The sequence below is a fragment of the Nonomuraea sp. NPDC047529 genome, from assembly GCF_040642995.1.
Taxonomy (GTDB): domain Bacteria; phylum Actinomycetota; class Actinomycetes; order Streptosporangiales; family Streptosporangiaceae; genus Nonomuraea.
Window position 1 is genome coordinate 1 of sequence record NZ_JBEYTJ010000058.1, and the last position, 51,611, is coordinate 51,611.

Genomic DNA, 51,611 nt, shown 5'->3' on the forward strand with positions numbered 1-51,611 from the left:
CCTGGCACCCGCCGGTCGCGGCCGCGACCGCGGTCGTGGCCGCCGCGATCGAGCTGTGCCGCGATCGCCCGGAACGGGCGGGACGGCTGCTCGGGGCCGCCACCGTGCTGGGCGGCTGGACCGGCACCGGCGCCGCCGACGCGCGGCGGCTCGCCCGGCAGGCGGAAGCAGCGCTGGGCGCCGCCGGGTTCGCCGCCGCGCACGCGGACGGTGCGGCGGCGTCGCGGGCCGGGGCCGAGGGGCTGGTGACGGCGGTCTTCGCCGCGCCGCTCAGCTAGCACCGGGCACGGGCTTGCCGAACATCGTGCAGGTCACGGCCATCTGGAGCGCCTGGGCGGCCTTGGCCACCTTCGGGTCGCCCCCGAACTCGGCCCAGTACTCCGCGCTGATGAGGACGGTCGCCGTGCGCTTGCCGGTTCGGTCGGTGAGGTTGGTGGTCAGGTAGCCGGGCATGCCGCCGTCGTGGCCCCAGAACGTGCCGCACGGATGGGCGCCGGTCTGGATGCCCAGCCCGTATCCGGGACCGTCCGGTTCGCGCGGGTCCATCGGCACGGTGGTGCGGAGCTGGGCGAGCTGGGCGGCGGGCAGCAGTTCGCCGGACATGAGCGCGGCGTGGAAGCGGGACCAGTCGCGCGTGGTGGACACCACCGCCCCCGCCGGGCCGCCCCACCCGGGGTCATGGCCGGAGACGTCCACGTGGCCGTCGTGGCGCGGCCCGGCGAGCCGCCGGAACGCGGCGGGCACCGCGGACGGCAGGTGGGCGGCGTCCGGCTCGTAACCGCGGGCGTGGGGGCCGCGCCAGGCGGGGCCGGTGGCGTAATAGGTGTGATCGAGGCCGAGCGGCCGGGCGATCCGGTCTCTGAGCAGGTCGGCCAGGCTCGTCCCGGTGACCTTCTCCAGGACGGCGCCGAGCGCGGCGTAGCCGGTGTTGCTGTAGGACCACTTCGCGCCGGGCGCGAACAGCGGAGCGTGTCGCACCCCCACGGCCAGCAGCTTCTCCGGGGTCCACCGCCGCCGGTCCCTGCCGAGCATCGAGGCCCGGAGCGCCGGGTCGTCGGTGTAGTCGTACAGGCCGCTGGTGTGGTTCAGCAGCATGCGCAGCGTGATCGTCCCGCCACCGGGCACCTTGCCGGGCAGCCACTTGTCCACCGGGTCGGTCAGGGCGAGCCGGCCCTCGGCGACGAGTCGCAGCACGAGCACGGCGACCATGGTCTTGGTGTTGGACCCCATGCGGAACTCGTCCCCGGCCTTGAGCACGTGGTCGCGTGCGGTCCAGGCGGCCTGCTCGGCGATCTCGACGGGCCGCCCGCGGCCGTCGTCGACCCGTACGATCACGCCGGGCGCCCCGGCCGCCACCACGTCCCGCGCCAGGCGCGACAGCAGGGCCCGCGGGTCGTCCCCGGCCGGCCGGGCCGTCGCGGCGGCCGGGAAGAGCGCGGCGACGGCCAGGCTCCCGACCGGCACCGCGGCCGTGAACGCGCGCAACCACCGTGGCCGCGCCGCACGACGGGACGGGACATCACATGGGTACATGAACCGGTTCCTCCTGAGCTGGGTGACGCGAACGCCTCCACCCTCCGGCCCCTCGCTCACAAACCGCACACATCCCGCTGTCAGCCGCCGCCCGCCGATGAGTTCCGGCCGCGGGCGAGGTCTTTCCTCACGGAACGACAGCAAGGAGTGGTCCGTGTGGATCTGTACAGCGTGGTGTGCGTACGCGACCGGGTGGCGGCGCAGAAGTGGTACGAGGCGTTCTTCGGCCGTCCGGCGGACGAGATCGTCGGCGAGGAGCACCTGTGGCAGGTCGGCGAGAACGCCTGGGTGGTCGTCGACGACCGGCACATGCGGGCCGCGCGCGTGGGCGGCACCATGATCACGTTCGGCGTGACCGGCCTCGACGACATCCTGGCCCGGCTGGCCGAGCACGGCATCGAGCACGGGCCCGTGGAGACGTACGGCAACGGCGTGCGCCACGTGGACGTCCTCGACCCGGACGGCAACAGCCTCTCGCTCGCCGAGGCCCCGCCACGATGATCCCGTTAGGCTCGGGACGTGTTCGACTCCGCCGACTTCGATCTGGCGCCCTACGCCGGCCTCGACACCTCGGCGTACGTGCGGCACACGTACAACAGCTGGGACGACGCCGGCTGGCGGTCACTGCTGGTGCAGACGTTCCGGCACGCGCCCGAGGTCGACCACCTCCCCCTGCCCGCCGTGTCCGACCTGCATCTCGTGCTCTGCGTGGCGGGGAGCGCCGACCTGCGGATACGGTCCGGTGGCCGGCCGGTCCGGCGGCGCTGGGTCCCGGGGCGGCTGGAGCTCATGGTCCCCGGCCGCGCCGGGTCGATCGGCTACCGGGCGGGGGCCGGGCTGAGCACCGTCCAGGTGCACGTCCCGGCGGGGGCCGTCCGGCGGGCCGCCGACGCGCTGGGCGGTCGCGAACCCGACTTCGAGGCGTCGGCCGCCGCGCTGGCGGCCGGTGACCCGGTCGTCGAGCAACTGCTGCGCGCGCTGCCGGGCCGCGCCGGAGCGGGCGACCTGTACGCGGAGTCCGCCGCCGCCTTCCTCGTGACGCACCTGCTGACCCAGGGCCGGGCCGAACGTCTGCCCGGCCCCGAGCACGCGGCCGTCCGGGCGGGCGTCGCCATCATGACCGAGCGGCTGGCCGAGCCGTTGACGCTGGCCGTCATCGCGGCCGAGGTGCATCTCAGCGTGTACCACTTCGTCCGGGTCTTTCGGGAGGGGACCGGCCTGACGCCCCACCGGTACCTGACGCGGCTGCGCATCGAGGAGGCGCGGCGGCTGCTGTCGTCCACGTCCCTCAGCGTCGAGCAGATCGCCGGGCGGTGCGGGTTCGCCAGTCCGGGCGCATTGTCGGCGGCCTTCCTGCGGCAGACCGGCGTACGGCCGTCGGCGTACCGCAAGCACTGATCGCCTGCCGGCGTACCGCGCGCCTGCCCCGGACCGCAAGAACCGATCGATCGTCGGCAATCGTGCGCATGGCCCCCGGACGCGGCCGGTCCCTACGTTGGGGCTCATGCCGTACTCCTTCGCCGTGACCGCGCGCTCGCAGGCCGCCCCCGACGCCGTCTTCGCGGCGCTCACCCACGCCGCCACCTGGCCGTCATGGTCGCCGATCGACTCCGCCGACGTCGAGGGCGGCGATCCGGCGGCACGGCAGCGGGCCGGGGACACCAGGGTCTTCCGCACCGGGCGCAACGTCTCCCGGGAGCGGATCGTCGAGCTCGTCCCCGACCGGCGGTTCGTCTACGACAACCTGGGCGGCCCGTTCCGCTCCTACCGCGGGACGATCGAGCTCGCCCCGACCGCCGGCGGCGGCACCGACATCACCTGGTCCGCCGTCTTCGAGCCGAAGCTGCCGCTGTCGGGGGGGTTCTGGCGCTGGTACCTGACCCGCTTCCTGCGGGGCATGGCCGACGGCCTCGCCACGTACGCCGCCCGCACGACGAGCTGAGATTCCATGTTTGCCGAGGCTGATCCGGGAAGAGTGGGTGGGCAACGTACTCTAGATCATCAGGAGGAAACGCCTTGTCTCAGGACATGTGGAGCTACGGTTCCGACGTCTACGGCGACAAGACACTGGACGTGGTCGGCTTCGACGTCGAGGCCACCGACGGCTCGATCGGGTCGGTGGACGAGACGAGCCACACCGTCGGCGACAGCTACCTGGTGGTCGACACCGGCCCGTGGATCTTCGGCAAGAAGGTCGTGCTGCCGGCCGGCACCGTCACGCGGATCGACCCGCAGGAACGCAAGGTCCACCTCGCGCGGACCAAGCAGGAGATCAAGGACTCGCCGAAGTTCGACGAGGACGCCACATACAACGACGACGCCCACCGCGACGAGGTGGGCGCGTACTACAACCGCTTCAACGGCACCATCTGACCCCCGGCGACCCGGGTGACCCGTTCGGGGCCGCCCGCCGGACGCGACACGCACCGCGGAGGCTGTCAAGGCCCCACAACCTCCGCACCCGGCGGGCCCCCGAGGGGCATCCCAACAGGGTCACGGGGTGGTCTGGTGGGTCAGGATGTGGAGGGCGTCGGCGGAGGGTGGGTCGGACGGGGTGTAGATCTCGACCCGGTGGTCCGGGCTGTCGGGCTGGAGCCAGACCTGGTAGTCCACGCTGACGGCGCCGACCGTGGGATGCCGCAGGCGCATCGTGCCCACCGTGCAGTCGGCGACCTCGCCCACCGCCCACAACGTCGCGAACTCGTCGCTGCGCATCGTGAGCTCCCCGATCAGCTCGGCCAGGCGGGCGTCCGTGGGGAAGCGGCCCGCGGTGAGCCTGAGGTAGGCGACGTGGATGCGGGCGAGTTCGTCCCAGTTGCGGTGCAGGTCGCGGAAGAGCGGGTCCAGGAAGAACATCCTCGGCATGGACGGGCGGCTCTCCGGATCCCAAGGCGCCTCGAACGGCAGGTGCTCGCCCATCAGCGCGCGACCCGTACGGTTCCACGCCAGGACGTCCCCACGCCGGCCGAGCACGACCGCCGGCGTCGTCTCCTTCAGCGACTCCAGAAGCGCGAGCACCCGCGGATGAGGCTCCTCGCGGGGCGGCCGGGACAGCCGGGCGCGGGAGGGCTGCCGGGCGAGGTTGTGCAGGTGGACGGTCTCGATCCGGTCGAGCCGCAACACCCGCGCGAGGGCGTCGAGCACCTGCTCGGAGGCGGTCTCCGCGAGCCCCTGCTCCAGACGCGTGTAGTACCCGGCGCTCACCCCGGCGAGCTGCGCCAGCTCCTCACGCCGCAACCCGGGAACTCGGCGGGCCGTCCCGAAGGTACGCAGCCCGATCGCGGCGGGCGTGACCCGGTCACGACGGCTCTTCAGAAACGTTCCGAGACTCTCCACACCGTCGAGCCTAGGCCGACCGGTCGGGTCCGTGGGTACACCTGCTGGGTGCACCCACGCCAGGGGGATGGTTGCCGGGCGCGTCCTGCCCGAGTGTCGGCCCCATGTCTCGACAGCACACGCACACTCCTCCGGGCCTGCGGGCCTGGCTCGGCCTCCTGGTGATCCTCGGGCCCGTCCTGCTGGTCTCCATGGACGGCTCGATCCTGTTCCTGGCGATGCCCCGGATCAGCCAGGCCCTCACGCCGACTGCCGACCAGGCCCTGTGGACCCTCGACATCTACGGCTTCGCGGTCGGTTCCCTGCTCATCACGTTCGGCAACCTCGGCGACCGGTACGGGCGGCTGCGGCTGCTCCTGATCGGCGCCGCCGTGTTCGGCGTCGGCTCCACGGCGGCGGCGTTCGCGCCCAGCGCCGAGCTCCTGATCGCGGCCCGCGCGCTGATGGGGGTGGCGGGCGCCACCCTGCTGCCGTCGGCGCTGGCCGTGCTGAGCGAGCTGTTCGCCGACCCGCGGCGACGGGCGCAGGCCATCGGCGTCTTCGCCGCGGCGTTCGCGGCCGGGTTCGCCGTCGGGCCGATCGCGGGCGGCGTCCTGCTGGAACGGTTCTGGTGGGGGGCGGTCTTCCTGATCAACCTGCCCGTCATCGCGCTGTTCCTGATCTTCGCGCCGGTCCTGCTCCGCGAGGTGCGCACGACGCGTGCCGGCCGCGTGGACGTGCCCAGCGTCGTGACCTCGGCGGCCGGCCTCCTGCTCACGATCTACGCGCTCAAGAACGCCGCCGCGGAAGGTCCGTCGATCGTCCCGGTGGTCGCGGGGGCGGCCGGGGTGGGGCTGCTGGTGTGGTTCGGCCGCAGGCAGCGGAGCCTTCCGCACCCGTTGATCGAGTTCTCGCTGTTCCGCGACCGGGTGTTCACGGTGGCGATCATCACGGGGCTGCTGCCGCTGGCGGCGTGGTCGGCGACGGCGTACCTGTCGGGTGTCTACCTGCAGTCGGTGCTCGGCCTGCCGGTGCTGCACGCGGCGCTGCTCGCGCTGCCCGGCGCGGTGGTGCTCACCGTCACCTGCGTCGTCACCCCCTTCGTGGTGGAACGCGTCGGCAAGCGTGCCGCGCTCGCCGTCTGCCACTTCTCCATCGCCGCGGGGCTGCTGGTCCTGCTCCCCACGGCCGTCACGGGCGGGGTCGGCTGGTACGTCGCCTCGACCGTCGTCGCGGGCGTCGGCTACGGGATCTCGTTCAGTGTCGTGGCCGACACCGCCGTCGGGGCCGTGCCGCCGGAACGGGCCGGGGCGGCGGGGGCGCTGGCCGAGACCAGCAACGAGATCGGCAACGCGCTCGGCATCGCGCTCCTCGGCTCGCTCGCGGCCCTGGTCTTCCGGCTCCAGGGGCCGGACCTGGCCCCCACGCTGGACGGGACCCTCCAGCTCCCCGCCCTCGTGCCGGCGGCGGTCACGCAGGCCAAGACGGCCTTCGTCACCGGGTTGCACGTCGCGGCGGCGGTGGCCGGCGTCCTGCACGTGGTGCTCGGCGTCGTCGCCCTCCGGCCGGCGCCGGTGCGGAACGGCCTGCGTCCGGTCAGTCCGGGGCTGTGAGGGGGCTCGTTCACCTGTCCGTCAGGAAGGCGAGGGCGTCGGGGGCGAAGCGCTTGTCGGTGAAGGTGCCGCTGTGGGTCCGTCCGGGGTAGACGGTCAGCCGGGAGCCTGGGATGCCGTCGACCGTCTCCCGGGCCAGGTCGAGCGGGTAGACGAGGTCGTCGGCGCCCTGGATCAGCAGGGTGGCCGCCTTGATGTCGTGCAGGCGTCCGCGCAGGTCGAAGCCGTCCTCGGCGTTGAGCACGGTGACGGCGTCGGTGCGGTCGGCGCGGCCGCCGTCCGAGAGCCAGAGCAGGCCCTTGAGCAGGACGCGGCCGAGCGCCGATTCGGTGACGATCTCGGCCAGCGCCGGGCTCGGCCGCCTGCCCTGGCGGGCGCGTTCGATGTAGCCGCGCTGGGCCCGCCTGCCGGCCGGGCCGAGGGTGCACGCCGTGCCCGCCAGGACGAGGCGGTCGACCAGGCCGGGATGGTCGGCGGCGAGTTGCAGGGCGATGGATCCGCCGGTGGACAGGGCCAGCACGTCCACCGGGCCCTCGAACGTGGTCCTGATCGCCTGGGCGAAGATCGCGGCGAGGTCGGCCATGGTCGTGGTCGGCGGCAGCCCCGGCGGGCGGTTGACGACGTACACGGTGAAGTACGAGGTGAACGGCCGCACCATGCGCATCGTGGACCAGCGCGTCAGACCCGTCGGGTTGGCCGCTTCGGGGGTGTAGATCAGGACGATCAGGGGTGGTCCTTCGCCGGCCGACAGATACGGCAGGTCGTTCAGCATGGGGAGATCCATATCCGTGTGAACTATTTGGATTTTTGTTCACAGGATACGGCAACGCGTCGACGGCCGTTGATCGGCCGGCCGATGGGCTACAGTCGTCCGCCATGGCCGAATCCTCCTACCTCACCACGACCGCCGACGCCTACGACGCCGTCGCCGAGCTGTACGCCGATCTCGCCCGGGACTCGCTCGCCCGCCTGCCGCTGGATCGCGCGATGATCTCCGTGTTCGCCGAGCTCGTACGGGCCACAGGACCCCGGCCCGTCGTCGAGGCCGGCTGCGGCCCCGGCTACATGACGGCCCACCTGCGTGACCTCGGCCTCGACGCCTTCGGCATCGACCTGTCCCCCGCGCTGCTCGACATCGCCCGAAGGGACTTCCCCGGCCTGCGTTTCGAGCTCGGCTCGATGGACGCCCTCGACGTGGCCGACGGCGAGCTGGGCGGCCTGGTGTCCTGGTACTCCATGATCCACGTCCCGCCGGCGGAGCTGCCGGCGTACTTCGCCGAGTTCCGCCGGGTGCTGGCCCCCGGCGGCCACCTCCTGCTCGGCTTCTTCGAGGCCGAGGGCGATCCGGTGACGGAGTTCGACCACAAGGTCACGCCGGCCTACCGGTGGCCGATCGACGACCTGGCCGATCTGGCCCGCAAGGAGGAGTTCGTCGAGGTGGGACGGATGCTGCGCGAGCCCCTGGAGGACGAACGCTTCCGTCGTGGCCATCTCCTGATGCGCGCCGCGACCCCCGCCGCCGCAGACTAGACGCACGCGCCCGCGGGCGCCCCGCCGACGACTGTTCGAGCTGACCCGTCCCACCGGCGGCGGACGCCCGTCAGGGGGCCGACGTGGGGTGGGCGTAGAGGTTTCCGTTGGAGGCGCCGAGGTAGACGAAGCCGTCGGCCACGACAGGGACGGTCTCGACGGCGCCGCCGGTCCGGAACCTCGACCGCACGGCGCCGGTGGCGGGGTCGAGCGTGTACACGGTTCCGTCGCCGCCGGAGACGTGGACGGCGCCGCCCGCCGCCACGGGGCCGGTCCCGCAGCCGCCGGGCAGCGGGAGCCGCCGGCGTGGCCGGCCCCTGTCGAGCGCGTACAGCGTGCAGTCGCGGCCGACGGTGTGGACGAGGCCGTCCGACACGGCGACGTTCCAGTGGTACATGGGCCGGTCGCCCCTGGCCTCGAAGCTCCACAGGCGCTCGCCGGTGGCGGCGTCCAGCGCGTGCGTGGTGCCCCGGTCGTCGCCCAGGTAGACGGTCCCGCCGGTCACCACCGGAGGGGCGGAGACGGGGCCGGGGATCCGGGACCTCCATCGGACCTCGCCCGAGGCGACGTCCACGGCGTTCACGTCGCCGCTGCCGCTCACCACGTAGACGGTCGCGCCCGACCGTCGCAGCAGGACGCGGTCGTGTCCCCCGCCGAGCCGCCACCGCCGTTCCACGGTTCCGGTGGCGGGGGTCAGGGCGTACATCACGCCGTGGTCGTCGCCGGTGAGGACGACGTCCCCGGCCGACACGGGCTTGGGGGCCAGCAGGTCGCCCGCCGGTTCGAAGCTCCACAACCGCCTGCCGGAGGTGGCGTCGAGCGCCACGAGTTCGGCCTTCGAGGACCAGGCGGGACGGCGGGTCCACAGGTAGAGGCGGCCCGCCGCGACCACGAGGCCGACGGGATCGCCGATCCTGCGGCTCCAGCGGGGGCGGCCGGTCGCCGCGTCCAGCGCCACCAGGCTGCCCGTGCGGGAGGCCGCGTACACGGTGCCGTGCGCGACCACGTGGTTCTCCCCCACGGGCCCGCCCGTCTGACGGCGCCAGCGCACCGCACCGGTGGCGGCGTCCAGCGCGGACACCGTGCCGTCGGCGCTGGACGCGTAGACGACGCCGCCCGTCACCACCGGTTCGGTACGGATGGCCGCGTCCGTCGGAAAGCTCCACCCGCGTTCGCCCACCGGGACGGGGACACGGACGCCCGGCCGGTACCGGGCCAGCAGACGGTCGCGCAGCACCGGCGACAACAACCGCACCGCCTGCCGGGACGACGAGGTCAGCCGGACGACGGCCGGCCCCACGTTGACGAGCGTCGCGCCGTAGAAGCCGTCCGTCGCGTCCACCGTGTAGGACAGGAAACCCGGGGCCTCGGTGGTGGGGTCGACAGGGTTGGCCGCTCTGACGGTGGCGGATTCGGCGGCGTACAGCCTGCGCGCGCTCTCCTCCGACGGCGCCACCCATTCCACCGACAGCGAGACGACGGCGCCGTCGTCGGCCCGCGGTATCCAGTCGCAGCGCGCCGTGCCGTCCGCCGCCGGGGCCGGTCGGTAGCCGTCCGCGTACGCCGCCAGGTCGCGCCCGGTCAGCAGGCCGCAGGCGTCCGGCCAGGCGGTCTGCGGGCGTACCGTCCCATAGACCGGCCGGTACGCCGTCAGCCGCCCGTCCCCCGGGACGTCGCTGAACACGAAGGCCAGGCCCTGGCTCGTCCCGGCGAAGGAGACCAGGCCGGCGGGCAGGTCGATCGGCAGGCCGCCGGGCTCTCCGCTGACGGGGTCCACGGAGACCAGGTAGGCGGGCAGCGGCCAGGATCGCGGGGCGGGCCGCATGGTGGCGGGGCCGGCGTACAGGGGCGCCGCCCGGCGGCCGGGCGGGGTGACCCTGACGGCCTGCGAACGGCTGGACAGCAGGCGGCCGTCGGGGCCGAGGAAGAAGTCGTCGTCGGCCGCCCTGGCCCGCACGTACCCTTGGGCGTTGGCCGTGAGCTCGATCGACGGGCCGCCGCCCTTCGTCGTGGCGGACGACGACGGCAGCGGGCGCGTCCGTCCCTGCCGCAGGGTGCGCGGATCCATCGAGGACAGCCGCAGTGCGCCGTCCCGGCAGTGGCTGAGCAGCCACACCGAGCGGGCCGTCGCGGCGCCGGTGAGCCGGCAGCCCGGCGGGTAGGCGGAACGGGCCGTGGCCGTGCCGGTCCGCGCTTCGAGGGCCAGGATCTGGAGGGGTTCGTCCGGCTGCTCGAACACCACGATGCCGTGTTCGGTCGCCAGGATCCGCGGGCCGCGGTAGTGGCCGGCCTCGTCCAGCCGGGGCTGACGCAGGGCGACGGTGATCGGGCGCCGCCACAGGGGCGCGCCCGTGGCCAGGTCGTGGCCGTACAGGGTCTGCTCGGGGGTGTCCGGTTCGCCTCTGGCGACGACGAGCGTGCCGCCCGCGAGCCAGACGCCGGTGACGGACGGGGGCCGGGCCCCACCGGCGGGGACGGTGAGCCGGAGCGCTCCCGTTCGCGGGTCGTGGATCCGTACGTCGCCCTGCCGCGTCGCCACGGCGACCGCCCGGTCGGACACGGCGTGACCGCGGGCCTCCTGGGCCATGACGCCGTGCCCGGCCTCGACGGGCACCGACCACACCGCCCGCCACTCGACGGGGACGCGACCGGCCCCGGTCACGTCGGCCCCTGCCGAGCAGGTGGCCAGGATGACCACCAGCAGCGTCGCCGCCGACCGGTACCCGCCCGCGGTCAGCACTGCCCGGCCTTGGCGAGCTTCCGCTCGATCGCGCACGCCTCGCTCCTGGAGATCGGCCGCCAGCCGCCGAGCGGGGAGGTGGTGTAGTAGGCGCGGTAGGTGTCGGAGGTGCCGGTCACCCGGAACGGCGTACGGTCCGGCCCCTGGATCGTGAGCTGCTCGGTCCGGTCCCCCGCGAGCACGGTGACCAGCAGGTCGAAGGCGTAGTAGGCGGCCGTGCCGGTGACCGTCATGGAGAGCGTGACTCGTTCGTCCTGCTTGAGGTCGATCTGCTTCTTCCTGAAGTAGGAGGTGTCCGGGTCTTCGGGGGTGGTGAAGCGGGGGGCGGGCTGGTCGAGGTCGGCGGCGAGCTCGACGGCCGGGGACTCTCCGGCGGGGGTGTACACGAACAGCGCGCCGTCCGAGATCGGCCTGCGGTCGAGGACGCGCGGCCGGACGTCGACGATGCGCAGGCTGCTGCGGTTGCCGACGAGGACGACGGTGACCTCCGCGCTCTCCAGCGGGGCCCAGTCGTGGCTCGCCATGACGGTGTCGCGCCGCGAGCCGGACGCGCCGCCCAGCAGGACGGCCCGGTCGGCGGGGTCGGTCACCGGCTCCCGCAGGGTGGTGTCCTGGGCGGCGTACTCGACGGCCACGTAGCCGACCTTGACGGGGGGCTCGCCGCTGATGCTGCCGACGGTGTCGGAGCCGCGCGCGTTGAACCAGGCGGTGAACACGACCCCGATCGCCGCGACGATCACGGCGCTGAGGATGCCCGCCAGCCACGTCCGCACGGCCTTCCACTTTCCGGCCTCCTCCGTACGGACGGGGGTGGCACGCTTTTTCTGGCGCGCTCTGGCCATGGGCGTCCCCTTCATCGGCGGAGTGCGGCAGCTGATGTATAGCTGATGGGACGGCTGCTCAACCGCCCTGTCGGCGAATTCCGCATCGAATTTCCAAGCGCGTGGTACGCGACTAACAGCCGTATATTTCGCGAAAAGTCGATCTTTTTTCAGGCTGTGATCGCGTGAGAACAGGTCCTAGGCTGGCCGGGGTGACGGGAGCGGCGGCGGGCGCGCGGACGCAGGAGCAGATGCGGCAGCGGAACCTGAGCGAGGTGCTGCGACGCGTCCACAAGGACGGCGCGGTGTCGCGGGCCGCGCTCGGCCGCGGGATGGGCCTCAACCGCAGCACCATCATGGACCTGACCGCAGAGCTCACCGCCGCCGGGCTCGTCCGCGAAGGGGTTCCCACCGGGCGGGGCCGCGCGGGGCGGCCGTCCATCGTCGTCATGCCCGAGCGGGGGACGGTGTACGGGCTCGCCTTCGACGTGGCCGTGGACCGGCTGCTCGCCGCCCGTGTCGGGCTCGGCGGCCAGGTCCTCGACCGCCGCGAGGCCGTACGCGCCCGTGCCGGGGCCGACCTGGAGGACGTCGTCCGAGTCCTCGCCGCCTTCGGCCGCGAACTGGTCGCCGGGGCCGATCCCGGCGCGTCGTGCGTGGGGGTCGGCGCTTCGTACTGCGGGTTGATCAGGCGTGCCGACGGCACCGTCCGGTACGGGCCGCACCTCGGCTGGGTGGACCAGGCGTTCGGCCCGGAACTCGCCGCCGGGCTCGGCCTCGGGCTTCCCGTCGAGGTGGGCAACGAGGCGCACCTGGGCGCGGTCGCCGAGCACGTACGCGGCGCGGGACGCGACGTCGACAACCTCATCTACCTGCACGGGGACGTCGGTGTCGGCGGCGGGATCATCGTCGGCGGCGAACTCCTGGACGGCGACTCGGGCTACGGCTGCGAACTCGGGCACATGCTGGTCAACCCGTTCGACGGGCGGCCCTGTCTGTGCGGATCGCGCGGCTGCCTGGAGGCCGAGGTGGGGGAAGAGGCGCTGCTGGACTACGCGCGACGCTCCGACGGCCTCATCGGACGCGACGGCATCCGGGCCGTCGTCACCCTGGCCGGGACCGGTGACGCCCGGGCGCGGGACGCCCTGGACCGCGTCGGCGACTGGCTCGGCGTCGGCGTCGTCAACCTCATCAACCTGTTCAACCCGGCGCTCGTGGTCTTCGGCGGCATGCTCCGCGACGTCTACCCGGGCGCCGCGCCACGCGTCCGCGCCCGGATCGACGCGCATGTCCTGCCGGTGTCGCGTGAACGCGTCCGCCTGGCCGTGGCGGCCCTGGGTGACGACACCACGCTCGCCGGCGCCGCCGAACTCGCCTTCGCCGGCCTCCTGGACGACCCCCTCAACACCCTGGCCACCCGACGTGGGCCGGCGATTTGAGTTCACCCATAGGCGAACCTCTAGCGTCGTCGCCATGACGGAGAACATCACCGACGCCCGCCTCCGGATCGCCGTGGTGATCGGCAGCGTGCGCACGCCCAGAATGGCCGACCCGCTCGCCGCGTGGCTGGAGCGCGAGCTCACCACGATCGACTGGCTCGACCTCGACCTGATCGACCTGGCCGCGGTCGCTCTGCCGATGCACGAGCTGCAGCCCGGCGGAGCGGCCGCGTCCCCGATCGGCGGCATCCTCGCGAACGCCGACGGATTCGTCTTCCTCGTCCCGGAGTACAACCACAGCTTCCCCGCGCCGGTGAAGAACGCGATCGACTGGCACTTCACCGAGTGGGCCTACAAGCCGGTCGCGTTCGTCGGGTACGGCGCCTCCGGCGGCATCAGGGCCGTGGAGCAGCTGCGCGCGGTCTTCCCCGAACTGCGGGCCACCACGGTCCGCGAGTCGGTGCTGCTCCCGATGCCATGGGAGAACCTGGACGCCGACGGCCGTTTCGTCCCTCCGCCGGGCTCGGCGCAGGCGCTGCACCTGATGATGGGCGAGCTGCGTACGTGGGCGCGGGCGCTGCGTCCCATCAGGGTCCCCGACCTGGCCGGCCGACGGTGAACGAGCCGACCGGCGCCGACCACGCCGGCTTGGAGGCGGGCGCGGCCTCGCTCACGGTCGGGCAGGTGGCCGAGGCCGCCGGGGTGACGCCCAACGCCGTCCGCTTCTACGAGCGCTACGGCGTGATCAGCGGCCACCGCACCAGCGGCAACGCCCGCCGGTTCACCGTCGACGCGGTCTGCCGGATCAGGCTCGCCCTCGCCGCCCAGCGCGTCGGCATCACCCTCAAGGAGAGCGCCGACATCCTCGCCGGCATCCCGCCGCTCTCCCGCGATCTCGACCAGTGGGTCGCCGCGGGCGAGGAACTCGTCCGGATCGGCCGCGCCCGCATCGACGCGCTGCAGACGACCGTGAACGACCTGGCCACCCTGGGCTTCCTCCAGAACACCCCTTGATCCACCGGCCCCCGTGGCCGAGTTCACCGCCTCGCACGCTGCAAGCAGAAGGACACATCATGCGCAACCTCCATGGCAAGACCGCGCTCGTCACCGGCGCGAGCAGGGGAATCGGCCGGGCCATCGCCCGGCGTCTGGCCGGTGACGGCGCGCGCGTCGCCGTCCACTACGGCGGCAACGAGCAGGCCGCCGCGGAAACCGTCGCCGCGATCGAGGCGGCCGGCGGGCAGGCGTTCGCCCTGCGGGCCGAACTGGGCACGCCCGGCGACGCCGAACGTCTGTGGGGCGCCTTCGACGCCCGCGCCGACCGGCTGGACATCCTGGTCAACAACGCCGGCGTGCTCAATGACGAGCCGGGCATCGAGCACGTCACCAGGCAGCAGTTCGAGCGGATCTTCGCGATCAACGCCACCGCCCCCTTCTTCGTCACCCAGCACGCCCTGCCCCGGCTGCGCGACGGCGGCCGGATCATCAACATCTCCACGATGCTGACCCGCGGCTCGGCGATGCCGCAGTCCATCAGCTACGCCATGTCCAAGGGCGCGCTCGACGTGCTCACCTCGACGCTGGCCAAGCAGCTCGGCCCACGCGCGATCACCGTCAACACCGTGGCTCCCGGCGTCATCGACACCGACATGCATCAGGGCAGGCTCGTCGGGGAGGCGCTGGCCTGGCTGTCGTCGCTGTCCCCCATGGGCCGCGTGGGCACCCCCGCGGACGTGGCCGACGCGGTCGCGTTCCTGGCCGGCGACGACAGCCGCTGGGTGACCGGCCACTGGCTGGACGCCTCGGGCGGCACCCTGCTCTGACGGCACCCTAGCCGAGCAGCCGGAGAACCCTCTCGGCCTGGGTCTCCAGGGCACCCGCCGGGTTGTGCGGCGTCGCCGGGCCACCGGGACCGAGCTGGAGGAACCAGCCCAGCGCGATCAGGCGGCGGAAGTCCCTGACCCGCTCGGCCTCCCGCGGGGCGAGGCCGACCCGGGACAGCAGCCGCCGCGCGTCCAAGGCGCCGTCGAGGTGGGAGATGTGCTCGCACAGCTCACCGAGCTCGAAGGCACGGTCGTTGCGGCCGGAGTCCTCCCAGTCGACGATCCGGACGCGACGCTCGTGCTCGTCCCACAGGTAGTTCGCGAGGTTGCCGTCAGCCGCCCCTAGAACGGGCGCCGGAGACCCGGCCAGGAGCCTGTCGGGGGCCGCGGAGGCCAGCCAGGCGACACCCGCACGGTACGCCTCCCGCACCACGGGCTCTTCGCCCAGGTCACGCCGCCTGCCGGCCCAGGCGCGAGCCTTGGTGACGGCCGCGGCGGGTCCCCAGGGGGCGGGCTCGACCGCGTCCACCACCCGGCGCGGGACCCGGTGCAGCCGGTCGAGGGCGGTCGCCATCGCCTGGATCTGCTCGTCGGTGATGTCCTCGCCGCGCAGGACGCGGCCGGGCAACCGGGTCATCACGATCATCGGCGGATCGGCGTCGAGCGCGGCCTCCACAGGGGTGGGCGCGAGGCCGGGGGCGTGCTCGGCGAGCAGGGTGAGGGCTGTCCACTCCCGGTGCGGTTCTCCTCGTCCCCACGAGGCGTACCGCTTGGTCACGACGTCGTCGTGGAACTCCAGGTCGTGGGTGCATCGGCCCGTCATACGCCCGCGTCGCCCCTTACGGTGGCACCTCGCGCGGCGGCCGGGCGCAGCCGCGACAATGGGAACATTATGGACAATTTCCTCTCCTCATCCATGAGCGGTCGCGCGCGGGCGCGCGAGCTGGGCGTCGTCGTCGGCGACATGCCGACCGGGCCGTTGAACGCGATCACCGACGTCGAAGGCGTCCTGGTGGGTCACACCACCCTCGACGACGGCGCCGAGCTGCACACCGGGGTCACCGCCATCGTTCCCCGGCAGCTGACCGCCGAACGGCGCGGGCTGCCCGCGGCCGTGTACGCCGGCAACGGGTACGGCAAGCTGGTCGGCTCGACCCAGATCGACGAACTGGGCGTGCTGGAGTCGCCGGTCGTCCTGACCGCCACGCTGTCGGCGTTCCGGGCGGCGGACGCGCTGGTCACCTATCTGATGGACGGCAACCCGGAGGGGATCTCCTTCAACCCGGTCGTGGGCGAGACCAACGACGGCTTCCTGTCCGACATCCGGCGCCGCCCGATCACCGAACGGCACGTGCTCGACGCGCTGGAAGGGGCGTCCGGCGGGCTGCCGGCGGAGGGCTGCGTGGGGGCGGGCACCGGGACGACGGCGCTGGGTTTCAAGGCGGGCATCGGCACCTCGTCCCGGCGGCCGGTGGTGGACGGCGTTCCGGTCACGGTCGGAGCGCTCGTCCAGTCCAACTTCGGTGGCGTGCTGACCGTGCGGGGCGTCCCGATGCCGGTCGAGGAACTCGTCCCGGGGGTGGCGAACGAGGAGCCGGTCGGCAACTCCTGCATGATCGTGGTGGCCACCGACGCGCCGCTCGACGCCCGTCAGCTCGCCCGCCTGGCCCGGCGGGCGATCTTCGCGATGGGCCGCGTGGGGGCGTCGTACTCCCACGGGAGCGGCGACTACGCCATCGCCTTCAGCACCGCGTCACCGCAGGTCCCGGCCCTGCCCGACGCCAGGCTGAACCCGGTGTTCGCCGCGGTCATGGACTCGGTCGAGGAGGCGCTGCTCAACTCCCTGTTCGCCGCGACGACCACGACCGGCGTGCGCGGCCGCACCAGCCATGCCGTCCCGTACGACCGGTTGCTGGAGCCGGTGCCCGGAGAGCCGGTCGGGTAGCCGTTCGGCGGTCAGGACGGCTGGAGCTCGTCGAAGAGGGCGAGGGCTTCGGCGGGGTCCGGGCTCACCAGGCGTTCCAGACCGGCCGCGGTGATCTTCGCGTATTTGGCGGCCCGTGCCCACATCTGCTGCTCGAAGGCGCGGACGGCCTCGTCCCCGTCGCCGGGGTTTGCGGCGACGGCCTCGGCGAGCTCGGCGCCTTCCAGCATCGCGAGGTTCGCGCCCAGGCCCAGCGGGGGCATCAGGTGGGCGGCGTCGCCCAGCAGCGTCACCCCGGGTACGTGGTCCCAGGTGTGGGCCACGGGCATGACGTAGAGGGGGCGGCGGGTGAACGTGGTGCCGTGGCGGAGGAGATCGAGGACGGCAGCGGCCCACCCGTCGAACAGGGCCAGCAGGCTCGACCGCACGGCCTCGGCATCGGCATCGGCCGGGTCCGCCGCGTCCAGTGGTGCGCGGAACTGGGCGTAGACCTTGACGTGGCCGCCGCTGTTGCGCTGGGCGACGACGGCGCGGTTCACGCCGTACACGGCCAAGGAACCGTCGCCGATCAGGCGGGCGAGGTCGGGGTGGCGGGCGTCGACGTCGTCCAGGGAGGTCTCGACGGAGGTGACGCCGGTGTAGCGCGGCGTCGCGGACGAGAGCGCCGCGCGGACCCGGGACCAGGCGCCGTCCGCGCCCACCACGAGGTCGAACGCCTCCTGCCGCCCGTCCGCGGAGCGGACCAGCACGCCGTCCCGGGTGCCGGGCACCACCTCGGTGACACCCCGCCCCCATTGGACGTCCAGAGGGCCGAGCAGCAGGTCACGGAGTTGCCCGCGGTCGATCTCGGGATTGGCCCGCTCATCCGGACGGGGTCGCCAGTCACGCAGGACGGTCCCGTCCGTGTCCAGGATGCGCATGGCCTGTCCCTCCGGACGGGACAGCGTCCGGAACCCCGCCAGCAGCCCCGCCTTGTCCAGCGCGCGCTGGCCCATCCCTTCGTGCAGGTCCAGCGTGCCGCCCGGAGAACGGGCGCCAGGGGACGAATCGCGATCGAGGACGGTGACGGGATGGCCATGTCGGTGCAGGACGCGGGCGAAGGTGAGGCCGGCGGGGCCGCCTCCCACGACAGCGATACGATGTCTCATGTCGATACACTGTATTTCCTCGATACACCGTATCGCAACACTACGATGTATCCATGACTGTGTGGGACCGTCCGGAGCCGCCGACCCGCCCCGCGCCGCTCGACCGGGAGCGCATCGTCGCCGCCGCCGTCGCGCTGGCCGACGAGGGCGGGCTGGAGGCGGTGTCGTTGCGCAAGGTCGCCGCCCGGCTCGACGTCGGCCCGATGCGCCTGTACGGCTACCTGTCCACCAAGGAGGAGCTGTTCGACCTCATGGTGGACGAGGTCTACGCCGAGATCCTCCCCGAGGAGCCGCCCGGCGACTGGCGGGAGGCGCTGCGCGGCCACGCCGACCGCATCAGACGGGCCGCCCTCCGGCACGAATGGCTGGCCGACCTGCTCGGCGGACGTCCGAGCCTGGGCCCCAACGCCCTCGCCGCGACAGAGGGCATGCTGTCCGCCCTCGACGGCGTCGCCGACCTCGACACCGTCATGCGGGCCGTGGAGACGGTCAGCGCGTACACCACCGGCGCGATCAGGCGCGAGGTCGCGGGCCTGCGGGCCGAGCGCGCCACGGGCCTGTCCGAGCTCGACTGGCAGCGCGCCCGCGGCCCGCACGTGAGCAGGATGCTGGCCACGGGCCGCTTCCCCTCGCTGGCCAGGCTCGTGCACGACGGCACGGAGGTGGACGCCGATGAGTCCTTCGCGACCGGCCTGGCCTGGGTCCTCGACGCCGTGGCCGCCAAGTTCGGCCTCTAGGATGGTCGCCGCCGGACGCGCACGGCAGGACGACGATCGCCTGCGGGCGCTGTTCGACGCGGCCCGGGACGTCTTCGGCGCCCCGGAGGCGGCCGAGGCGTCCGCGAGACTCCGGCAGTGCGCCGCCGTCTGCGAGGACTACGCCGACCGCGTCTTCACCGCCCTCCACGAACCGCCACCCGCGACGGACCACGACGCGGGGGCGCCCGAGACGTCCCGGGCGACCCCGCGTGAGGCGCTGGGGGGCGGGCGATGACGCCTTCGGTGTCGGCCGTGTCGGGGCGGCGGATGTGGCCGTTGTACGCCGCCGGGTTCACCACCGCGTTCGGCGCGCACGGCATCGCCGCCAACCTCGGCGGGTTCTCCGGCGACGCGGTCACCTCGCTGCTCGTCCTCGGCGCGCTGCTGGCCCTGTACGACGGCGCCGAGGTGCTGCTCAAGCCGCTGTTCGGCAGCCTCGCCGACCGGATCGGCGCCCGTCCGGTGCTGCTGGGCGGCCTGGTGGCCTTCGCGATCGCCTCCGCCCTGTACGTCGTCGCCGACAGCCCCGGCTGGTTGTGGGCCGCCCGCCTGGGCCAGGGCGCGGCGGCCTCGGCGTTCTCACCGTCGGCCTCGGCGCTGGTGGCCAGGCTCAACCCCGCCGCCAAGCTCGGCCGGGCCTTCGGCGGCTACGGCTTCTGGAAGTCGATCGGCTACACCCTGGGCCCGCTGCTGGGCGGCGTGCTGGTGTGGGCCGGCGGGCTGCGGCTGCTGTTCGCCGTCCTGACGGTGCTGGGCGTGGCCGTCGCCGTGTGGGCCGCGCTGGCCGTGCCCGCCGTGCCGCCGCTGCCCAAGGCCCGCCAGACGGTGCTGGACCTGGCGCGGCGCCTGGCCGACCCGGCGTTCCTCGTCCCGACCGCGGCCCTGGCCGGGGCCACCGCCGCGCTGTCGGTCGGCGTGGGGTTCCTGCCCGTGTCCGGCAGGGTCGCCGGTCTCGGCACGGTCGCGACCGGCGCCGCGGTGTCCGTCCTGGCGGCGTGCGCGGCGGTCGTGCAGCCCAGGGCCGGGCGGGCCCTCGACGCGGGGCGGCTGGGGACCCGTACCGGCCTGCTGGCAGGGCTGCTGGTCACCGCGGCCGGGCTGGCCTGCGCGATGCTGCCCGGTCTGACCGGGATCCTGTCGGCGGCCGTACTGATCGGGGCCGGGACCGGGCTCATCACCCCGCTCGGGTTCGCCGCCCTCGCCGCCCGCACCCCCGCCGAACGCATGGGCCAGACGATGGGCGCCGCCGAACTCGGCCGGGAGCTGGGCGACGCGGGCGGCCCGCTGCTCGTGGCCGGCGTCGCCACCCTCGCCTCGCTCACCTACGGCTACGCCGCCCTCGCGATCCTGCTCGCCGTCGGCCCGCTCATCGCCCTCACCCTCCGCCGTTCCCCCACCACCTGACCGCCCGCCAAGCCCGGCCGGCCCCCCTGAGGGGCCATGTGACAGCGGCGTGACAGGCGTCGTTCCGGGCGTGTTAGGCGCCGGTCCCTATAACCGTTGGCATGTCGATCATCGACCTCCTCCGGCGGGAATGGGCCGCGTTCCGCCGCCCCGGCCGCCTGACAGCCCTGACCGTCGCCGCCCTGGCCGTCATCGGGCTGGGCCTGATGTCCGCGTTCGCCGGACGTCCCTCCTGCGACGGCCCCTGCCCCGCCGCCCCCGTCGCCGCCGACGGCTCCACCGTCAGCGACACGTTCTGGTTCCTGCACCGCGGCCTGGGCCGCGAGGGCAGCATCACGGTCCGGATGACGTCCATGACCGGGACGATCACCTATCCCCCGCCGAACCACGACCAGCTCGTGGCCGGGCTGGTGCCCTGGGCGAAGGCCGGGATCATCGTCAAGGACGGCCTGCGTCAGGGCTCCCGATACGCGGCCCTCGCCATGACCGGCGCCCACGGCGTGCGCTTCCAGTACGACTACAAGCACGACCTGGCGGGAAGCCCCGACCGGCTCCCGCGCTGGCTGCGCCTGACCCGCTCGGGCGACACCGTCACCGGCGCCGAGTCCGCCGACGGCCGGCAATGGCACACCGTGGGCACGGCGACGCTGGCCGGACTGCCGGAATCCGTGCAGGTCGGCCTCTTCGCCACCTCGCCCGGAGACCTCACGCTCCGCGAGACCGGCCTCGGCGGCGCGATCGAGGAGTCCCGGTTCACCCAGGCCGTCGGCGTCTTCGACCAGGTCGCCGTCGAGGGCGGTCACGACGGCGCCTGGGCCAGTGATCCTGTGGGCGAGATGAACCACACCGACTGGGAGAAGTACCACAATCCCTCCGGAGCCGTGCAGAAGGGCGGGATCATCACGGTCAGCGGCACCGGCGACATCGGCCCGCTCAACGAGGAGGCGCCGCGCGTCGCAGAGAACCTGCTGGCCGGGCTGGTGATCGCGCTCGTCGTCGTGCTCGTGGTGGCCGTCCGCCACGGCTCCCGTACGGCCGGTGGGGCGGGTGCGCGGCGGACGGTCGCCGCCCGTGCGGCCGTCGTCGGGGCGACGGCCTTCGTGACCGGCCTGGTGGCCGCCGGAGTCGTCCTGCCGGTGGGCGTCGCGATCCTGAGCGGGAACGGCACGCCGGCACAGCCACTGCCCGGGCTCACCGGCGCACGGGTGATCGTCGGCGTCGCGCTGGTGCTCGCGCTCTGCGCCGTACTCGCGTTCGGGCTGGGCGTGCGGCTGCGGCGGGGCTGGGCGGCGATCGTCGTCGCGCTCGCGCTGGTCGCGCTGCCGTACGGCGTGACGGCGGTGCCGCTGCTGCCCGACGCCGTCTCCGGCTGGCTGCTCCGGCTGACCCCGGCGGCGGGCTTCGCCGTGCTCCAGACGCGGGCGGAGTATCCGCAGGTGACCGCCCACTACGCGCCCTCGGCGGGGTACTTCCCGCTGCCCGGGTGGGCCGGGCTCGCCGTCCTGGCCGGGTACGCGGCGTTCGCGGCGTGGCAGGCGCTGCGAGGCACGGCGACCGGTGAGGCCGCGCCGGGACGGACCACCCGGCCCGGCTCTGGCATCATCGCCGGGTGATCCCCATGACGACCGACCGGCTTCTCCTGCGCCTGCCGGACGACGACGACCTCGCCCCCTTCGCCGCCATGAACGCCGACCCCGAGGTCATGCGATACATCGGCGACGGTTCCGTCCAGCCCCCGGACTCAGCCGCGGCGGGGATCGCGCGCGCCCACCGCGAATGGCACGAACGCGGCTACGGCCTGCTCGCGGTCGTCGTGCGCGAGACCGGACGGACGGCCGGCTGGGTCACGCTGACGGTGCCCGCGTTCCTCCCCGAGGTCCTGCCCGCCGTGGAGATCGGCTGGCGGCTCGGCCGGCAGCACTGGGGGAACGGCTACGCCACCGAGGCGGCCGGGCGGCTGCTGGGGTTCGGGTTCGCCGAATGCGGCCTCGACCGGATCGTCAGCATCCGTCACGTGGACAACCAGCGCTCCCGCCGGGTGATGGACAAGCTGGGCCTGCGGTTCGCGTTCGAGACGGTCGTCCCCGCGCACGGCCGGCCGGTCGCCGTGCACGAGATCACCCACGCCTGCCGTACAGATGGAGGACCAGGGGCGCGCACACCGCGGTGACGACGGCGGTCGCGACGAGCGACCAGGTGACCGCCCCCGCGGCGCCCGCGGTGTGGTTCATCAGCCCCCTGGCCGCGGCCGCGACGTGGCTGAGCGGGTTGACCTCGACGAAGGCCCGCAGCCAGCCGGGCATGGTGGCGGGCTGGACGAAGATGTTGCTGGCGAACGAGAGCGGCATCAGCACGACGTTCGCGATGCTGATGACCACCGCCTGGTCGGGCACGAGCAGGGCGACCGCCGCCCACAGCAGTGACAGGGACAGCCCGAACGCCACGACCAGCGCCACCGCCGCCGCCACCCCCGTCACGCCGCCTTCGGGCCGGTAGCCCATGACCAGCCCGAGCACCACCACCACGCCGGACGCGAACACGTACCGGACGGCGTCGCTGACCAGCCCGCCGAGCACGAACGCGCCCCGCCACACCGACAGGGAACGGAACCGGTCGAAGGCCCCGGTCGTCACGTCCTTGGCCAGGCGAGCGCCGCCGTACATGGTGACGATGGCGATGCTCATGGCGAGCGTGCCCGGCAGGAGGAGCGTGAGGTAGTCGCCGGGCGAGCCGCTGACCGCGCCGCCGAACAGGTACGTGAACAGCACGGTGAACAGGACCGGGATCGCGATCGAGTCCACGAGCTGCTTGGGGTCGTGCCGGATCTTGAGCAGGGCCCGCCGGGCGAAGGTCGCGGTGGCGGCGAGCGCCCCGGCGCGACGGCGTGACCCGGCCGCGGCGAGCAGGACGTCGATCGGGTAGGGCTCGGCCGTGGTGCTCACGCGTTCACGTCCTCATGGTCCGAGGTGAAGTCGGGGGTGGAGAGATCGCCGGTCAGGGCGAGGAAGGCCTCGTCCAGGCTGGGCCGGCCCAGGGTGATCTCCGCGATGCCCACCCGCGCGTCGGCGAGCCGGGTCATGGCGTGCCCGACCAGCCGCCCGGCGTCCGCGGCGTCGGCGGGGGCGCTGAGCAGCACCGACAGGGCGAGCGGGTCGTCGTCGGCCAGGTGGACCGTCCCCTCCAGCGCGTCGGCCAGGACCTGCCGGGCCTGCGGGCGCTGCCCGCCGTCGAGGAGCCGCAGGCGCAGGGTGCCGGCGCCGACGCGGGACTTGAGCTGGGCGCTGGTGCCCTCGGCGACGATCCGACCGTGGTCGATGACCGCGATCCGCTCGGCGAGCCGGTCGGCCTCCTCCAGGTACTGGGTGGTGAGCAGCACCGTCGTGCCGGCCGAGGCGATCCGGCGGATCAGGTCCCACACGTGGCCGCGGCTGCGCGGGTCGAGCCCGGTGCTCGGCTCGTCGAGGAACAGCAGGTCGGGCGGGACGATCAGGCCGGCCGCGATGTCCAGCCTGCGTCGCATCCCGCCCGAGTAGCCGGCCACCGGGCGGCCGGCCGCGCCGGTCAGGTCGAAGGCGTCGAGCAGCTCGCCGGCGCGTCGCCGGACGGCTGTGCGGGACAGGCCGTGGAGGCGGCCGAGGATGTTCAGGTTCTCGTGGCCGGTCAGGTCCTCGTCCAGGGCGGCGTACTGGCCGGTGACGGACACGCGGGCGCGGATGGCGTCCCGTTCGCCGAGCAGGTCGTGGCCGAGGACGCGGGCGGTGCCGCCGTCGGGGCGGGTCAGGGTGGCCAGGACGCGGATCGTGGTGGTCTTCCCCGCGCCGTTGGGCCCGAGGAAGCCGAACACCTGGCCGCGCCCGACCGTGAGGTCGATCCCGTCCAGCGCCCGGTTCCGGCCGTAGCTCTTGACCAGTCCGTACGCCTCGATCGCCGGATCGCCGCTTTTCTTTGACATGCCGTAAGACTTGATTATCTCTTACGCGCTGTCAAGATTACGGCGGCGGGATATCATCGCTGCGATGGTCGACGCACTCAACACCGCCACCCGCAGCCGTCGCCGGCGATCCGACGCCCGGCGCAGCATCGACGCGATCCTCGAAGCGGCCCGCGTCGTCCTCGGCGAGCGGCCCGACGCCAGCATGGAAGAGATCGCCACCACGGCGAACGTCACCCGCCAGACCGTCTACGCCCACTTCCCCTCGCGTGACGCCCTGCTGGCCGCCCTCATCGAGACCGCGGCCGCCGAGTACGCGGCCCTGCTCGACGCCGCCGCCCTCGACACCGCCCCGCCCGCCGACGCGCTGGCCGGGTTCCTCGACGCCGGCTGGCAGTTCCTGCGCCGCCATCCCCTGCTGCTCGACCTCACCGTGTCCCGCGTCCACCGTCCCGCGAACGACGACCCCCACGACGTCGTGCCGCCGCGCCTCGAACGGCTCATCCGGCGGGGCCAGCACACCGGCGACTTCGACGGGTCGCCCCCCGCCGCCTGGCTGGCCGCCGCCGTCATCGGGCTCCAGCACGCCGCCGCCGAGGAGATCGCCGACGGCCGCCTCACCGCCCCGGAGGCGGCGGCCCTGTGCCTGGCCAGCGCCCTGCGCCTGTGCGGCGGCGGCGACCGGCCGTGATCCGCTAGGGTCCAGGCGGCCAGGCGACGTCGTCCACGGCGAGGAACGGCGAGAGCGCGACCGAGGCCGGCGTCACCCCCGCGAAGGTCATCACGTCCCTGTGCAGGTGCGACTGGTCGGCGTAGCCGCTCTCGGCCGCCACGTCGGCGGCGCGTTCACCGGCGGCGAGCCGGTGGGCCGCCCGGTCGAAGCGGATCAGCCGGGCCACCCGCTTCGGGGTGAGGCCGACCTGGGCGCGGAACCGGGACCAGAGGCGCTTGCGGCTCCAGCCGGCCTCGACGGCGAGCCGTTCGACGGGCACCCGGCCCCCGCTCGCCGCCATCCGCCGCCAGGAGAAGGCGACCTCAGGATCGGCGGCGCGGCCCGCGTCGGCGCGCCTGGCCAGCGCGTCCTCCGCGATCGCGAACCGGTCCTCCCACGACCCGGCGGCCCGCAACCGCTCCTGGAGGCGTACGGACTCCCGCCCCCAGAGGTCGTCCAGCGAGACCACCGTGCCGCCCAGCTCCGCGGACGCGCCCAGGACGGCGTGCGCGACCATCGGCGACAACCGGATCTGGAGGCATTCCATCCGGCTGGTCAGGCCGCATCCCCGTACCTGCTGAGGCGCGAGACCGGCGACGACGCGTCCGAGCTGCCGCGAGCCGCGGTCGTCCTCGATGACGAACGGCTCGTCGCCGAGGTCGAGGAGCAGAGTGACCGCGGGGTGCGGGACGAGGGCGAGGTCGCGGAACTCGTTGTCCCGGTCGCTGAACCCCGCCATCATGACCCCGGGCAGGCGGCCGGGCCGCGACGGGACGGTGATCTCCCATCGAGGCACATGGGCGTGAACCCGCTCGGCTGACCGCACCCCGACATGCTACGAGCCTCCGACACCGGACGGCGTGCTCGCGAGCGGGATTGACCTCAAGCGTGCCTGAGGTTGCATAGTCGGCCGCATGGAGAGCTTTGAGATCGGTGTGATCCTGCCCGGCGTCGGCGAGCAGCGCAGAAGGGGCCTCGACCTGCGGGAGGCCGCCCGGCACGCGGAGGACGCCGGGTTGGACGGCGTCTGGCACGGCGATCACCTGGCCATCGGCGGGCCGACCCTGGACGCGTCGATCGCGCTGGCCACCGCCGCCGCCGTCACGTCGAGGATCAGGATCGGCGCAAGCGTGTTCGTCCCGGGGATCCGGCCGCTGGCCTGGGCGGCCAAGCAGGTCGCCAGCCTGCAGCACGTGTCCGGCGGCAGGCTGGTGCTGGGCGTCGGCTCGGGCGGCGGGCCGGGGCAGTGGGCTGCCGCCGGGGTGGCGTACGGGCGGCGCGGGCGCCGTACGGACACCGCGCTGGAACTGCTCCCCGACCTGCTGGCCGGGAAGGAGACCCGGCTGCCGGACGAGCCGGGACAACCGCCGGTCACGCTGACCCCGGCCGTGGCCATGCCGCCCGTGTGGGTCGGCAACGCGTCGGAGGCGGCGATCCGGCGGGCTGCGCGGCTGGGCGACGGCTGGTTCCCCTCGCTGATCTCCCCGCGGGAGGTCGCCGAGGGAAGGGCACGGCTGGCCGGGCTGGCCGGGCAGGCAGGCCGTCCCGTTCCGGTCGTCGTCATCGGTTGCGCCGCCGCGCTGGGAGCCGGGCCCGACGTCCCGTCCCGGGCGCAGGTGGCGTCCGGGATCAGCGCCGGCTACGGCCGTCCGCTTGAGGACGTCCTGCCGATCCCCCTCACCGGCCACCCCGAGGAGGCCGCCGGACGACTGAACGACTACCGCGAGGCCGGGGCGAGCCACGCGGTCGTCGGGATCTCGGGCGGCGACTGGCGCAGACAGGTGGACCTCCTGGCGCAGGTGCGAATCCTCCTGCACGGGTGACGTCCGGACGAACCGCGCCGTGGCGTCATGGGCCGGCCCGCGCGCAGGGCCTCGACCAGCTCGGCGGGCACGCGGGCGCGTAGGGCGAGGGCGTCGGCGGCCAGGGCGTCGAACACCGGCCGCGACTGCCGCTCCAGGTAGCGGCCCAGCGCGGCGGCTCGCAGCTGGGCCTTGCCGCCGAAGGTCGCGTACAGGCTGGAGCGGCGGAGTCCGGTCGCCTGGACGACCTCGGCGGTGCCGGTGACCTCGGCCCCGCGCTGCCAGAACAGGGCCATCACAAGGCTCCGGCACAACCTCACCCGATGGCGTACTCGGTGAAGTGGCCGCAGGCGGTGAAGCTGAGGCGGCGGTAGACGGGCTCGCCGTCGGCGGAGGCCTGCAGCACCGCGGTCTCGTAGCCCGCGTCGCGGGCGGTGTGCAGGGCGGCCAGGGTGATGGCGCCGCCGTAGCCTCGGCGACGTGCGGTGGCGAGAGTGGCGATGTTGTAGATCCCGGCGACGCCCGCGTACAGGAAGACCTCGGCCGAGCAGACGGGACGCCCGTCGACGTATCCGACCAGGTACCGGGCGGGACAGTCGGCGGTCAGCGACCATGGCGCGGCGTCGGCGAAGAACCGGCGCACGGTGGCGGCGGGCGGGTCCCAGTTCGCAGCCAGAACCGTGGCGTGGTCGGCGAGCTGGGCGGGGGTGGTCGCCAGGCGGATGTCCAGGCCGTCGGCGTGCGCTTCAGGGAGCGGCGCGCGCAGGTCCTTCCACATGCCCGTCTCGGTCTCCGAGGCTTCGAGCCCGGCCGCCCTGAGGCGCTCGGCGAGGCCGGCCGGTGTGGAGGCCGGGCCCACCCACCAGGAGAACGGGCGGCCGGTGGCGGCCAGGGCGCGGACGGTTTCCGCGATGCGGGCCTGGACGGTGTCCGGGGTGAAGCGGGCCGCCGCGACGATGTTGAAGGTGTCGTCGCCCAGGCCGCTGTCGGCGATCAGCAGGTCGCCGGTCTCGGTGACGGACGCGCCTTCCAGGTTCCGGTGCAGGTGGCAGGCGTGCTCGGCGAGATTCTGCTCCATCGCGAGCATGAGCCCGGATTCATCGATCGACGGATTCGTGTCCACGACGATCATTGCAGCATGCCCGGCCCGCGACGTGGAACTCGACGGCCTGCCGACAGTAGGTCGTGCGTTACGGCCGGTATTGGGGTGTTTCGTTGCTATGGTCGCGCGCATGCGATCGAGCTACCTCTCCTGGGACGATGCCGTTGACCTGTTCGAGCGGCGCGGCCTGCCGAAGGAGACGTACCAGAACCTGTACGAGGAGGAGTACATCCTCGTGCCCGGCCCCGCCGCGGTGACCGGCGAACTCCCCCTCGACGAGCACGGGCGCACGCCGTGGCGGGAGGACACCCCCGAGGCGGCGACCGGCTACATCATCGACGGCGACCTGGTCGTCGACGGGAACGTCACCGACGTGGACGACGGCTCCGCCGCGCTGATCGTCCTGGGGAACCTGCGGACGAGGAACATCTACCTGGCCGGCGACGCCAAGCTGATCGTGCAGGGCCACGTGACGTCCGAGACGTTCGTCGGCGACTGGACCGACAAGCTGGTGATGATCCATGGGGACCTGCGCACCACCGTCTCGATCTTCTGGAACGAGTTCTGCCCTGACCTGGTCGCCGGCACCCTCCACGGCAGGATCCTCGCGCCGGCCTACCTCGACCTGTCCGACGTCCCTGTCGGCGCTCTGGCCGACCCGTCACCGCCGGCCCCGCTCGGCGAGCTTCTCGTGCCCGAACTGCTGATCACCGGCGCCCCCGGCCCCGACGACCTCACCGAGATCGGCGTCCGCGGCGACGCCCTCCGCGACCGCCTGCTGTCCGGCCTCCCTCTCACGATCGCACCATCCACCCCGGACGCCGATCGCGCATGACGGGCGTTTCCGCCACACGGGCCTTGTCCCCCAAACCCACCCACGACCACAGGTCCCGGTCAGACATATTGACGACGTGCCTTCGACATGGGCCGCGGTTCACGCTTTGGAAGCGAAATCCGCGATCTACCGAAGGACGGTCATGTCATTCCAGCTCAGGAAATGCCGGAACTTACTGTCGGCGGCGGTCACCCTGACCGCGTGACGGCGCTGACCGGCGCCGTCACCGCGCACGCCGCCACCGCCCAGGCCCCCACCCCTGCCGCTGCCGCCGACCAGAGCGTCAGCACCGTACGGACCGGTGACGGGTTCGACGTGCTGATCGGCGGCCAGGCACGCGTCCACCTCGCACAACCGGAGAAGTCGGACGGCGTCGTGACCGCCGCCGGCCCCGGGCGTGTCGCCACCATCCCCGACCGCGACGGCTCCCGCGTCGAGGTGCTGGGCCTGTCGGACGACGCGGGCGCGGCGTTCGTGGCCGCCTACCCCGACACGCGCGACGACCGTTCGACGGCCGCGGCTCGTGCGGCCCGACGACCGCCGTCATGACGATGGCCGGCTACCAGCTCAAGGAGTGGGGGCTGTGGGTGAACCACTACTCGCCCTACGGCCGCCACGTGACCGACGAGTACCGCTACAACAACACGACCTTCAACCGGACCGCGCCCGACTTCTCCGGCAACGGCTCGTGGATGGGGGCGCACGGCGCGGTCTACGACGCGAGGTGGGGCGCGGGTTGGGAAGACATGCGCGACCAGGTGTACGACACCGCCTACCTGCGTCCCGTCCAGCTCTGGGGCAACTGACCCGGCCTGCCCGCCCAAGGTCGGGTTGCTGATATCTCAGCGCCCTCCTACTGTGATCCCAGTTGTTCGCGGACGGGATTCCACATCCCTCCGTCGCGAACGCCGGACACCTTGGACGGAGTATGTCGTGACCACTGCACTCATCATCGGCGACATCCAGCGGGGCATCACGGGCGGTTTCCCGTTCGCCCGGCAGGTCGTGCCACCGCTCACCGAACTGCTCCCCCGCGCCCGAGCCGCCGGTGCTCTCGTGGTGTTCGTGCACTTCGCCTTCCGCGCCAACGGGACCGACGTGCCACCCCACAGCGCGCTGATGAAGTCGTTCTTCGAGGCCGGGGACGCCTTCCACGAAGGGTCGGCCGGGACCGAGCTCGACCTGCCGGTCACCGAGCAGGACGTCGTCGTGCTGAAGCGCCGCGCCAGCGCGTTCGCGGGCACCGACCTCGACCTGGTGCTCCGCGCGCGCGGCGTCACCACGGTGGCCGTGGCCGGGGTCGCGACCAGTGCGATGGTGGCCGCGACGTGCTACGACGCCGCCGACCGCGGCTACCGGGTGTCCGTGCTGCGGGACGGCTGCGGCGACGCCGACCCGGCCATGCACGACTTCTTCATGGACGCCATCTTCCCGAGCCGGGGCTTCGACGTGGTGTCGTGCGACGGATGGCGCCCGTCGGCCGAAGCCTGAGTGCGGACCTGACGCCGGTCGGGCTCGGGGGCGCGATTGCAAACACTTCTTCGCGAACGACTCTTTGCGAAGAAGTGTTTGCGGTCTAGGCTGCAAGGCATGACCGAACCTCCCGAGAGCGTGGTCGTCCTCGATGCCAAGGGCCTGCGGGCGCTGGCCCACCCCGTACGGGTGCAACTCGTGGACCTGCTGCGCAAACACGGCCCGTCCACCGCCACCCGCCTGGCCGAGCGCCTGGGGGTGAACTCGGGCACGGCCAGCTACCACCTGCGCAGGCTCGGGGCCGCCGGGTTCGTGCAGGAGGACACCGAGCGCGGCAACGCCCGCGAGCGCTGGTGGCGTTCGGTCCACCAGGTCACCCGGCTCACCGACGACGAACTGTCGGAGCGGGAGCCCGAGGCGGTGCTGGCCTACATGCAGTCCATCGCCGCCCTGTACAACCTGCGCACCCAGCGGACGCTGAGCGAGCTGCAGACCATGCCGGCGGAGTGGCGGCGCGTGCTGGACCTCAGCTCCGTCGCGCTGCGCCTCACCCCGGAGGAGGCACAGCGGCTGCGCGGGGAACTGGCGGAGGTCGTCTCCCGCTACCGCCCCGACCTGCCCGGCCAGGACGCGCCCGAGGACGCCGCGCGGGTCTCGCTGATCACCCAGCTTCTGCCTGAGCTGCCCGAGGACGCGTGATGGGGCCGCGCGGGTCGTTACGCCCGATGGCCGGCCTGCTCGCGGCCATGACGGTCTCGCTGACCGGCACGCGGGTGTCGGCCCTCGCCCTGCCGTGGTTCGTCCTGACCACGACGGGCAGCGCGGCCCAGACGGGGGTCGTGGCGTTCGCGGAGATGGCCCCGTACGTGCTGGTCAAGGCGCTGGCCGGGCCGCTGGTGGATCGGGTCGGGCCGCGCCGGATCTCGTGGGCCGGGGACGTGGTGAGCGCCACGGCGGCCGGGACGGTCGTCCTGCTGCACGCGCTGGACCTGCTGCCGCTGGGCGCGCTGCTCGCCCTCGTCGCGGCGGTCGGCGCGGCCCGCGGCCCCGGGGACCTGGCCAAGGAGGTCATGGTCCCCGAGGCGGCCGAGCGCGGACGGGTGCCGCTGGAGCGGGCCACCGGGCTGTTGGGCGTGACCGAGCGGCTGGCCCAGACGGTGGGCCCCGCGGCCGGGGGCGCGATGGTGGCACTGCTCGGCCCGCTGACCGGCCTGGTCGTGAGCGTCGTCTGCTTCGCGCTCGGTTCGGTGATCGTGGCATGGGCGCTGCCGCGCGACATGGGCCACAGCGCGCCGGCCCAGGAGGCGCGGGAAGGATACTGGCGGCGGTTCGGCCAGGGGTTCACGTTCCTGCGCGGCGAACCGCTGCTGCTCTCCGTGGTCGTCATGGTCGGCATCACGAATCTGCTCGACGCGGCCTTCAGTCAGGTGCTGGTGTTCGTCTGGGCGAGCGAGTCCGGCCAGGGGGCCGCCGTGGTCGGACTGAACAGCAGCGTGGCGGGGTTCGCGGCCGTCGGCGGCAGCCTGGTCGCGGCCGCCGTGGCGCACCGGATGCCGCGCAGGCCGGTGTTCTTCGTGGCGTTCCTGCTCGCCGGGCCGACGCGGTTCCTCATCCTGGCGGTGGACGCGCCGCTGTGGGTCATGCTGGCGGTGTTCGCGGTGGGCGGGTTCGCCGCCGGATTCCTGAACCCGATCCTCGGGGCGATCTCCTACGAGCGGGTGCCCCGGCACCTGCTGGGCCGGGTCAACGCGCTGCGGGACTCCCTGGCCTGGGCCGGTATCCCGCTCGGGGGGCTGGTGGGCGGGGCGGCGGTGGTGGCCGCGGGGCTGACGCCGGTGCTGCTCGCCGGCGGCGCGGCCTACGCGCTCACCACGAGCCTGACGGGGCTGCGGCCCGAATGGCGGCAGCTGGACGGGCCGCACCGCCAGGGCCCGCCCGCCGTGCCGGCGCCACACGAAGGCGCCGACCGGGCGGGTGCGGCCGGCGCCGAACGTTCCCCCTGACCTGGAGCCCGTTGTCGCGGGTCAGATCCCCGCCGAGATCTTCAGGAGCACCACGCCGCCGATGATCGCGGCGAACGACGCGAGCTTGGCCGGAGTGATCTTCTCCTTGTAGATGAGGGCACCGAGGACGACCGTGCCGATCGAGCCGATGCCGGTCCAGATGGTGTAGCCGACGCCGACGTCGAGGGTCTTCAGCGCCAGGCTCAGGGTGAAGATGCCGCCGGCGGCCGCCAGCAGGGTGAAGACGGAGGGCCACAGCCGGGTGAAGCCATGGGTGGCGTTGGTGCCGAGCGCGAATCCGATCTCGAAGACGATCGCGATGGAGAGGTAGATCCAGGCCATGGTGACGTTCCTTAGGAAGTGGTGGGTGGTCAGACGGTGGCGGGCTTCGACGCGGACAGGCGGTCGGCGAGCTTGAGCCCGAGGACGCCGCCGATGATCAGGACGAAGGCCAGCGCCTTCCAGACGGTGAGCTCCTCCCCGAAGATCACCGAACCGAGCAGCACGGTGCCGACCGAGCCGATGCCGGTCCAGACGGTGTAGCCGACGCCGACGTCCAGGGTCTTCAGCGCCAGGCTCAGGAAGAAGATCCCCCCGGACGCCGCGGCGGCGGTCAGCAGGGACGGCCACAGCTGCGTGAAGCCTTCGGTGGCGTTGGTGGCCAGGGCGAAGACGACCTCGAAGACGGCGGCGACGAGCAGATAGATCCAAGCCATCTCGGACCTCTCCTTATATGTATGTATGTGCAAACTTCTGGGCGACAGGGAGAAGCTTGCATGTGCATGTATGCTTTTGTCAATCCCGTCCGAGCGGCCGGGTCCTCAAAGAAGGAGGAGGCTTCCATGGCTCCGACGGCTTCCACCCCACCCCCGGCTCCGGCGCCCTCGGCGCTCTCCGAGGCTTGGAACGACGTCCTGCTGCTGCACGCCCGCGTGGAGAACGCCCTTGCCGTCGTCCTCCAGCGGCGGCACGGCATCGGCCTGTCGGAGTACCGGGCGCTCGGGCATCTCGCCACCTCGGCGGCCGGCGAGCTGCGCATGCAGGAACTGGCCGACAAGATCGGGCTCAACCAGAGCTCGGTGACCCGGCTGGTGACCCGGCTGAACACGGCGGAGTTCACGTACCGGGATGTGTGCCCGGACGACAAGCGCGGGGTCTACACCGTCATCACCGAGTCGGGCCGGACGCGCTACGCCGAGGCGAACGCCACGTACGAGGCGACGCTCAGGAACGTCCTGGAGGAGGCCGGACAGGCGGACCCGCGGCTCGTCCCGGCGCTGTCGGCCCTGGGCCTGCTGGACGGATGACTTGACCCTCGGCCCCGGCAGAACCGGCCTGCCACCCGATATCGAGGAGTTGAACATGCGCACCGTTCGGATCACCCGCTTCGGCGGCCCGGACGTTCTGACGATCGCCGAGGCGCCCGCGCCCAGGGCACAGGAGGGCGAGGTGCTGGTACGCGTCGTCGCCTCCGCCCTCAACCCGGTTGACGACAAGACCCGTGAAGGGGCCATCGGCGAGGGCGCCCCTCCGCTGCCGATGACCTTGGGCTGGGAGCTTGCGGGCATTGTCGTGGACAGCCGGGAGGAGTCGTTGCCCGTGGGTGAGCGGGTCTTCGGCATGTCCCACCAGCTTGACACCGCCCGGGGGACCTGGGCCGACCTCGTCGCCGTGCCGGTCGGCTCGCTGGCCGTCGCGCCGTCGGCGGTCAGCCTGGTGGAGGCGGCGACGCTGCCGTTGCCAGGGCTCACCGCCCTGCAGACGCTCGACTGGCTGGACCTGCGGGCGGGCGAACGGCTGCTGGTGGCGGGCGCGGCCGGCGCGGTGGGCGGGCTGGCCGTGCAGCTGGCGCGGGCGCGCGGCGTACGGGTGGACGCCCTGGTCTCCAGGCCGGCCCAGGTCGAGGCGGCCCAGGAGCTGGGGGCGGAGTGGGCCACGACCGACCCCGCGGATCTTCCGTCCGCCGCCTACGACGCCGTCTTCGACACCTTCGGCGCCTTCATCACCGGGGCCGTGGCCGACGGGGGCCGCTACGCCTCCGTCGCCACCCAGGCCGGGCCGGTGCCGGACCTGTCCGGCCGGTCGGTCCGCACCACCGTCAACCAGGTGCGCGAGGACGGCCCGGGGCTCGCCGAACTGGCCAAGGCGGTCGACGCGGGCCAGGTCCAGGCCCGGGTCGAGGCCCAGTACGGCCTCCAGGACGTACGGGCGGCGCACGAGCACTTCCGGCGCGGCCGGCTGACCGGCAAGATCGCCCTCTTACTCTGAGGCCACGGCGCTCAGATCATGCGTCGCAGCGCGGTCTCCACGGCGTCGATCAGCGGATCACCCTCGGTCCGCGGATGCCGGGCGAGGCCGAGCTCGACGTCCGGCAGGGCGGGCAGGGCGCCGGGATCGTGGCAGGCCATGACCGGTTCGAGGTTGCCGGGCATGAGCGCCGCGACGCCGAGCCCGGCCCGCAGCGCGGCCAGCACGCCGGCCAGGCTGTTGCTCTCGAACACCGCCCGCCAGCGCCGCCCGGTGCCGTCCAGCGTCTCGACCACCGACCTGCGCCACGCGCACGTGCCGGTGAACAGCACCACCGGCAGCGGGTCGGCGGTCGGATCGACGCCCTGGCCGATCGCCCAGACCAGCGGGCGGCGCACGGTCCAGCGCGGCGGGCCGGGCAGGTCCGGCACCTCGTCGAGCACGAGCTGGACGCGGCCCGCGTCGTAGGCTTCCCGGATCGCGGGGCCGGAGAGGCTGAGCACCTCCAGCGTCGCGCCGGGGTGCAGCCGGGCCAGGTCGGCGAGGGCCTGCGGGAGGTGCGCCGCGGCCAGGTCCTCCAGCAGCCCGACGCCGCAGCGGCCGGTGAGCGCCCGCCCGGTCGCGGTGAGCGCCTGCGCGGAGAGCGCGAGGATGCGCTCGGCGTACGGCAGCAGCTCCTCACCCGCCCGCGTCAGCGAGACGCCGGACGGCGACCGGTGGAGCAGCGGGCGGCCGACGGCGCTCTCCAGCTTGCGCAACTGCTGGCTGAGCGCGGGCTGCGTGTGCCCGAGCGCGGTCGCGGCGCGGCTGATGCTGCCGGCCCGCACGGCGGTGACGAAGGACCGCAGCAACCCGGTCTCCAGATCTCTGGCCATAAGCATTCATTATGGCCCCTCCAACGAAACAACGACTTCCTATGGCCTGGAGGATGACCTAGCGTCGCCCGGGTGACCGGATACAGACAGGTTCTCGCCGTTCCCGGAATGGCCGCGCTGCTGGGCGTCTCGCTGCTCGCCCGTGCCGCGATCACCGCCGACGTGACGGCGCTGACCATGTACGTCGTGCTGGGCCTGGACCTGGGCTACGTGGCGGCGGGCGGCGTCGTGGCGGCCCTGACCGCCGGGGTGGCGCTGGGCGGGCCGCTGCTCGGCCGCCTGATGGACCGGCGGGGGCTGCGCACCGTGCTGCTGGCGACCGTCGCCGCGCAGGTCGTGTTCTGGGCGAGCGTACCGGTCCTGCCGTACGGGGCGCTGCTGGGCGCGGCCGTCGTGGCGGGGCTGCTGATGGTGCCGGTCCAGGCGGTGACCCGGCAGGCGATCGCCGCGATGACGACGCCGGGGCAGCGGCGGCCCGCGTTCGCGCTGGAGTCGGTGCAGGGCGAGCTGTCGTACCTGGTGGGGCCGGCGGTGGTCGTCCTGTGCGCGGCGCAGTTGTCCCCCGAGGTGGTGGCGTGGGGGCTCGGCGCGGTGATCGCGACCGGCGGGATCGGGGTCGCGCTGCTCAATCCGCCGCTGCGGGCCGAGGGCGAGCCGGAGGCCGGTGCGCCCGGGCGTACGCGGCGCCGGGAGTGGCTGGGCGGCCGGATGATCGCCGTCCTGACGATGGGGTTCGGCGCCACGGCGCTGCTCAGCGGCATCGACCTCGCCATCGTCGCCACGCTCAAGGAGGCGGGTCAGGTGTCCTGGGCCGCCGTGGTCGTGGCCGTGTTCGGCGTCACCTCCGTCGCGGGCGGGCTGATCCACGGCGTGCTGCGCCGGTCGCTGCCCACGTGGGCGCTGCTCGGTCTGCTCGGGCTGGTGACGATCCCCGCCGGGCTGGCCCACGACTGGCGCTGGCTGTGCCTGGCCGTCGTCGGCGCCGGGCTGCTCACCGCGCCGACCCAGGCCACGGTGGCCGACGCGGTGAGCAGGCTGGCGCCGGCCGGTGTACGGGGGGAGGCGACGGGTCTGCAGGCGTCGGCGGCCAGCGCGGGCTTCGCGCTCGGAGCGCCGCTCGCCGGGCTGGCGGTGGACGCGTCCATGCCAGGTGGCGGCTTCGCGGCCGCCGGGCTGGCCGGCCTCGCCGCCGCCCTGGCCGGGGGCCTGCTGTCCCGCTCCCGGCGCCCGCGCGGCGGGCCCGGCGAACCGGGCTTCACCGACAGCAGCACCCCGGTTACAGTACGAGGGCCGACACAGGTCTCGTGAGGGCGTGATGCGATGTGATGCCCGACGGACGGGCGGAGGTGTCCCGCGCGGTCGACCGGCGCGTGGCCCTGGCCCGGGAGTGGGACGCGCTGGTCCGGCAGGTCCGCGAGCTCGACGGGTTCGGCGACTTCCTGCGGCCGCCGCAGCCGAGCAGTCTGCTGCCGGCCGCCGCGCACGGCCCGGTCGTCATGGTCAACCTCAGCCAGTGGCGCTGTGACGCGCTGATCGTGACCGCCGACGGCGTACGGGCCGTCCCGCTGCCCGGGGTGACGCTGACGGCGGTCGCCGAGCGGACCGGCGGCTACCTCCGCGTCCTGCGCGCCGTCGACCAGGCCGTCCACGACCTGTACGCCGCCAGGGAGCGCTACGACGACGGCGACCACACCCCGGAGGCGATCAGGCGCTACACCGGCGCCAAGCTCGCGCTCAACCGGGCCGCCGAAACCCGCGAGGCCACGCTCACCGAGCTGCTGGCCTGGCTCTGGGACGAGATCGCCGCGCCGGTGCTCGCCGACCTGCGCCTCACCGCCCCCGTGGCGGAAGGCGCGCCCTGGCCGCGTCTGTGGTGGTGCCCGACGGGGCTGCTGACCCTCCTCCCCATGCACGCCGCCGGTCATCACGACGGCACGGGCCGCGCGGTGATCGACCGGGCGATCTCCTCCTACACGCCCTCCCTGCGCGCCTTACGCGCGGCCCGCCGGCCCCTCGACCCGAACCCCGGCGACGAGCGCATGCTGGTCGTCGCCCTTGAGCGGACGACCGGCACGACCCCGCTCACCGACGTGGCACGCGAGCGCGACCTGCTCACCTCCCTCTTCTCCTCCCGGGCGACGCTGCTGGAGGGCGAGGCCGCCACCACCGGCGCGGTGCGCGCCGAGCTGCCCCGCCACAGGTGGGCGCACTTCTGCTGCCATGGCGGCCAGGACCTCGCCGCGCCCTCGCAGGGCGGCCTGCTGCTGCACGACCGCGTCCTCACCATCGCCGACATCAGCGCCGACCTCAGCGCCGAGCCGTACCGGGGCGAGTTCGCGTTCCTGTCGGCCTGCATGACGGCCACCGGCGGGGTGGACCTCCCCGACGAGGCGATCACGCTGGCCGCCGCCCTGCACCACACCGGCTACCGGCAGGTCATCGGCACCCTCTGGTCGGTGTACGACGACCTGGCGGCCGACGTCGCCGAAGCCGTGTACGCCGACCTGACCGCGTCCGGCCGGTTCGAGCCGGGCCGCGCCGCCCACGCCCTGCACCGGGCGGTCCACGGTCTCCGCGACGCGCGGGGGCTCCCGCCGAGCGCGTGGACGCCTTTCGTGCACCTCGGTCCCTGAAGGAGGGTCCATGACGGCCAGCGTCCCTTCGCCGGAGGACGGCGAGCCCCTGCCCTACAAGGAGGTCACCGACGAGGCATACGCCCGGCTCGCCGCCGGCAGCTTCACGGTGGAGGAGCCGCGTCCGGGCACGCTGATCCTGCGCGGGCCCTGCCCCCGCTGCCGGGCGCCCATCGAGATCCCGCTCGTCAGCGGCATCGTCCGGTCGCCGCGCGCCGTCGGCGAACGGCTGCGCCGCAGGCCGCGACCGCAGCAGGAGACGGTGGAGCCGATGATGTGCACCTGCGAGGACGACCACCCCAACCGGCCGGAGGGCCGCTACGGGTGCGGCGCCTACTGGACGCTCACCGTCTCGGCGGGCCCGCGGTGAGCCACGTCCTCTCCCCCGGTCCGGGCCCCGCCGGTCCGGCCCACCTGCTGGCCGCCCAGGACCGGGAGCACCTGCTCCGTACCGAGCTGCCCAGGGTCCGCGAGGCCGCGGTCGCCTGGCGCAACGGTCTCGGCGGGCTGCTGGCCGCGCTCGTCGGCTTCAGCCTGATCAAGGGCCGGACGGACGTCGGGCAGCTCGACCGGGGATGGGCCGTCGTGGTCGGCGTGCTGCTGCTGATCGCGCTGGTCGTCGGCGCCGTGGCCGCGCTGCTGCTCATCCGCGCGGCGCACGGACGGCCCGCGGTCGCCCCGGCCAGGACGCTGCCGCCGCGCCGCGCCGCCGACCACCTCGAAGCGCTCGACTCGGCCGCCGCCCTGCGCCGCGGCATCGCGCTGACGCTGCTGTGCGCCGCGCTCCTCGTCGCTGCGATCGGCGCCACCTGGTACGGCCCCGAGGCCGGCAGGCCGTCCCTGTCGGTGACCACCCCGGCGGGCACGACCTGCGGGGCCGTCGTACGCGTCGCAGCGGGACGCGCCGTCCTGCGGACCAGGGGCGGGGAGGTCACCGCCGACCTCGCCGCGGCCACGGCGATCGAGGCGGTCGAGGCGTGTGCGTGACCGTGACAGGAAGGACGCCGACCGGCTCGTCCGGGCCGTGTGGCGGCGGATCTCCCGGTGCGTCGACCGCGGGGACCGCGACGCCTTCGCCGGCCCGTCCGCCCTGGCCGAGACGGCCGCGCTCATGGCGGTCACGGCGCCCGGCGAGCTCGGTGACGCGGCCCGGCAGCACCGGCTGGTCGAGACGCTGGGCTGGGCGTGCTGGTGTCTGTATCGTGTCGCGCCGGTCGAGCGGCTGCCGTACCTGCAGCTCGCGCTGGTGTACTTCGAGACCGCGGTCCGGCTCGGGGGCACCCGGCTTCCCGAGCCCCTGAGGTCGGGGTTCGCCGCGGGAGCCGGGCACGCGGCGAACCTGTGGGGAGACCGCGCCCACGCGACGCTGACCGGGACGGCCGAGCCCGACGGACCGGCGCTGGACGAGGCGGTCGAGCTGCTGCGGCTGGCCATCGCCTACGCCCCGGACCACGACGACCCCACGTACGCCGGCGACCTGGCGAACCTGGGCGCCGCGCTGAGCCTGCGCCACCACAGGCGCGGGCACCCCGGTGACCTGCGGGAGGCGATCGCCGTCCTGGAGCGGGTCGCGGCGCGTGACGACGCCGACCTGCCGTCGGTCCTGACCAACCTGTTCCACGCCCAGCTCCGGTCGGTCCGGCTGAACGGCGGGACGACCCGGTACGCGCTCGCCGACACCGCCCAGCGGCTGGTGGACAGCACCGCTCCCGACGCCCCCGAACGCCCGGAGAGACTGATCTACCTGGCCACCTCGCTGGGCAGGGCCGCCGAGCGCACCGGCCGGGTCGAGGACCTCGAACGGGCCATCGCGGCCGGCAGGGAGGCGATCGGCCTCTCCGAGCACCGGCCGGAGCTCCGGCCCGCGGCCTACGGCGCCACGGCGGGCCTGCTCCAGGACCGGTTCGAGTCGACCGGCGACCGGGCACACCTCGACGAGGCCGTGGAGCTCCTGCGCGCGGCCGGCCGCATGCCGCCCGCCCCCGGCCTGGACGTCCAGGGGCTCCTGCGCGCGCTGGCCACACTGCTCGCCGACCGGTACCGCGACGGCCGGGCGTCCGCCGATCTCGACGAGGCCACCCGGCTGGCGCACCGGCTGATGGCCGAGGCCCCACCCGGCGGCGAAGACGCCCGCGAGGCACGCACCCTCATGGCGCGCGTCCTGGCCTTCCGCTTCGAGCACACCGGGGAGCTGGACAGCCTGCTGGAGGCCGTCCGCCTGATGCGCGAGGCCACCGGCGTGGCCCACAGCACCTCGGCCGACCACGGGCAATTGGCCGTCGTCCTGCGCAAGCTGCACGAACGCACCGGCAGCCCCGAGGCGCTGCGCGAGGCCATCGCGGCCCACCGCACGGCGATGGCCATGGCGCCCCAGGACGAGCACCGGGCGTCGTCCTCGTCCAACCTGGCCTTCGCGCTGCGCAACGAGTTCGAGCTCAGCGGCGACCGGCAGAGCCTCGACGAGGCGATCAAGGTCGCGGGCGACGCGGTCGAGGCCACCCCTGGGGACTCCGTCGAGCGCGTCGACCACCTCGTCAACCTGGCCACCGCGCTGCAGACCCGGTACCAGCACTTCGGCGACTCGGCCGACCTGGAACGTGCGGTGGACCTCTACCGGCGATCACTGACCGGCCCCCTGCCCGGCACCGACCAGCAGGTCACCTGCCTGCTGAACCTGGCGCAGGCGCTGCTCGACCGGCACGCGGCGCGCCGTTCGGACGAAGACCTGGCCGCCGCCGTCGCCCTCACCGAACGGGCCGCCGGCCTGCTGCCCGACGGCCATCCCCGGGTCCCGGCGGCCCTGGCCGGCCAGGCCCTGGCCCTGGCCGCCCGCGCCTCGGGCCCTGACCTGCGCCGGGCGATCGGCCTGCTGGAACGGGCGGTGGACGGCCTGCCCGACGACGACCCGATGCGCTCGTTCCTCCTGTCCAACCTGGGCAGATTCCTGCGCGACAGGTTTTCCGAGGCGGGCGACCCGGCCGACCTGCGCCGGGCGGTGGAGGTCTCGGAGGCCGGGCTGGCCCACACCCCGCCCGAATCGCCCTTCCACGCGCAACTCCTGCTGAACCTGGGCAGCGCCCACGCCGACCTGTTCGGCCAGTCGGGGGCGTCCGCGTCCGCCGACCGGGCCCTGGACTGCTGGCGGCGCGCCGCCCTGTCCGCCACGGCGGCCACGTCGGTACGGATGACCTGCGCGATCGCCTGGGCCCGGATGTCGGCCCGGCTGTCACCGGGGTCGCCCGGCACGATCGAGGCGTTCGGCACCGCGATCGAGCTGCTGCCCGTGCTGACCTGGCCGGGCCTGCCTCGTGACGACCAGGAGCGGATGTTGCGGCCGACGATGCTCCTGGCCGGGGACGCGGCGGGCGCCGCGCTCGACGCCGGTGACGCCGGCCTCGCGGTCGCCTTCCTCGACCAGGGGTGCAGCGTCCTGTGGTCGCACCTGCTCGCCACCCGCTCGGACCTGTCGGAACTGCGCGAGAGGGACCCGGCGCTGGCCGCCCGCCTGGACGCGGTCCGCCACCGGCTCTCCGGCTCCGAACCCGCCACGGGAGGAGGACTGCCGTGACGCGTGAGGAGGACGTACGGGCCGATGTGCCGCGTGAGGAGGAGGTACAGGCCGCCTTACGGCGTTGTCTGGACGTGGCCGGGGACTCCGGGGAGCTGGTCTCGCGGCTCGCCGGAGAGCCGCTGGCGGAGACGACCGCGTTCGCCCGGCGGCTGCACGACCTGCTCCAGGGCGCCGGGCCCGACGCCGGGGCGGCGGCGATGGTCGTACGGTTGATCGACCGGCGCCGGTCGGCGATGGCCGCTCTGGGGATCGAGCACTCGTTCGGCGAGCATGTGCCCGACAGGGTCCTGGACGGCTGGGACGCGCTGGTCGACGCCGGCGGTCTCGCGGCGGCCGCTGCGGCGGTGGTCGAGTTCTCGATGACGGCGCAGGAGGAGTTCGACTCCTTCGCGCAGGTGCTCGTCGCCGACGCGCTGGCCCGCCAGGACGAGGTCAACGCAGTGCGCTACCACGCGCGGTGGGAGCTGCTGCGCGAGTGCCGGGCGATCGGCGTACCCGCGACCCTCGCCCGGCGAAGCATCCCCGGCCTCACCGACGCACTGCACGCGATGACCGCCTACGTGGCAGCCACCCCGCCCCCACCTCCAGCCGCGGCCCCGCCTTCCCCCGTGCCCCCGCCTCCGGTCGTGGCCCCGGCGCCGATGGAGGAGGTGCTTCCCCCGGTGGTGCGCGCCCTGCTCCAGGGCGCCGCCGCCCTGGCGCACGCGCTGCCCGAACGGGACGCGGCCCCTCTCGACGGCGCCTCTCTGGATGCGGCTGTCGAGCTTGCGCGGTGGGCTCGGGAGGCGACGCCGGATCCGGCGCCGTACGCGCCGCTGCTCCGCGGCTTCCACGCGACACTGCTTCTTGTCCGGCACCGAAGGACCGGCGACCGGAACGACCTGGAGGCCGCCGCCGACGGCCTGCTCGCCGCTGTGGACGAGTCGGCCTGGATCGACCCGTACGCGCCCGTCCTGGTGGCGGCGGCGAACGTGTGCCTCGCCCGCCTCTGGAGGTCGGACGCCACGCACGACCGGCGACGCCTGGACGCCTTGATCGGCTGCCAGCGCGCCGCCGGGACGTTCGCCACGGGCGAGGCCGAGGCGGAGCTGTCGTGGTGGGCCGGCCGGATGAGGGAACTGGCCCGGTCCGGGACCGGATCGGTGACCGCCGCCGACGTCGCACGCCTGGAGAGGGCGCGCACCACGCTCCCCGCCCGCGCCGGACCCGGTGGCGAGCTGCCGATCCCCCTCCTGCCGGCCCGATGGACCCGCCGCTGAACCTAGGGACTGATCAGGAGGAAGGAGAAGTCCTGTTTCGTCCTGCGGTTCGGCGGGATGTCGATCTTGACCCGGCGGACGATCTCGTCCCGGCTGACGCCCAGCCCGAGGCCGATGAGCCGATCGGGACGCACCGGCACGGGATCGTCGAAGGTGACCATGACCCGAAGCGGCCACGGACTCTCGGGGACGGCGGGCGCGTGGAGTTCCCAGCACCCGTCCCAGTCGAGCGCGTACCGGTTGCGGCGGGCGATCAACGGGTCGAGAAGGACCTGCGCGGCGAGGGACGGCGAGTTGGCCGAGTAACCGGCCAGCAGGCGGGGGGCCAGCGACCGGACCGGAACCCTGTCGTGGACGGTGAGCTTGCCGGTCCGGTCACAGGAAACGCAGTTGACCAGGAGCCAGACGTCGAGGAGCTTGCCGTTGGCGTTGACCCGGAACCTGCCGTCACCGACGGTGGCGCGGTCGGACGGGCAGGCCACGCACCGCAGGACGAGCAGGGGCAGGCGGGTGCGCCGCACCACCCAGGGCAGCACGATATGAGGATGTGAAGACATGATCTCTCTGAAGACCTGACGAAGAGCACGGAAAACAGAGCCGACGGCGTCCGTCGGCGACCGATGCGCAGGAAGGTGTCAGGTCTAGAGAGCAGGCGGCGTCATGCGCGCGAAGTCCTCACGAAGGGATGGGGGCCGGTGGGGGCGGGGGCTCAGCTCAGGCGGGTGCGCAGCAGGCAGAACTCGTTGTCCTCGGGATCGGCCAGGACGTGCCACGGTTCTTCGCCGGTCTGGCCGACGTCGGCCGGGCGTGCTCCGAGCTTCAGCAGGCGTTCGAGTTCGGCGGCCTGGTCGCGGTCGGTGGCGTTGACGTCGAAGTGCAGTCGCAGCCTGCCCGTCTTGGGCTCGGTGGTGGGGCTGAAGACGAGTGTCGGCTGCAGCCCGCCGAACCCTTCCCGCGGCCCGATCTCCACCGCGCCGTCGTCCTCGGTGTCGAGCACGACGAAGTCCAGCACCTCGCACCAGAAGGCCGCGAGCCGGTGCGGATCACGGCAGGGGACGATCAGTTCGGAGATGCGGCTAGCCATGATCGGCACACTACCGGCGGCGGGTCGCACCCGGCCAACGCTTTACGGCCCGGGGTGACTCCCACGTGCGGCCACCTTCACGATCACTTTTGCTGTGACTTGATCACCGGAGTTCTCTCTTTGGGTACGTGAGCTGATACACCCAGTAAGGGGGAGCGATGACCGTGAGGATAGCCTGGGTCTGCGCGCTGTTGGTCGTGATCGCCGTGGTGGTCCCGACGGCGCTGAAGGCGAAGCCGCGCAAGCAGCCGTCCGCCGCCCGCCCTGACGTGTCCGGCGTCCCGTTCGGGGTGTTCCTCGCCTCAGACTGGCGCGGGCCGCACCTGATGAGCGCGTTCGAGGCGTGGCTGGGAGCGGAGGTCCGGGTGGGGCGGACGTACGTGCCGGGCGAGGCGTGGAACGCGCTGGGCGGGCCCGACTTCGTCCTGCAACCCTGGATGCGGTGGCGGGCCGCCGAGCCGTCGCGCATGCTCGTGCTCAACGTGCCGATGGTCATGCCGAACGAGGGCGACCTCCCGGACGACACGGTGTCGGTGCTGCTGAACGCAGGCGCGGACGGCGCGTTCGACCCGTACTTCGACCGGCTGGCCCGGACGCTGGTCGCCGGGCACGCGCCGGACACGGTGATCGTCCCGGGCTGGGAGATGAACGGCCTGACCTACTCCAGCCGCTGCTCGGCCGATCCGCAGGCGTGGATGGCGTACTGGAGGCGGATCGTCACCGTGATGCGGGCGGTGCCGGGGCAGCGCTTCCGCTTCGACTTCAGCCCCAACCGGGGCCCGGACGCCATCGGCTGGACCGAGTGCTACCCCGGCGACGACGTGGTGGACATCATCGGCATGGACAGCTACGACCAGGGCCCGGGCCAGCAGTTCTCCGACTACGTCGACCAGCCGTACGGGCTGGAGGCGCAGGCCGAGTTCGCGTCCTCGCACGGCAAGAAGATCTCCTTCCCCGAGTGGGGGCTGTTCCGGTACGGCGACCGGCCGGAGTTCGTGCGCGCCATGCTCGACTGGATCGCCCGGCACGACGTGGCCTACCACTCGATCGTGGACTACTGCCCGCACGGCGTCTGGCGTTGCCCGGCCAACCCGAAGTCGTCGCGGGTCTTCCGTCAGCTCATGCGCGACCCGGGCTTCCAGCCGGGGCCGTCCGCGCCGCCGACGTTCCCACCGACCTTTGAGCTGCCGACGCCCCCTCAGCCCAGCCCGGCCGTCTCCTCCGTGGCCGTCTCCTCGGCTGCGGACGTCCCCGCCCCGGCGGCCGCGCCGGCTTCGGGCTGACCCGGCCGCGCCAGCCGCAGCGTGTGCGCGGCCAGCCGGTCGAGGGTGACGCCGAGGTCGAACTCGGCCGCCCGCGACGGCGCCGCCCGCTCCTCCTCGTGCCGCATGGCCGGGTCGGTCAGCCGGGCCACGATCGCCACGGCCAGCGCCGCCGGGTCCTGCGGCTCGACGAGCGCGCCGGTCTCCGGGGTGACCACCTCCGTGAGACCGGGGACGGCGGCGGCCACCACCGACCGCCCGGTGGCCATGGCCTCCAGCACGGTCAGCGGCAACCCCTCCCACCGGGACGGCAGCGCCACCAGGTCGGCGGCGGCGTACCAGGGCCGCGGATCGCCGCTCGCCCCCGGCATGAGGACGCCGGGCGGAGCGTCGCGGCGCAGCCGGCCGTAGTCGTCCCCGTCGCCGACGAGGGCGAGGCAGGCGTCCGGGACGTGGTCGGCGATCTGCGGCCAGGACTCGACCAGCAGGTCCTGGCCCTTCTGCCGGGTGATCCGGCCGACGCAGACGACCAGCGGCGCTCGCCGGGAAAGGCCCAGGTCACGGCGGGCGGCGAGGCGCTCGTCGGGCGTGGCGGGCGGGAAGCGGGCCAGGTCCACGCCGTTGCGGACGACGGTCAGCGGGCCGCCCACGCCCGCGTCCCGGGCCTGCCGGTACTCGCCCTGGCCGACGCAGAGCCCGAGCTGCGTCCACCGGGTGGCGACGCGTTCCCAGAGGGTGGAGGCGGTGGCGAGCGTCCCCCCGCAGGCCAGCCAGGACCAGCCGTGCGGCTGGAACAGCGTCGGCACGCGGCCACGCAGCACCGCCCGGCCGACCAGCCCGGCCTTGGAGGAGTGCAGATGCACCACGTCGGGACGGAACCGGCGCACGATGCGCCTCAGGGCGACGGCGGCGGCCAGGTCGGCCGGGTGCGGCGCCCGTGCGGCGAGCCACGGCAGGTGCGGCAGCCCGATCGCGGCCAGCCGCTCGCCGAGCCGCCCTCGCGGGGGTGCGGCGACGGCGACCGTCCATCCGCGCCGGCTCTGGTCGGCGCAGGCGCTCTCGACGTAGGCGGCGACGCCGCCCTCGGTGGGCTGGGTGACGTGGAGCACGCGCGGCGCCCGTGGGCCGCGCGGGACGAAGGACGTCATCGCGCCCTGCGCAGAACCCGGTCGAGCGCTTCCCACCGTCGGCCGAGCGCGCGGCCGCGCACCCGGTCGAGCCTCGCCCACCGCCCGCGGAGCGTCCGGCCGCCCACGCGGGCGCGGGCCGCGAGGGCGTAGGCCGTCGCGGCGGGCGTCCTGGCCAGCAGGAGCCGGTGGCTGACCGCGCACTGTCCGCCCCATTTGGTCTTGTGGGACTCGGCTCCGCGCAGCAGCGACATCGTCGGACGGCCCAGCTCGTGCGCGAGCCCGAGGTCCGTGCGGAGCAGCAGGGTCACGACGTCCACCTGGGCGCGCAGGTCGGGGTGGGTGCCGTAGAGGTAGCCGCCGACGAAGTCCTTGCCGACGATCACCAGGTCCACCGCGACGACCTGGCCGTCGAGGTGGTACTCGATCAGCCGCGCCTGCTGCTCGGCCACCAGCCGCCGGGCGGCGCGGGCCAGGTGGGCGCGGAAGCGCGGCTTGGTGTGCTCGACGTTGATGCCCCGGCCCTGCCACTGCAGGGCGTGCAGGTCGAGCAGGCGGGCGACGGCGTGCTCGGCCTCGGCGGCCGGGACGTCCCTGACCTGGATGGGGGCCTCGTCCACGCGTCTGAGCTCGCGGCGCAGCTTGTTCCCGTTCTTGCCGGGCAGCCCGGCGAGCAGCCGGCCGAGAGGGACGCCGGGCAGTTCGACGCACGTCGAGGCGGGCAGCCGCCAGGAACGGCCCGGCCAGGCCGCCGCGAGCCGTTCGGCGTCCGCGCCCGGCCGCACCTCGGGCAGGTCGAGCACATCCCATCCGGGCAGCTCGGCGAGGGCCCGGCCGAGTGCCGCCGGGAGGTCGGGGTCCCCGTCCTCGATCAGGACGTCGGTGAAGTCGGACTGGTCGCCGCCGAGCGGCCGCAGGACGCGCAGCCCCGCCCGGCGCACGGTCATGACGGGGGCTGCGGCCACCAGCCGTCCCCTGCGTCGCAGCAGGACGGCGCTCAGGTTCGCGTTCCGGCCGTAGGTCTCCCACCACGACGACAGCCAGACGTGCGACTGGAACGGCGTCGCGGCCGGGGAGCGGTCGTGCAGGTCGGCCCACTCCCCCGCCAGGGCGCGCAGGCGGCTGGAGCCGGTCACGACCTCGGTGGCCAGGTCAGGGGTCTGCCGGGTCGTGGTCGTCATGCGGACACCGTGTCGACCGGCCGGCGTGCGGGCGCGGCCTCCTGATCGTCCCGGCGCCCCCGGGCGGGGACCGCCATCCAGATCAGGGCGGCCAGCAGGAGCCCGGCGGCCGTGGCCACGGCGGTGGCGATCAGGGGCTGGGGTGAGCTGGGCGAGGCGGGCGGCACGGCCGGGGCGAAGCTGGACAGGCGGACGCCGGTGTCGGCGCTGTGCCGGTTGGCGTAGGCGGTGAGCGCGCTCGCCACGCTGTTGGCCCGCCTGGCGGCCTCCTCCGGGGTGCCGGCGATGGCGGCCAGCCGGATCAGCGGCGCGTCGGGCGAGGCCGACGCCTGCAGAGTGGTCCGCAGCAGCTCGCCGTCGGCCAGGTAGGCGTCGCCGTTCCCGGCGAGCAGGCCGGGGTGGACGGCCACCCTGGCGTAGGCCTGGGCGAAGTCGGCGTCCTGCGTGGGGACGCCCTGCCGCGCCGAGCTGACCACCGCGTAGGCGTCGGCGGTGTAGACGGGCTCCTGGACCAGCGAGTACGTCAGCCCCGCCCCCATGCCGATCAGCGGGAGCGCGAGCAGGGACCAGGTGCGGAGCGCGCCGGCGGCGCGCTGGACCGGGTGAGTCATGACAGCCTTTCCTGGTGGCGCCTGGCGAGCAGGCGGTCGTAGAGGTCGTGCAGGCGCCGGGCTTGCCGGCGCACGTCGTAGCGGTCCAGGGCGGGGGGTGGCGGCAGGCGCGTGCGGGGCGCGGCGAGGAGCGCGGCCAGCTCGTCGGCCAGCCGGTGTGACGGCACCCGGCGGGCTCCGGGCACGGCTCCGGGCGGCAGGTCGTCGATCGCCGGGCACGAGCCGTACAGCACGGGCAGGCCCGCGGCGAGCGCCTCGACGACGGCCAGCCCGAACGTCTCCTCCTGCGAGGGGGCGGCCAGCACGTCCATGGCCGACAGCAGGGCCGGCACGTGCGCGGTCTCCCCGGCGAACACGACGCGCCGCTCGACGCCGAGCCGCGCGGCCAGCCCGCGCAGCCGGGGCTGTTCAGGGCCGGTGCCGACGAGCAGGAGCACCGCGCCGTCCAGCCGCGGCAGCGCCTCGACGAGCAGGTGGAAGTTCTTGCCCGCGACCAGGCGGCCGACCCCGCCGACGACGAACGCCTCCGGCGGGATCCCCAGGCTCAGCCTGGCCGGTCCGGCGGCCCGCGGATCGTGGCGGAAGGCGGACAGGTCGACACCGTTGGGGATGGTGACCACGCGTGCGGGCGGCAGGCCCCAGCCGTGCAGCCGGTCGGCCACGGCCGGGGAGACCGCGACGACGGCGTGGGTCAGGCGGGACGTCGTGCGGTAGAGCGTGCGGATCGGCGCGGTGACGGGCCGTCCCTCGATGTGCCGGGCCCCGGCCGAGTGCTCGGTGGTGACGACGACCGGCACGCGGGCCAGCCGGGCGGCGAGCGGCGCGTAGACGCAGGCCCGGTACAGGTGCGCGTGCACGACCTGGTAGCGGCCGGCGCGCATGAGGGCGGTGAGCCGGGGCAGCGCGCGCAGGTCCCGGTTGCCGCCCATGCCCACGGCGCGTACGGGCGTCCCGCCGGCGCGGATGGCGTCGGCCAGGGCGCCGGGCCGGGTCAGGACGGCGACCTCGCTGGCGCAGTCCATGTGGGGCAGCAGGGTCCGCAGTTGCTGCTCGGCCCCGCCCGCGGCCAGCCCGGTGATGACGTGCAGCACCTTCATCGGGCCAGCCCCCAGCGCAGCCGGTGGCAGGCGTTCTTGGCGAGCAGCCGGGCGGCGGTGTCGCGGTCGCCGACGTAGCGGCGCGGCAGGGCGTGCGCCCCGGCGAGCCTGCCCGGACGGACGGCGCAGGCGTGCTCGTACCCGGCCCGTCGGACGGCGGCGACCTCGCGGGAGGTCAGCTCGCCGTAGGGATAGGCGAAACCGGTGACGGGGGCGCCGAGCACGTCCTGGAGCATGAGCTTGCTCGTGGTCAGCTCGTCGGCGAGCTCGCCTGGGGCGGCGGCCGGCAGGTGGGGGTGGCTGTGGGTGTGGGAGCCGACCTCCATGCCGGCGGCGGCCACCCGGCGCAGCGTGTCGGCGTCCATCAGGGGGCGGGGGGTGACGTCGCGGTCCCAGGCGTTGTGGCCGCCGATCCGGCCGGCGACGACGTAGACGGTCGCGGTGAAGCCGTAACCGGCCAGCACCGGGACGACGTCGGTGGCGAAGTCGGCGTAGCCGTCGTCGAAGGTGAGCCCGACGAGCCCGCGCCGGTCGCCCGGATGGTTCAGCAGCTCGTGCACCGAAACGCCGCGCAGCCCGCGCCGGGCGAGCCAGCGGATGTGCGCGGCGAAGCGCTCGGGGGTGACGACGATGTCGAAGGGGTCCTCGTCGCGTTCGGCGACGGAGTGGTACATCCAGATGAGCGGCAGCGCGCCGATGCGCGTGCTCATACGCGCTCTCCTTCCCTGAAGGTCGTGACGGCCCTCCGGAACGGCGACAGGCCGAGGCGATGGAGACCGGCCAGCATGAGCGCGGCGGTCACGGTGATTCCGACGGCGTTGGCCAGGGCGATGCCGCCCTGCGCCATGCCGGGGACGAGCGCCACGGACAGCGTCGCGGTCAGGGTGAGGCCGGCGGCCATCGCCAGGGCCGGGTACCACAGCTCGCGCCCGCCCCCGGCGCAGAAGTAGGCCCTGCAGACCACGCTCACGACGGTGTGGCCCAGCAGGCCGATCGTGTACAGCCGCAGGACGTGCTCGGTGGCGGCGGCGTCCTGGTCGTCGAAGGCGCCGCGGTGCAGCAGCAGGCCCACGACCATCGGTGCGAAGGCGACCAGCAGCGCGGCGGCGCCGACCGTGACGGCCGCCGCCGTCGCCAGGTCGCGGGCCAGCAGCCGCCAGGCCCGTACGGTGTCCCCCGCGGCGATGCTGCGGGCCAGGTGGGGATAGGTGACGGTGGCCAGCATCAGCGAGACCACCATCGGCACCTGGGCGATCTTCTGGGCGTAGTTGAGATGGGAGATCGCGCCGGCGGGCAGGTCGGCGGCGAGCACGCGTTCGACCAGCACCTGCCCCTGCCGCAGCAGCGTGAAGGCGACGATGGGCAGCAGCGCGGCGACCGGCAGCACCAGGCGGCGGGGCATCCGGCGGGGCAGGCCGACGCGCCGCAGGTACGCCGGCGCCTGCATGCCGACCATGAGGACGGCGCCCACCGCGACCCCCCACGCGGCGGCCCGCACGCCGAGCGTGTCGTGCCAGACGACCAGGCAGCCGACGAGGGCCACGTTGTAGGCCAGGCCGGTGGCCGCGGGCGGGCCGAAGACGTGATGGGCCCGAAGGGCCGCGCTGGCGTATCCCGCCAGCGCGAACGGCAGGACGCAGCCGCAGCAGATCCGCCAGCACTGCACGGCCAGGCCGGCCTGCGGAAGGCCGGGGGCCAGCGCCGTCACCAGCCAGGGCGCGAACGCCGCGGCGCACACGGCGACGGCGGCGAGCGCGGCGGCCAGGGCGGGCAGCGTCCGCTCCACCAGCGCCGCCCGCTGTCCGTCCCCGGTCGCCGTGCTGAACAGCGGGATCAGCCACAGGGCCATCGCCCCTTCGATGAGCAGCGGCGCGGCGGTCTCGGGGACGGTCCAGGCGACCAGGAAGGCGTCGGTGTCGGCGTTGGCGCCGAACAGCGCGGCCATCAGCAGGTCGCGTACGTATCCGAGGGCCGAGCCCGCGCCGACGAGCATCGTGGTGAGGGCCGCGGCGCGCAGGTCGGCCGCGCCCCGGCTCAGCACGCGGGCCGCCGCGACGGGAGCGCGGCGTCGGCGCGTCCCATCGCCAGGCCCAGCATGACCGACATGACCAGGCTGGTCGCGCCGCCGATGTCGGCGTAGGCGAAGTCCACCGCCAGCCACGTCATGAAGCCGGCGGCGGCCAGCCCCGCCGGGCCGGACCGTCCGGGGCGGGTGAGCGTGCGCACGAGCACCCCGCCCACGAGCAGCGCGAACGCCGACAGGCCGACGAGCCCCTGCTCGCTGAGCACCAGCAGGTACATGTTGTGCGGGGACAGCAGCGGCTGGCGGCGGTAGCCGCCGGTCGCGTCCTCGATGTCGCTGCCCGAGGACAGGGCCAGCGGCGCGTAGGTGTCACGCCAGGCGGCGAACCCCTTGGGGCCGACGCCGGTGACCGGGTGGTCCTGCCACATGCGGGCCGCCGCCTGCCACAGCTGGTACCGGTCCGACACCGATCTGTCGGGCTGGGCCACCGAGGAGGAGATGGAGGCGACGCGCTCGGCGACGATCCCGCCGGCGGGCCCGCCCAGGAGCGTCAGGAGCACGGCCCCGGCCGTGGCGGCGACGGCGGCCCCGACGGCCGGCCGTGCGCCGCGCAGCACGAGCATCACCGCCACGGCGCAGCCGACCGCGACCCCGGTGCCGCGGCTGAGGGACATGACGAGCGGCGGGCAGAGCGCCGCCGCGGCGATCAGGGCGGCGACGCGCCGGCGCGAGCCG

Annotated in this window: 58 protein-coding genes; 34 read left to right on the plus strand and 24 right to left on the minus strand. The window is 74.0% G+C overall.

The genetic code is table 11. The annotated features are described in order from the left end of the window. On the plus strand, window positions 1-278 hold a 278-nt coding region (locus ABZ815_RS48190; RefSeq protein ID WP_357708878.1), incomplete at its 5' end, for a hypothetical protein. Here ABZ815_RS48190 and ABZ815_RS48195 read toward each other — a convergent pair. Beyond that, window positions 271-1,485, minus strand: coding sequence for a serine hydrolase domain-containing protein (locus tag ABZ815_RS48195; RefSeq protein ID WP_357708880.1), 1,215 nt, complete (start codon window positions 1,483-1,485; stop codon window positions 271-273). The genes ABZ815_RS48190 and ABZ815_RS48195 overlap by 8 nt on opposite strands. A 204-nt stretch (window positions 1,486-1,689) precedes the next feature. Between ABZ815_RS48195 and ABZ815_RS48200 the strand changes: the two genes are divergently transcribed. The 4 genes from ABZ815_RS48200 (at window position 1,690) to ABZ815_RS48215 (ending at window position 3,906) form a co-directional block, all read left to right on the plus strand. Further along, window positions 1,690-2,034 carry a VOC family protein gene (locus ABZ815_RS48200; RefSeq protein ID WP_357708883.1) on the plus strand — a complete coding sequence of 115 codons (345 nt, stop codon included), beginning with the start codon at window positions 1,690-1,692 and terminating at the stop codon, window positions 2,032-2,034. A gap of 18 nt (window positions 2,035-2,052) precedes the next feature. Beyond that, window positions 2,053-2,931 carry an AraC family transcriptional regulator gene (locus tag ABZ815_RS48205; RefSeq protein WP_357708885.1) on the plus strand — a complete coding sequence of 293 codons (879 nt, stop codon included), beginning with the start codon at window positions 2,053-2,055 and terminating at the stop codon, window positions 2,929-2,931. Window positions 2,932-3,037: 106 nt separating this feature from the next. Beyond that, the gene (locus ABZ815_RS48210; RefSeq protein WP_357708887.1) at window positions 3,038-3,475 is read left to right on the plus strand and encodes an SRPBCC family protein; all 438 of its coding nucleotides are present in this window, start codon (window positions 3,038-3,040) and stop codon (window positions 3,473-3,475) included. 86 nt (window positions 3,476-3,561) lie between these two features. Then, complete coding sequence (locus ABZ815_RS48215) at window positions 3,562-3,906, plus strand: PRC-barrel domain containing protein (protein ID WP_357708889.1); 345 nt, start codon at window positions 3,562-3,564, stop codon at window positions 3,904-3,906. Window positions 3,907-4,026: 120 nt separating this feature from the next. On the opposite strand, the gene ABZ815_RS48220 is transcribed toward ABZ815_RS48215, so the two are convergent. Then, a complete protein-coding gene (locus ABZ815_RS48220) occupies window positions 4,027-4,869 on the minus strand; it encodes a helix-turn-helix transcriptional regulator (protein ID WP_357708891.1) in 843 nt (280 codons plus the stop codon). Window positions 4,870-4,973: 104 nt separating this feature from the next. Here ABZ815_RS48220 and ABZ815_RS48225 point away from each other — a divergent pair, with 104 nt between their 5' ends. Continuing rightward, window positions 4,974-6,461 carry an MFS transporter gene (locus tag ABZ815_RS48225; RefSeq protein ID WP_357708893.1) on the plus strand — a complete coding sequence of 496 codons (1,488 nt, stop codon included), beginning with the start codon at window positions 4,974-4,976 and terminating at the stop codon, window positions 6,459-6,461. A gap of 10 nt (window positions 6,462-6,471) precedes the next feature. Here ABZ815_RS48225 and ABZ815_RS48230 read toward each other — a convergent pair whose 3' ends face one another. After that, entirely contained in the window at window positions 6,472-7,233 is a 762-nt protein-coding gene (locus ABZ815_RS48230) for an alpha/beta hydrolase (protein WP_357708895.1), read from the minus strand. 104 nt (window positions 7,234-7,337) lie between these two features. Between ABZ815_RS48230 and ABZ815_RS48235 the strand changes: the two genes are divergently transcribed. Then, the gene (locus ABZ815_RS48235) at window positions 7,338-7,991 is read left to right on the plus strand and encodes a class I SAM-dependent methyltransferase (RefSeq protein ID WP_357708897.1); all 654 of its coding nucleotides are present in this window, start codon (window positions 7,338-7,340) and stop codon (window positions 7,989-7,991) included. 70 nt (window positions 7,992-8,061) lie between these two features. Here the strand turns inward: ABZ815_RS48235 and ABZ815_RS48240 are convergent, their stop codons facing one another. Next, window positions 8,062-10,767, minus strand: a complete 2,706-nt coding sequence (locus ABZ815_RS48240) for a PQQ-binding-like beta-propeller repeat protein (RefSeq protein ID WP_357708899.1) — start codon at window positions 10,765-10,767, stop codon at window positions 8,062-8,064. Beyond that, entirely contained in the window at window positions 10,725-11,573 is an 849-nt protein-coding gene (locus ABZ815_RS48245) for a hypothetical protein (protein ID WP_357708901.1), read from the minus strand. The genes ABZ815_RS48240 and ABZ815_RS48245 overlap by 43 nt, the downstream gene beginning before the upstream one ends. A gap of 230 nt (window positions 11,574-11,803) precedes the next feature. Here ABZ815_RS48245 and ABZ815_RS48250 point away from each other — a divergent pair, with 230 nt between their 5' ends. From ABZ815_RS48250 to ABZ815_RS48265, 4 genes are read left to right on the plus strand one after another with little or no spacing between them, the layout of a single operon-like run. Then, window positions 11,804-12,991 carry an ROK family protein gene (locus ABZ815_RS48250; protein WP_357709003.1) on the plus strand — a complete coding sequence of 396 codons (1,188 nt, stop codon included), beginning with the start codon at window positions 11,804-11,806 and terminating at the stop codon, window positions 12,989-12,991. 34 nt (window positions 12,992-13,025) lie between these two features. Then, a complete protein-coding gene (locus ABZ815_RS48255; RefSeq protein ID WP_357708904.1) occupies window positions 13,026-13,610 on the plus strand; it encodes an NAD(P)H-dependent oxidoreductase in 585 nt (194 codons plus the stop codon). Next, window positions 13,607-14,005, plus strand: coding sequence for a MerR family transcriptional regulator (locus ABZ815_RS48260; protein ID WP_357708906.1), 399 nt, complete (start codon window positions 13,607-13,609; stop codon window positions 14,003-14,005). The genes ABZ815_RS48255 and ABZ815_RS48260 overlap by 4 nt, the downstream gene beginning before the upstream one ends. A gap of 59 nt (window positions 14,006-14,064) precedes the next feature. Continuing rightward, window positions 14,065-14,814, plus strand: a complete 750-nt coding sequence (locus tag ABZ815_RS48265) for an SDR family oxidoreductase (RefSeq protein ID WP_357708909.1) — start codon at window positions 14,065-14,067, stop codon at window positions 14,812-14,814. Window positions 14,815-14,821: 7 nt separating this feature from the next. Here the strand turns inward: ABZ815_RS48265 and ABZ815_RS48270 are convergent, their stop codons facing one another. Next, entirely contained in the window at window positions 14,822-15,637 is an 816-nt protein-coding gene (locus ABZ815_RS48270) for an aminoglycoside phosphotransferase family protein (RefSeq protein ID WP_357708911.1), read from the minus strand. Between the two features lie 93 nt (window positions 15,638-15,730). Here ABZ815_RS48270 and ABZ815_RS48275 point away from each other — a divergent pair, with 93 nt between their 5' ends. Further along, entirely contained in the window at window positions 15,731-16,759 is a 1,029-nt protein-coding gene (locus ABZ815_RS48275; RefSeq protein ID WP_357708913.1) for a P1 family peptidase, read from the plus strand. A gap of 11 nt (window positions 16,760-16,770) precedes the next feature. Here ABZ815_RS48275 and ABZ815_RS48280 read toward each other — a convergent pair whose 3' ends face one another. Further along, complete coding sequence (locus tag ABZ815_RS48280) at window positions 16,771-17,886, minus strand: NAD(P)/FAD-dependent oxidoreductase (RefSeq protein ID WP_357708915.1); 1,116 nt, start codon at window positions 17,884-17,886, stop codon at window positions 16,771-16,773. 53 nt (window positions 17,887-17,939) lie between these two features. Here ABZ815_RS48280 and ABZ815_RS48285 point away from each other — a divergent pair, with 53 nt between their 5' ends. From ABZ815_RS48285 to ABZ815_RS48305, 5 genes are all read left to right on the plus strand, one after another. Then, window positions 17,940-18,623 carry a TetR/AcrR family transcriptional regulator gene (locus ABZ815_RS48285; protein ID WP_357708917.1) on the plus strand — a complete coding sequence of 228 codons (684 nt, stop codon included), beginning with the start codon at window positions 17,940-17,942 and terminating at the stop codon, window positions 18,621-18,623. 1 nt (window position 18,624) lies between these two features. Next, window positions 18,625-18,879 carry a Chromate resistance protein ChrB gene (locus tag ABZ815_RS48290; protein ID WP_357708919.1) on the plus strand — a complete coding sequence of 85 codons (255 nt, stop codon included), beginning with the start codon at window positions 18,625-18,627 and terminating at the stop codon, window positions 18,877-18,879. After that, on the plus strand, window positions 18,876-20,048 hold the full coding sequence (locus ABZ815_RS48295) for an MFS transporter (protein WP_357708921.1): 1,173 nt from the start codon (window positions 18,876-18,878) through the stop codon (window positions 20,046-20,048). Before ABZ815_RS48290 ends, ABZ815_RS48295 begins: the two co-directional genes overlap by 4 nt. 101 nt (window positions 20,049-20,149) lie before the next feature. Continuing rightward, window positions 20,150-21,661 (plus strand): hypothetical protein, encoded by a 1,512-nt coding sequence (locus tag ABZ815_RS48300; protein ID WP_357708923.1) that lies wholly within the window; start codon window positions 20,150-20,152, stop codon window positions 21,659-21,661. A 5-nt stretch (window positions 21,662-21,666) separates the two neighbouring features. Next, a complete protein-coding gene (locus ABZ815_RS48305) occupies window positions 21,667-22,218 on the plus strand; it encodes a GNAT family N-acetyltransferase (RefSeq protein WP_357709005.1) in 552 nt (183 codons plus the stop codon). On the opposite strand, the gene ABZ815_RS48310 is transcribed toward ABZ815_RS48305, so the two are convergent. Further along, window positions 22,166-22,990, minus strand: coding sequence for an ABC transporter permease (locus tag ABZ815_RS48310; protein WP_357708924.1), 825 nt, complete (start codon window positions 22,988-22,990; stop codon window positions 22,166-22,168). The genes ABZ815_RS48305 and ABZ815_RS48310 overlap by 53 nt on opposite strands. Beyond that, window positions 22,987-24,000 carry an ATP-binding cassette domain-containing protein gene (locus tag ABZ815_RS48315; protein WP_357708927.1) on the minus strand — a complete coding sequence of 338 codons (1,014 nt, stop codon included), beginning with the start codon at window positions 23,998-24,000 and terminating at the stop codon, window positions 22,987-22,989. Before ABZ815_RS48315 ends, ABZ815_RS48310 begins: the two co-directional genes overlap by 4 nt. Before the next feature lie 64 nt (window positions 24,001-24,064). Between ABZ815_RS48315 and ABZ815_RS48320 the strand changes: the two genes are divergently transcribed. Beyond that, entirely contained in the window at window positions 24,065-24,670 is a 606-nt protein-coding gene (locus tag ABZ815_RS48320) for a helix-turn-helix domain-containing protein (protein WP_357708930.1), read from the plus strand. Window positions 24,671-24,674: 4 nt separating this feature from the next. Here the strand turns inward: ABZ815_RS48320 and ABZ815_RS48325 are convergent, their stop codons facing one another. After that, window positions 24,675-25,517, minus strand: coding sequence for a helix-turn-helix domain-containing protein (locus ABZ815_RS48325; RefSeq protein ID WP_357708932.1), 843 nt, complete (start codon window positions 25,515-25,517; stop codon window positions 24,675-24,677). 88 nt (window positions 25,518-25,605) lie between these two features. On the opposite strand from ABZ815_RS48325, the gene ABZ815_RS48330 reads away from it, so the two are divergent. Further along, window positions 25,606-26,514: an LLM class flavin-dependent oxidoreductase gene (locus tag ABZ815_RS48330; RefSeq protein ID WP_357708934.1), complete on the plus strand. Its 909-nt coding sequence runs from the start codon at window positions 25,606-25,608 to the stop codon at window positions 26,512-26,514. Here the strand turns inward: ABZ815_RS48330 and ABZ815_RS48335 are convergent. Both ABZ815_RS48335 and ABZ815_RS48340 read right to left on the minus strand, forming a co-directional pair. Further along, entirely contained in the window at window positions 26,409-26,789 is a 381-nt protein-coding gene (locus tag ABZ815_RS48335; protein WP_357708938.1) for a helix-turn-helix domain-containing protein, read from the minus strand. The genes ABZ815_RS48330 and ABZ815_RS48335 overlap by 106 nt on opposite strands. 20 nt (window positions 26,790-26,809) lie before the next feature. After that, window positions 26,810-27,616, minus strand: coding sequence for a GNAT family N-acetyltransferase (locus ABZ815_RS48340; protein ID WP_357708940.1), 807 nt, complete (start codon window positions 27,614-27,616; stop codon window positions 26,810-26,812). A 109-nt stretch (window positions 27,617-27,725) separates the two neighbouring features. Between ABZ815_RS48340 and ABZ815_RS48345 the strand changes: the two genes are divergently transcribed. The 6 genes from ABZ815_RS48345 (at window position 27,726) to ABZ815_RS48370 (ending at window position 31,906) form a co-directional block, all read left to right on the plus strand. Continuing rightward, window positions 27,726-28,430, plus strand: a complete 705-nt coding sequence (locus ABZ815_RS48345; RefSeq protein ID WP_357708942.1) for a hypothetical protein — start codon at window positions 27,726-27,728, stop codon at window positions 28,428-28,430. A 201-nt stretch (window positions 28,431-28,631) separates the two neighbouring features. Beyond that, window positions 28,632-28,979, plus strand: a complete 348-nt coding sequence (locus tag ABZ815_RS48350; RefSeq protein WP_357708944.1) for a hypothetical protein — start codon at window positions 28,632-28,634, stop codon at window positions 28,977-28,979. After that, window positions 28,976-29,236: a hypothetical protein gene (locus ABZ815_RS48355; protein ID WP_357708946.1), complete on the plus strand. Its 261-nt coding sequence runs from the start codon at window positions 28,976-28,978 to the stop codon at window positions 29,234-29,236. The genes ABZ815_RS48350 and ABZ815_RS48355 overlap by 4 nt, the downstream gene beginning before the upstream one ends. Before the next feature lie 127 nt (window positions 29,237-29,363). Then, window positions 29,364-29,921 carry an isochorismatase family cysteine hydrolase gene (locus tag ABZ815_RS48360; RefSeq protein ID WP_357708948.1) on the plus strand — a complete coding sequence of 186 codons (558 nt, stop codon included), beginning with the start codon at window positions 29,364-29,366 and terminating at the stop codon, window positions 29,919-29,921. A 99-nt stretch (window positions 29,922-30,020) separates the two neighbouring features. Beyond that, a complete protein-coding gene (locus tag ABZ815_RS48365; RefSeq protein ID WP_357708950.1) occupies window positions 30,021-30,602 on the plus strand; it encodes a winged helix-turn-helix domain-containing protein in 582 nt (193 codons plus the stop codon). Further along, window positions 30,602-31,906, plus strand: coding sequence for an MFS transporter (locus ABZ815_RS48370; protein WP_357708953.1), 1,305 nt, complete (start codon window positions 30,602-30,604; stop codon window positions 31,904-31,906). Before ABZ815_RS48365 ends, ABZ815_RS48370 begins: the two co-directional genes overlap by 1 nt. 21 nt (window positions 31,907-31,927) lie before the next feature. On the opposite strand, the gene ABZ815_RS48375 is transcribed toward ABZ815_RS48370, so the two are convergent. Together ABZ815_RS48375 and ABZ815_RS48380 are read right to left on the minus strand one after the other, a co-directional pair. Continuing rightward, window positions 31,928-32,248 (minus strand): multidrug efflux SMR transporter, encoded by a 321-nt coding sequence (locus ABZ815_RS48375; RefSeq protein WP_357708955.1) that lies wholly within the window; start codon window positions 32,246-32,248, stop codon window positions 31,928-31,930. 29 nt (window positions 32,249-32,277) lie between these two features. Next, entirely contained in the window at window positions 32,278-32,622 is a 345-nt protein-coding gene (locus ABZ815_RS48380) for a multidrug efflux SMR transporter (protein WP_357708957.1), read from the minus strand. A gap of 126 nt (window positions 32,623-32,748) precedes the next feature. Between ABZ815_RS48380 and ABZ815_RS48385 the strand changes: the two genes are divergently transcribed. Both ABZ815_RS48385 and ABZ815_RS48390 read left to right on the plus strand, forming a co-directional pair. Continuing rightward, window positions 32,749-33,213 carry a MarR family transcriptional regulator gene (locus ABZ815_RS48385; protein ID WP_357708959.1) on the plus strand — a complete coding sequence of 155 codons (465 nt, stop codon included), beginning with the start codon at window positions 32,749-32,751 and terminating at the stop codon, window positions 33,211-33,213. Window positions 33,214-33,268: 55 nt separating this feature from the next. Next, window positions 33,269-34,174 carry an NADP-dependent oxidoreductase gene (locus ABZ815_RS48390; protein ID WP_357708961.1) on the plus strand — a complete coding sequence of 302 codons (906 nt, stop codon included), beginning with the start codon at window positions 33,269-33,271 and terminating at the stop codon, window positions 34,172-34,174. A gap of 11 nt (window positions 34,175-34,185) precedes the next feature. Here the strand turns inward: ABZ815_RS48390 and ABZ815_RS48395 are convergent, their stop codons facing one another. Continuing rightward, complete coding sequence (locus ABZ815_RS48395; protein ID WP_357708964.1) at window positions 34,186-35,028, minus strand: LysR family transcriptional regulator; 843 nt, start codon at window positions 35,026-35,028, stop codon at window positions 34,186-34,188. A 72-nt stretch (window positions 35,029-35,100) separates the two neighbouring features. On the opposite strand from ABZ815_RS48395, the gene ABZ815_RS48400 reads away from it, so the two are divergent. The 6 genes from ABZ815_RS48400 to ABZ815_RS48425 are packed head-to-tail and all read left to right on the plus strand — an operon-like array spanning window position 35,101 to window position 42,491. Next, window positions 35,101-36,336, plus strand: a complete 1,236-nt coding sequence (locus ABZ815_RS48400) for an MFS transporter (protein WP_357708966.1) — start codon at window positions 35,101-35,103, stop codon at window positions 36,334-36,336. 17 nt (window positions 36,337-36,353) lie between these two features. Further along, complete coding sequence (locus tag ABZ815_RS48405) at window positions 36,354-37,661, plus strand: CHAT domain-containing protein (RefSeq protein ID WP_357708968.1); 1,308 nt, start codon at window positions 36,354-36,356, stop codon at window positions 37,659-37,661. A gap of 10 nt (window positions 37,662-37,671) precedes the next feature. Beyond that, on the plus strand, window positions 37,672-38,031 hold the full coding sequence (locus ABZ815_RS48410; RefSeq protein WP_357708970.1) for a hypothetical protein: 360 nt from the start codon (window positions 37,672-37,674) through the stop codon (window positions 38,029-38,031). After that, on the plus strand, window positions 38,028-38,648 hold the full coding sequence (locus ABZ815_RS48415; protein WP_357708972.1) for a hypothetical protein: 621 nt from the start codon (window positions 38,028-38,030) through the stop codon (window positions 38,646-38,648). The genes ABZ815_RS48410 and ABZ815_RS48415 overlap by 4 nt, the downstream gene beginning before the upstream one ends. Beyond that, window positions 38,641-41,229: a tetratricopeptide repeat protein gene (locus tag ABZ815_RS48420; protein ID WP_357708974.1), complete on the plus strand. Its 2,589-nt coding sequence runs from the start codon at window positions 38,641-38,643 to the stop codon at window positions 41,227-41,229. Before ABZ815_RS48415 ends, ABZ815_RS48420 begins: the two co-directional genes overlap by 8 nt. Beyond that, entirely contained in the window at window positions 41,226-42,491 is a 1,266-nt protein-coding gene (locus tag ABZ815_RS48425; protein WP_357708977.1) for a hypothetical protein, read from the plus strand. The genes ABZ815_RS48420 and ABZ815_RS48425 overlap by 4 nt, the downstream gene beginning before the upstream one ends. Before the next feature lie 2 nt (window positions 42,492-42,493). Here the strand turns inward: ABZ815_RS48425 and ABZ815_RS48430 are convergent, their stop codons facing one another. Continuing rightward, window positions 42,494-43,027 carry a DUF1062 domain-containing protein gene (locus ABZ815_RS48430; RefSeq protein ID WP_357708980.1) on the minus strand — a complete coding sequence of 178 codons (534 nt, stop codon included), beginning with the start codon at window positions 43,025-43,027 and terminating at the stop codon, window positions 42,494-42,496. Between the two features lie 173 nt (window positions 43,028-43,200). Next, complete coding sequence (locus tag ABZ815_RS48435; RefSeq protein ID WP_357708982.1) at window positions 43,201-43,575, minus strand: VOC family protein; 375 nt, start codon at window positions 43,573-43,575, stop codon at window positions 43,201-43,203. Window positions 43,576-43,733: 158 nt separating this feature from the next. Between ABZ815_RS48435 and ABZ815_RS48440 the strand changes: the two genes are divergently transcribed. Next, window positions 43,734-44,858 carry a glycosyl hydrolase gene (locus tag ABZ815_RS48440; RefSeq protein ID WP_357708984.1) on the plus strand — a complete coding sequence of 375 codons (1,125 nt, stop codon included), beginning with the start codon at window positions 43,734-43,736 and terminating at the stop codon, window positions 44,856-44,858. Here ABZ815_RS48440 and ABZ815_RS48445 read toward each other — a convergent pair. From ABZ815_RS48445 to ABZ815_RS48475, 7 genes are all read right to left on the minus strand, one after another. Beyond that, window positions 44,774-45,985, minus strand: coding sequence for a glycosyltransferase (locus ABZ815_RS48445; protein WP_357708986.1), 1,212 nt, complete (start codon window positions 45,983-45,985; stop codon window positions 44,774-44,776). The genes ABZ815_RS48440 and ABZ815_RS48445 overlap by 85 nt on opposite strands. Continuing rightward, on the minus strand, window positions 45,982-47,145 hold the full coding sequence (locus tag ABZ815_RS48450; protein WP_357708988.1) for a GNAT family N-acetyltransferase: 1,164 nt from the start codon (window positions 47,143-47,145) through the stop codon (window positions 45,982-45,984). Before ABZ815_RS48450 ends, ABZ815_RS48445 begins: the two co-directional genes overlap by 4 nt. Beyond that, the gene (locus tag ABZ815_RS48455; RefSeq protein WP_357708991.1) at window positions 47,142-47,756 is read right to left on the minus strand and encodes a hypothetical protein; all 615 of its coding nucleotides are present in this window, start codon (window positions 47,754-47,756) and stop codon (window positions 47,142-47,144) included. Before ABZ815_RS48455 ends, ABZ815_RS48450 begins: the two co-directional genes overlap by 4 nt. After that, window positions 47,753-48,853, minus strand: coding sequence for a glycosyltransferase (locus ABZ815_RS48460; protein ID WP_357708994.1), 1,101 nt, complete (start codon window positions 48,851-48,853; stop codon window positions 47,753-47,755). The genes ABZ815_RS48455 and ABZ815_RS48460 overlap by 4 nt, the downstream gene beginning before the upstream one ends. Next, window positions 48,850-49,563, minus strand: coding sequence for a polysaccharide deacetylase family protein (locus tag ABZ815_RS48465; protein WP_357708997.1), 714 nt, complete (start codon window positions 49,561-49,563; stop codon window positions 48,850-48,852). The genes ABZ815_RS48460 and ABZ815_RS48465 overlap by 4 nt, the downstream gene beginning before the upstream one ends. Beyond that, window positions 49,560-50,894, minus strand: a complete 1,335-nt coding sequence (locus tag ABZ815_RS48470) for a lipid II flippase MurJ (RefSeq protein WP_357708999.1) — start codon at window positions 50,892-50,894, stop codon at window positions 49,560-49,562. Before ABZ815_RS48470 ends, ABZ815_RS48465 begins: the two co-directional genes overlap by 4 nt. Beyond that, window positions 50,888-51,611, minus strand: a 724-nt coding sequence (locus tag ABZ815_RS48475) for an O-antigen ligase family protein (RefSeq protein WP_357709001.1), incomplete at its 5' end; no start/stop codon positions are given. The genes ABZ815_RS48475 and ABZ815_RS48470, both read right to left, overlap by 7 nt.

Bases quoted from the DNA above. Each gene is read 5' to 3' on its own strand.
- ABZ815_RS48210 (WP_357708887.1), top strand. From the start codon at position 3,038: ATGCCGTACTCCTTCGCCGTGACCGCGCGCTCGCAGGCCGCCCCCGAC.
- ABZ815_RS48215 (WP_357708889.1), top strand. From the start codon at position 3,562: ATGTGGAGCTACGGTTCCGACGTCTACGGCGACAAGACACTGGACGTG.
- ABZ815_RS48225 (WP_357708893.1), top strand. From the start codon at position 4,974: ATGTCTCGACAGCACACGCACACTCCTCCGGGCCTGCGGGCCTGGCTC.
- ABZ815_RS48230 (WP_357708895.1), bottom strand. From the start codon at position 7,233: ATGCTGAACGACCTGCCGTATCTGTCGGCCGGCGAAGGACCACCCCTG.
- ABZ815_RS48235 (WP_357708897.1), top strand. From the start codon at position 7,338: ATGGCCGAATCCTCCTACCTCACCACGACCGCCGACGCCTACGACGCC.
- ABZ815_RS48245 (WP_357708901.1), bottom strand. From the start codon at position 11,573: ATGGCCAGAGCGCGCCAGAAAAAGCGTGCCACCCCCGTCCGTACGGAG.
- ABZ815_RS48250 (WP_357709003.1), top strand. From the start codon at position 11,804: ATGCGGCAGCGGAACCTGAGCGAGGTGCTGCGACGCGTCCACAAGGAC.
- ABZ815_RS48255 (WP_357708904.1), top strand. From the start codon at position 13,026: ATGACGGAGAACATCACCGACGCCCGCCTCCGGATCGCCGTGGTGATC.
- ABZ815_RS48265 (WP_357708909.1), top strand. From the start codon at position 14,065: ATGCGCAACCTCCATGGCAAGACCGCGCTCGTCACCGGCGCGAGCAGG.
- ABZ815_RS48270 (WP_357708911.1), bottom strand. From the start codon at position 15,637: ATGACGGGCCGATGCACCCACGACCTGGAGTTCCACGACGACGTCGTG.
- ABZ815_RS48275 (WP_357708913.1), top strand. From the start codon at position 15,731: ATGAGCGGTCGCGCGCGGGCGCGCGAGCTGGGCGTCGTCGTCGGCGAC.
- ABZ815_RS48280 (WP_357708915.1), bottom strand. From the start codon at position 17,886: ATGAGACATCGTATCGCTGTCGTGGGAGGCGGCCCCGCCGGCCTCACC.
- ABZ815_RS48285 (WP_357708917.1), top strand. From the start codon at position 17,940: ATGACTGTGTGGGACCGTCCGGAGCCGCCGACCCGCCCCGCGCCGCTC.
- ABZ815_RS48290 (WP_357708919.1), top strand. From the start codon at position 18,625: ATGGTCGCCGCCGGACGCGCACGGCAGGACGACGATCGCCTGCGGGCG.
- ABZ815_RS48295 (WP_357708921.1), top strand. From the start codon at position 18,876: ATGACGCCTTCGGTGTCGGCCGTGTCGGGGCGGCGGATGTGGCCGTTG.
- ABZ815_RS48300 (WP_357708923.1), top strand. From the start codon at position 20,150: ATGTCGATCATCGACCTCCTCCGGCGGGAATGGGCCGCGTTCCGCCGC.
- ABZ815_RS48305 (WP_357709005.1), top strand. From the start codon at position 21,667: ATGACGACCGACCGGCTTCTCCTGCGCCTGCCGGACGACGACGACCTC.
- ABZ815_RS48315 (WP_357708927.1), bottom strand. From the start codon at position 24,000: ATGTCAAAGAAAAGCGGCGATCCGGCGATCGAGGCGTACGGACTGGTC.
- ABZ815_RS48320 (WP_357708930.1), top strand. From the start codon at position 24,065: ATGGTCGACGCACTCAACACCGCCACCCGCAGCCGTCGCCGGCGATCC.
- ABZ815_RS48330 (WP_357708934.1), top strand. From the start codon at position 25,606: ATGGAGAGCTTTGAGATCGGTGTGATCCTGCCCGGCGTCGGCGAGCAG.
- ABZ815_RS48335 (WP_357708938.1), bottom strand. From the start codon at position 26,789: ATGGCCCTGTTCTGGCAGCGCGGGGCCGAGGTCACCGGCACCGCCGAG.
- ABZ815_RS48345 (WP_357708942.1), top strand. From the start codon at position 27,726: ATGCGATCGAGCTACCTCTCCTGGGACGATGCCGTTGACCTGTTCGAG.
- ABZ815_RS48355 (WP_357708946.1), top strand. From the start codon at position 28,976: ATGACGATGGCCGGCTACCAGCTCAAGGAGTGGGGGCTGTGGGTGAAC.
- ABZ815_RS48365 (WP_357708950.1), top strand. From the start codon at position 30,021: ATGACCGAACCTCCCGAGAGCGTGGTCGTCCTCGATGCCAAGGGCCTG.
- ABZ815_RS48370 (WP_357708953.1), top strand. From the start codon at position 30,602: ATGGGGCCGCGCGGGTCGTTACGCCCGATGGCCGGCCTGCTCGCGGCC.
- ABZ815_RS48375 (WP_357708955.1), bottom strand. From the start codon at position 32,248: ATGGCCTGGATCTACCTCTCCATCGCGATCGTCTTCGAGATCGGATTC.
- ABZ815_RS48380 (WP_357708957.1), bottom strand. From the start codon at position 32,622: ATGGCTTGGATCTATCTGCTCGTCGCCGCCGTCTTCGAGGTCGTCTTC.
- ABZ815_RS48385 (WP_357708959.1), top strand. From the start codon at position 32,749: ATGGCTCCGACGGCTTCCACCCCACCCCCGGCTCCGGCGCCCTCGGCG.
- ABZ815_RS48390 (WP_357708961.1), top strand. From the start codon at position 33,269: ATGCGCACCGTTCGGATCACCCGCTTCGGCGGCCCGGACGTTCTGACG.
- ABZ815_RS48395 (WP_357708964.1), bottom strand. From the start codon at position 35,028: ATGGCCAGAGATCTGGAGACCGGGTTGCTGCGGTCCTTCGTCACCGCC.
- ABZ815_RS48405 (WP_357708968.1), top strand. From the start codon at position 36,354: ATGCCCGACGGACGGGCGGAGGTGTCCCGCGCGGTCGACCGGCGCGTG.
- ABZ815_RS48410 (WP_357708970.1), top strand. From the start codon at position 37,672: ATGACGGCCAGCGTCCCTTCGCCGGAGGACGGCGAGCCCCTGCCCTAC.
- ABZ815_RS48435 (WP_357708982.1), bottom strand. From the start codon at position 43,575: ATGGCTAGCCGCATCTCCGAACTGATCGTCCCCTGCCGTGATCCGCAC.
- ABZ815_RS48440 (WP_357708984.1), top strand. From the start codon at position 43,734: ATGACCGTGAGGATAGCCTGGGTCTGCGCGCTGTTGGTCGTGATCGCC.
- ABZ815_RS48445 (WP_357708986.1), bottom strand. From the start codon at position 45,985: ATGACGTCCTTCGTCCCGCGCGGCCCACGGGCGCCGCGCGTGCTCCAC.
- ABZ815_RS48450 (WP_357708988.1), bottom strand. From the start codon at position 47,145: ATGACGACCACGACCCGGCAGACCCCTGACCTGGCCACCGAGGTCGTG.
- ABZ815_RS48455 (WP_357708991.1), bottom strand. From the start codon at position 47,756: ATGACTCACCCGGTCCAGCGCGCCGCCGGCGCGCTCCGCACCTGGTCC.
- ABZ815_RS48460 (WP_357708994.1), bottom strand. From the start codon at position 48,853: ATGAAGGTGCTGCACGTCATCACCGGGCTGGCCGCGGGCGGGGCCGAG.
- ABZ815_RS48465 (WP_357708997.1), bottom strand. From the start codon at position 49,563: ATGAGCACGCGCATCGGCGCGCTGCCGCTCATCTGGATGTACCACTCC.